Source organism: Arthrobacter sp. LT660 (assembly GCF_056172845.1).
In genome coordinates this window covers 57,672-113,728 of record NZ_CM149651.1, presented here as the reverse complement: position 1 = coordinate 113,728, position 56,057 = coordinate 57,672, and the positions used below count along the sequence as shown (strand labels likewise).

54 protein-coding genes, 1 tRNA gene and 1 pseudogene (2 of these 56 cut by a window edge) are annotated in these 56,057 nt (G+C 68.6%); 20 read left to right on the top strand and 36 right to left on the bottom strand.

Going from position 1 to position 56,057, the window contains the following annotated elements; genetic code table 11:
• Positions 1-2,492, bottom strand: partial view of a glycosyltransferase gene (locus tag AC0QSG_RS00565; protein WP_475376302.1) — the 5' portion only. The gene continues 1,012 nt to the left of window position 1, outside the view; only the first 2,492 of its 3,504 coding nucleotides appear in the window; it begins with the start codon at positions 2,490-2,492; the stop codon falls past the left edge of the window.
• On the bottom strand, positions 2,396-2,941 hold the full coding sequence (locus AC0QSG_RS00560) for a WhiB family transcriptional regulator (RefSeq protein ID WP_475376301.1): 546 nt from the start codon (positions 2,939-2,941) through the stop codon (positions 2,396-2,398). The genes AC0QSG_RS00565 and AC0QSG_RS00560 overlap by 97 nt, the downstream gene beginning before the upstream one ends.
• A 302-nt stretch (positions 2,942-3,243) precedes the next feature.
• On the opposite strand from AC0QSG_RS00560, the gene AC0QSG_RS00555 reads away from it, so the two are divergent.
• Positions 3,244-3,963, top strand: a complete 720-nt coding sequence (locus AC0QSG_RS00555; RefSeq protein ID WP_475376300.1) for a TIGR03089 family protein — start codon at positions 3,244-3,246, stop codon at positions 3,961-3,963.
• Between the two features lie 51 nt (positions 3,964-4,014).
• Here the strand turns inward: AC0QSG_RS00555 and AC0QSG_RS00550 are convergent, their stop codons facing one another.
• On the bottom strand, positions 4,015-4,626 hold the full coding sequence (locus AC0QSG_RS00550) for a GtrA family protein (protein WP_475376299.1): 612 nt from the start codon (positions 4,624-4,626) through the stop codon (positions 4,015-4,017).
• A 185-nt stretch (positions 4,627-4,811) separates the two neighbouring features.
• Here AC0QSG_RS00550 and AC0QSG_RS00545 point away from each other — a divergent pair, with 185 nt between their 5' ends.
• The 4 genes from AC0QSG_RS00545 to manA are packed head-to-tail and all read left to right on the top strand — an operon-like array spanning position 4,812 to position 9,488.
• Positions 4,812-5,996, top strand: a complete 1,185-nt coding sequence (locus AC0QSG_RS00545) for a 5-(carboxyamino)imidazole ribonucleotide synthase (protein ID WP_475376298.1) — start codon at positions 4,812-4,814, stop codon at positions 5,994-5,996.
• On the top strand, positions 5,993-6,526 hold the full coding sequence (gene purE / locus AC0QSG_RS00540) for a 5-(carboxyamino)imidazole ribonucleotide mutase (protein WP_475376297.1): 534 nt from the start codon (positions 5,993-5,995) through the stop codon (positions 6,524-6,526). Before AC0QSG_RS00545 ends, purE begins: the two co-directional genes overlap by 4 nt.
• 6 nt (positions 6,527-6,532) lie before the next feature.
• Positions 6,533-8,209: an LCP family protein gene (locus AC0QSG_RS00535; protein ID WP_475376296.1), complete on the top strand. Its 1,677-nt coding sequence runs from the start codon at positions 6,533-6,535 to the stop codon at positions 8,207-8,209.
• Between the two features lie 7 nt (positions 8,210-8,216).
• Complete coding sequence (manA, locus tag AC0QSG_RS00530) at positions 8,217-9,488, top strand: mannose-6-phosphate isomerase, class I (RefSeq protein WP_475376295.1); 1,272 nt, start codon at positions 8,217-8,219, stop codon at positions 9,486-9,488.
• 53 nt (positions 9,489-9,541) lie between these two features.
• Here the strand turns inward: manA and glpX are convergent, their stop codons facing one another.
• Positions 9,542-10,564, bottom strand: a complete 1,023-nt coding sequence (gene glpX / locus AC0QSG_RS00525; RefSeq protein WP_435727574.1) for a class II fructose-bisphosphatase — start codon at positions 10,562-10,564, stop codon at positions 9,542-9,544.
• A gap of 109 nt (positions 10,565-10,673) precedes the next feature.
• On the opposite strand from glpX, the gene AC0QSG_RS00520 reads away from it, so the two are divergent.
• The 3 genes from AC0QSG_RS00520 to AC0QSG_RS00510 are packed head-to-tail and all read left to right on the top strand — an operon-like array spanning position 10,674 to position 13,418.
• A complete protein-coding gene (locus AC0QSG_RS00520) occupies positions 10,674-11,282 on the top strand; it encodes a DUF4245 domain-containing protein (protein WP_475376294.1) in 609 nt (202 codons plus the stop codon).
• Positions 11,283-11,322: 40 nt separating this feature from the next.
• On the top strand, positions 11,323-11,961 hold the full coding sequence (locus AC0QSG_RS00515) for a carbonic anhydrase (RefSeq protein WP_475376293.1): 639 nt from the start codon (positions 11,323-11,325) through the stop codon (positions 11,959-11,961).
• Between the two features lie 47 nt (positions 11,962-12,008).
• Complete coding sequence (locus AC0QSG_RS00510) at positions 12,009-13,418, top strand: class II fumarate hydratase (protein WP_475376292.1); 1,410 nt, start codon at positions 12,009-12,011, stop codon at positions 13,416-13,418.
• Here AC0QSG_RS00510 and AC0QSG_RS00505 read toward each other — a convergent pair whose 3' ends face one another.
• The 4 genes from AC0QSG_RS00505 to AC0QSG_RS00490 all read right to left on the bottom strand — a co-directional run bounded on the left by AC0QSG_RS00505 (position 13,419) and on the right by AC0QSG_RS00490 (position 15,821).
• Positions 13,419-14,249: a family 1 encapsulin nanocompartment shell protein gene (locus tag AC0QSG_RS00505; protein ID WP_435727570.1), complete on the bottom strand. Its 831-nt coding sequence runs from the start codon at positions 14,247-14,249 to the stop codon at positions 13,419-13,421. It abuts the gene before it with no gap.
• Positions 14,246-14,671: a ferritin family protein gene (locus AC0QSG_RS00500; RefSeq protein WP_435727569.1), complete on the bottom strand. Its 426-nt coding sequence runs from the start codon at positions 14,669-14,671 to the stop codon at positions 14,246-14,248. Before AC0QSG_RS00500 ends, AC0QSG_RS00505 begins: the two co-directional genes overlap by 4 nt.
• A gap of 134 nt (positions 14,672-14,805) precedes the next feature.
• A complete protein-coding gene (locus AC0QSG_RS00495) occupies positions 14,806-15,276 on the bottom strand; it encodes an NUDIX hydrolase (RefSeq protein ID WP_475376291.1) in 471 nt (156 codons plus the stop codon).
• A 38-nt stretch (positions 15,277-15,314) separates the two neighbouring features.
• Positions 15,315-15,821: a prepilin peptidase gene (locus AC0QSG_RS00490; protein ID WP_435727567.1), complete on the bottom strand. Its 507-nt coding sequence runs from the start codon at positions 15,819-15,821 to the stop codon at positions 15,315-15,317.
• A gap of 57 nt (positions 15,822-15,878) precedes the next feature.
• Between AC0QSG_RS00490 and AC0QSG_RS00485 the strand changes: the two genes are divergently transcribed.
• Positions 15,879-16,676 carry a hypothetical protein gene (locus tag AC0QSG_RS00485; RefSeq protein ID WP_475376290.1) on the top strand — a complete coding sequence of 266 codons (798 nt, stop codon included), beginning with the start codon at positions 15,879-15,881 and terminating at the stop codon, positions 16,674-16,676.
• Between the two features lie 76 nt (positions 16,677-16,752).
• On the opposite strand, the gene AC0QSG_RS00480 is transcribed toward AC0QSG_RS00485, so the two are convergent.
• Entirely contained in the window at positions 16,753-18,027 is a 1,275-nt protein-coding gene (locus AC0QSG_RS00480) for a PhoH family protein (RefSeq protein ID WP_435727614.1), read from the bottom strand.
• Between the two features lie 371 nt (positions 18,028-18,398).
• Positions 18,399-19,160, bottom strand: a complete 762-nt coding sequence (locus AC0QSG_RS00475; protein ID WP_435727565.1) for an isoprenyl transferase — start codon at positions 19,158-19,160, stop codon at positions 18,399-18,401.
• 198 nt (positions 19,161-19,358) lie between these two features.
• Here AC0QSG_RS00475 and trhA point away from each other — a divergent pair, with 198 nt between their 5' ends.
• From trhA to AC0QSG_RS00460, 3 genes are read left to right on the top strand one after another with little or no spacing between them, the layout of a single operon-like run.
• A complete protein-coding gene (gene trhA / locus AC0QSG_RS00470) occupies positions 19,359-20,027 on the top strand; it encodes a PAQR family membrane homeostasis protein TrhA (RefSeq protein WP_475376289.1) in 669 nt (222 codons plus the stop codon).
• A 42-nt stretch (positions 20,028-20,069) separates the two neighbouring features.
• On the top strand, positions 20,070-21,287 hold the full coding sequence (locus AC0QSG_RS00465; RefSeq protein WP_475376288.1) for an MFS transporter: 1,218 nt from the start codon (positions 20,070-20,072) through the stop codon (positions 21,285-21,287).
• Positions 21,284-21,631 (top strand): ArsR/SmtB family transcription factor, encoded by a 348-nt coding sequence (locus AC0QSG_RS00460; RefSeq protein ID WP_475376287.1) that lies wholly within the window; start codon positions 21,284-21,286, stop codon positions 21,629-21,631. The genes AC0QSG_RS00465 and AC0QSG_RS00460 overlap by 4 nt, the downstream gene beginning before the upstream one ends.
• A gap of 27 nt (positions 21,632-21,658) precedes the next feature.
• On the opposite strand, the gene AC0QSG_RS00455 is transcribed toward AC0QSG_RS00460, so the two are convergent.
• Together AC0QSG_RS00455 and mca are read right to left on the bottom strand one after the other, a co-directional pair.
• Positions 21,659-21,970, bottom strand: coding sequence for a hypothetical protein (locus tag AC0QSG_RS00455; protein ID WP_475376286.1), 312 nt, complete (start codon positions 21,968-21,970; stop codon positions 21,659-21,661).
• A 75-nt stretch (positions 21,971-22,045) separates the two neighbouring features.
• Complete coding sequence (mca, locus tag AC0QSG_RS00450) at positions 22,046-22,963, bottom strand: mycothiol conjugate amidase Mca (RefSeq protein ID WP_475376285.1); 918 nt, start codon at positions 22,961-22,963, stop codon at positions 22,046-22,048.
• Positions 22,964-23,032: 69 nt separating this feature from the next.
• Between mca and AC0QSG_RS00445 the strand changes: the two genes are divergently transcribed.
• Both AC0QSG_RS00445 and greA read left to right on the top strand, forming a co-directional pair.
• Positions 23,033-23,473 (top strand): DUF4307 domain-containing protein, encoded by a 441-nt coding sequence (locus AC0QSG_RS00445; protein ID WP_475376284.1) that lies wholly within the window; start codon positions 23,033-23,035, stop codon positions 23,471-23,473.
• Positions 23,474-23,707: 234 nt separating this feature from the next.
• Positions 23,708-24,199 carry a transcription elongation factor GreA gene (greA, locus tag AC0QSG_RS00440; RefSeq protein WP_435727559.1) on the top strand — a complete coding sequence of 164 codons (492 nt, stop codon included), beginning with the start codon at positions 23,708-23,710 and terminating at the stop codon, positions 24,197-24,199.
• A gap of 76 nt (positions 24,200-24,275) precedes the next feature.
• On the opposite strand, the gene ilvA is transcribed toward greA, so the two are convergent.
• The 4 genes from ilvA to AC0QSG_RS00420 form a co-directional block, all read right to left on the bottom strand.
• Positions 24,276-25,526 carry a threonine ammonia-lyase gene (gene ilvA / locus AC0QSG_RS00435; protein WP_475376283.1) on the bottom strand — a complete coding sequence of 417 codons (1,251 nt, stop codon included), beginning with the start codon at positions 25,524-25,526 and terminating at the stop codon, positions 24,276-24,278.
• Between the two features lie 26 nt (positions 25,527-25,552).
• Positions 25,553-26,746, bottom strand: a complete 1,194-nt coding sequence (locus AC0QSG_RS00430) for an AI-2E family transporter (protein WP_475376282.1) — start codon at positions 26,744-26,746, stop codon at positions 25,553-25,555.
• A complete protein-coding gene (locus AC0QSG_RS00425; protein ID WP_475376281.1) occupies positions 26,737-27,669 on the bottom strand; it encodes an aldose 1-epimerase family protein in 933 nt (310 codons plus the stop codon). Before AC0QSG_RS00425 ends, AC0QSG_RS00430 begins: the two co-directional genes overlap by 10 nt.
• Before the next feature lie 99 nt (positions 27,670-27,768).
• Positions 27,769-28,590: a Bax inhibitor-1/YccA family protein gene (locus AC0QSG_RS00420; RefSeq protein WP_435727555.1), complete on the bottom strand. Its 822-nt coding sequence runs from the start codon at positions 28,588-28,590 to the stop codon at positions 27,769-27,771.
• A 381-nt stretch (positions 28,591-28,971) separates the two neighbouring features.
• Here AC0QSG_RS00420 and AC0QSG_RS00415 point away from each other — a divergent pair, with 381 nt between their 5' ends.
• The 4 genes from AC0QSG_RS00415 (at position 28,972) to AC0QSG_RS00400 (ending at position 33,097) form a co-directional block, all read left to right on the top strand.
• Positions 28,972-30,246 carry a branched-chain amino acid ABC transporter permease gene (locus AC0QSG_RS00415; protein ID WP_475377347.1) on the top strand — a complete coding sequence of 425 codons (1,275 nt, stop codon included), beginning with the start codon at positions 28,972-28,974 and terminating at the stop codon, positions 30,244-30,246.
• 9 nt (positions 30,247-30,255) lie between these two features.
• Positions 30,256-31,236: a branched-chain amino acid ABC transporter permease gene (locus tag AC0QSG_RS00410; protein WP_475376280.1), complete on the top strand. Its 981-nt coding sequence runs from the start codon at positions 30,256-30,258 to the stop codon at positions 31,234-31,236.
• Positions 31,237-31,301: 65 nt separating this feature from the next.
• Positions 31,302-32,315 carry an ABC transporter ATP-binding protein gene (locus tag AC0QSG_RS00405; RefSeq protein WP_475377346.1) on the top strand — a complete coding sequence of 338 codons (1,014 nt, stop codon included), beginning with the start codon at positions 31,302-31,304 and terminating at the stop codon, positions 32,313-32,315.
• Complete coding sequence (locus AC0QSG_RS00400) at positions 32,312-33,097, top strand: ABC transporter ATP-binding protein (protein WP_475376279.1); 786 nt, start codon at positions 32,312-32,314, stop codon at positions 33,095-33,097. The genes AC0QSG_RS00405 and AC0QSG_RS00400 overlap by 4 nt, the downstream gene beginning before the upstream one ends.
• Before the next feature lie 163 nt (positions 33,098-33,260).
• Here the strand turns inward: AC0QSG_RS00400 and AC0QSG_RS00395 are convergent, their stop codons facing one another.
• Positions 33,261-34,511 (bottom strand): ABC transporter substrate-binding protein, encoded by a 1,251-nt coding sequence (locus tag AC0QSG_RS00395; RefSeq protein WP_475376278.1) that lies wholly within the window; start codon positions 34,509-34,511, stop codon positions 33,261-33,263.
• 369 nt (positions 34,512-34,880) lie between these two features.
• On the opposite strand from AC0QSG_RS00395, the gene AC0QSG_RS00390 reads away from it, so the two are divergent.
• Entirely contained in the window at positions 34,881-35,849 is a 969-nt protein-coding gene (locus tag AC0QSG_RS00390; RefSeq protein ID WP_475376277.1) for an IS481 family transposase, read from the top strand.
• Between the two features lie 727 nt (positions 35,850-36,576).
• Here the strand turns inward: AC0QSG_RS00390 and AC0QSG_RS00385 are convergent.
• Positions 36,577-37,305 (bottom strand): transposase, encoded by a 729-nt coding sequence (locus tag AC0QSG_RS00385; RefSeq protein ID WP_475377345.1) that lies wholly within the window; start codon positions 37,303-37,305, stop codon positions 36,577-36,579.
• 136 nt (positions 37,306-37,441) lie between these two features.
• Here AC0QSG_RS00385 and AC0QSG_RS00380 point away from each other — a divergent pair, with 136 nt between their 5' ends.
• Complete coding sequence (locus AC0QSG_RS00380; protein ID WP_475375259.1) at positions 37,442-38,689, top strand: IS256 family transposase; 1,248 nt, start codon at positions 37,442-37,444, stop codon at positions 38,687-38,689.
• Between the two features lie 66 nt (positions 38,690-38,755).
• On the opposite strand, the pseudogene AC0QSG_RS00375 reads toward AC0QSG_RS00380, so the two are convergent.
• The 18 genes and pseudogenes from AC0QSG_RS00375 to AC0QSG_RS00290 all read right to left on the bottom strand — a co-directional run.
• Positions 38,756-39,091: pseudogene (locus AC0QSG_RS00375) on the bottom strand (IS110 family transposase); the annotation flags it as partial.
• A 150-nt stretch (positions 39,092-39,241) separates the two neighbouring features.
• Positions 39,242-39,544, bottom strand: a complete 303-nt coding sequence (locus AC0QSG_RS00370; RefSeq protein ID WP_475376276.1) for a DUF4193 family protein — start codon at positions 39,542-39,544, stop codon at positions 39,242-39,244.
• 86 nt (positions 39,545-39,630) lie between these two features.
• A tRNA-Leu gene (locus AC0QSG_RS00365) sits at positions 39,631-39,704 on the bottom strand.
• 87 nt (positions 39,705-39,791) lie between these two features.
• Complete coding sequence (locus AC0QSG_RS00360) at positions 39,792-41,222, bottom strand: NAD(P)/FAD-dependent oxidoreductase (RefSeq protein WP_475376275.1); 1,431 nt, start codon at positions 41,220-41,222, stop codon at positions 39,792-39,794.
• Positions 41,223-41,265: 43 nt separating this feature from the next.
• Positions 41,266-42,714, bottom strand: coding sequence for a S8 family serine peptidase (locus AC0QSG_RS00355; protein WP_475377344.1), 1,449 nt, complete (start codon positions 42,712-42,714; stop codon positions 41,266-41,268).
• 26 nt (positions 42,715-42,740) lie between these two features.
• Positions 42,741-43,691 carry a Ppx/GppA phosphatase family protein gene (locus tag AC0QSG_RS00350; RefSeq protein ID WP_475377343.1) on the bottom strand — a complete coding sequence of 317 codons (951 nt, stop codon included), beginning with the start codon at positions 43,689-43,691 and terminating at the stop codon, positions 42,741-42,743.
• Positions 43,688-44,401, bottom strand: coding sequence for a DUF501 domain-containing protein (locus tag AC0QSG_RS00345; protein WP_475376274.1), 714 nt, complete (start codon positions 44,399-44,401; stop codon positions 43,688-43,690). Before AC0QSG_RS00345 ends, AC0QSG_RS00350 begins: the two co-directional genes overlap by 4 nt.
• A gap of 25 nt (positions 44,402-44,426) precedes the next feature.
• Positions 44,427-45,173 carry an FtsB family cell division protein gene (locus AC0QSG_RS00340; protein WP_475376273.1) on the bottom strand — a complete coding sequence of 249 codons (747 nt, stop codon included), beginning with the start codon at positions 45,171-45,173 and terminating at the stop codon, positions 44,427-44,429.
• Positions 45,174-45,283: 110 nt separating this feature from the next.
• Positions 45,284-46,564 (bottom strand): phosphopyruvate hydratase, encoded by a 1,281-nt coding sequence (gene eno, locus AC0QSG_RS00335; protein WP_475376272.1) that lies wholly within the window; start codon positions 46,562-46,564, stop codon positions 45,284-45,286.
• A gap of 103 nt (positions 46,565-46,667) precedes the next feature.
• Entirely contained in the window at positions 46,668-47,327 is a 660-nt protein-coding gene (locus tag AC0QSG_RS00330) for a MazG nucleotide pyrophosphohydrolase domain-containing protein (RefSeq protein WP_475376271.1), read from the bottom strand.
• Between the two features lie 28 nt (positions 47,328-47,355).
• Positions 47,356-48,549, bottom strand: coding sequence for an adenosine deaminase (locus AC0QSG_RS00325; RefSeq protein WP_435727544.1), 1,194 nt, complete (start codon positions 48,547-48,549; stop codon positions 47,356-47,358).
• Between the two features lie 32 nt (positions 48,550-48,581).
• Positions 48,582-49,256: a DedA family protein gene (locus AC0QSG_RS00320; RefSeq protein WP_475376270.1), complete on the bottom strand. Its 675-nt coding sequence runs from the start codon at positions 49,254-49,256 to the stop codon at positions 48,582-48,584.
• A gap of 154 nt (positions 49,257-49,410) precedes the next feature.
• On the bottom strand, positions 49,411-50,721 hold the full coding sequence (locus AC0QSG_RS00315; protein WP_475376269.1) for a thymidine phosphorylase: 1,311 nt from the start codon (positions 50,719-50,721) through the stop codon (positions 49,411-49,413).
• A gap of 51 nt (positions 50,722-50,772) precedes the next feature.
• Positions 50,773-51,114, bottom strand: a complete 342-nt coding sequence (locus AC0QSG_RS00310; RefSeq protein ID WP_475377342.1) for a cytidine deaminase — start codon at positions 51,112-51,114, stop codon at positions 50,773-50,775.
• Between the two features lie 98 nt (positions 51,115-51,212).
• A complete protein-coding gene (locus AC0QSG_RS00305) occupies positions 51,213-52,502 on the bottom strand; it encodes an ABC transporter permease (protein ID WP_475376268.1) in 1,290 nt (429 codons plus the stop codon).
• Entirely contained in the window at positions 52,499-53,842 is a 1,344-nt protein-coding gene (locus AC0QSG_RS00300) for an ABC transporter permease (protein ID WP_475376267.1), read from the bottom strand. Before AC0QSG_RS00300 ends, AC0QSG_RS00305 begins: the two co-directional genes overlap by 4 nt.
• On the bottom strand, positions 53,835-55,382 hold the full coding sequence (locus tag AC0QSG_RS00295; RefSeq protein ID WP_475376266.1) for an ABC transporter ATP-binding protein: 1,548 nt from the start codon (positions 55,380-55,382) through the stop codon (positions 53,835-53,837). Before AC0QSG_RS00295 ends, AC0QSG_RS00300 begins: the two co-directional genes overlap by 8 nt.
• A 214-nt stretch (positions 55,383-55,596) precedes the next feature.
• Positions 55,597-56,057, bottom strand: partial view of a BMP family lipoprotein gene (locus AC0QSG_RS00290; protein ID WP_435727530.1) — the final stretch only. 655 nt of this gene lie beyond the right edge of the window; 461 of the gene's 1,116 nt are visible here — the last part of the coding sequence; its start codon lies beyond the right edge, outside the window; its stop codon occupies positions 55,597-55,599.

The following is a 56,057-nucleotide window of genomic DNA, read 5'->3' as shown; positions in this document are numbered from 1 at the left end:
GGGGCCAGCCAGAGCGAACCCGCCACCGCACACGACGCCGTCAGGAGCACGACGGCGACGGCGAAGCCACTCCGCGCCGCGCCGAACCGCGGGCCCCCGCCCGCTCGTCCCTCACGCAGGGCGTCGTAGCCCACGGCGGCGGCAAGCAGGATTCCGAAGCCGAACAGCGAAACGAAGGGGCCCGTGAAGGCGGTGGTCGTGACGCCGCCGGCCAGCGTGGCGGGCGCGAGTTGGGCCAGGAACGCAACGGCGAGGCCGGCGAGGCCGGCGAACCAAGCGGTCCTGGCGATCCATCCGATGCGGCCGATGCGAAAGAGGCCGACGGCGGCGAGGAGCACCAGCGGCACGCCCACCAACGCCGCCGCGATGCCGGCCCACGGGAGCTGTGCCCACGCGGTGGCACCCACGAGTCCGGCTACGGGGGCCGCGGCGTCGAACACGATCGGGAACCCCAATGCCTGTTGCCACAACGGGGCGGGGGAAAAAGCCATGGGCACGCCCGGGTCCACGAGAAGGAGTCGCGGGTTGGCCAGCGCGCCCGCCAGGGTGGGCGCCGCCAAAGCAAGGGACGGCACGGGGATCCACCAGAGCGTCTTCGCCCCGCGGCCCAAGGTCAGGGCCAGCACGAGCGTGGCGACGAGAGCCACCGGGAGGAGCAACGGAGCGGCAGCCGTGCAGGCGGCGAGGGCCAGTGCTGATCCGGCGGCGGCGGTCCAGGAGGCGACGCCGTTGACACCGGGACGCCGCGGCATGGACGCGGCCTTTGGTCCGGCCTCGGGCCGGTGCCGCGACCGGGCTGCCCCGACGCTGCGTATGGCGCCGAGGACAACGAGCGGCAGCAGCACGTGAACGACGATCGCCCCGGGACGGCCCGAGCCGAGCGCCACCTGCAACGAGGGCGAAAGCCCCCACGCGGTGGCGCCGAGCAGTCGGCCGGAGCGGCTTGCGGTGACCGCGCCCAGGCTGATCCACGCGAAGAAGGCAGCGAGCGGCATGGCCGCGAGAACCAGGACGACTGCCGCCGCATTGGCATGTCCGAGGCCCAGCATCGACAACATCCAGAGGACGGCGTCGAACGGATCCCCGTGCCCTGCATGACCGGACCCCAGCGACTGCCACCAGCCGGTGGCGTTGGACCAGATGTCCCCGGCCTCCGCGGAGAGGGGCAGCAGGGACCCGCCGGCCAGGGCGGGAGCCCCCACGAGGGCGCGCAACCCGATGAGGGAAACAGCGAGTGTGGCACCGACGGCCAGGACCGCACCGACTCCGGCGCTGGTCCGTTGCGGGGCGGCGAGCGCGGCGAAGTCGTCGTTGTTGTCCCCCGATGGGTTGGAAGCCTGCGATGTGGAACCCGAACCGTCGCCGTGGACGCGACCGGATTCCAGGCCCTCCAACAGGTGCCGCCGATGGGACCGGACCTCCTTGTAGGGAACCAGCAAGGGGCGGACCATCTTGCGGGGCACCGTGCGGGTGCGGCTCGCCGCCCGCCGGGACTTCGCCAGTCGCACCGGGCGCAGGACGCCGCCCAGCGAGGCTCCCAGTTGCCCGACGGCGTAGCCGGGATCCTTGGCGACCAAATGGGACACGAAGCCGAGGACTCCGCCGAGCACCACGCCGAGTGTCACGAACGGCAGTTTCCACAACGGGGCGTGCTTGAGTCTGAGGTGGACCTCGGCGCGGCGGGCGGCGACCGGGCCCGCCACGGAGCGGACCGTGTCCGCGGCATGGAACATCCGCGCGCGCGGGACCACCACCACCCGGTGACCGGCCAACCGGTTCCGCCAACAGAGGTCCAAATCGTCCCCGATGCCCGGGAGCGCCTCGTCGAAACCCTCCAGGTGTTCCCACGCGTCGCGGCGAACCAGCATCCCGGCGGAATTCACGGCGAAGCTGTCCGTCTTGCGGTCGTGTTGTCCCTGGTCGAGTTCGTCGACATCGATCATCGCGAGGCGTTCACCCCAGCGACTGATGCTCAGGCCGATGTCGAGCAGGCGTCGCGGGGCGTCGCGGTCGAGCTGCTTGCATCCGGCGATGGTCACCGACGGCGCGGTCTCAACGGCCGCCAACAAGCGCTCAAGCGCGTCCTCGGCCGGCGCCGAGTCATCGTGTATCAGCCAGATCCAGTCCTGCGTGGCGGCGGCGGCGGGTGGAAGCCGACCGTCGAGGCCCACACGGACCGAGTGGCCGAATCCGCGGGCGGACGTTTCCGCAAGGGGGGTTCCCGGGGGCAGTCCATCCCGCAGCAGACCGATCGATCCGTCGCTCGAGGAGGCGTCGACGCCGATGTAGCGGTCCACCGGCCGCGTCTGGTGGGTGAGTGCCTGGAGAGTCCGGGGAAGAAAGCGGGCACCGTCGCGGGCAACGACGACGGCGGTGACGCGGACGTGCGAGTGAATCAGACCGCTCGCTTCCTCAGCCTGCGGCGCTCGCGCTCGGACAGGCCACCCCAGATGCCGAAACGCTCGTCGTTGGACAGCGCGTATTCGAGGCATTCCGCCCGGACGTTGCACGCACCGCACACCTTCTTGGCGTCGCGCGTGGATCCACCCTTTTCAGGGAAGAAGGCCTCGGGGTCGGTTTGGGCGCACAAGGCCTCGGTCTGCCACCCCAGCTCGCCTTCGTCCTCCGCGCCGGGGAACCCGGGCATGCCGATCCACAGCTGCTGTGCGGGTCGGGCCTCGGTGACCGTCCGCTCCAGCGGAAGCTCGCGAACCGGAGGCACGGCCAGCGCGCTCGGTTCCGCCATTCCGGATTCATGCGCCGCGAGGAACGCCGTCGCCTGGTCCTCGATGCTTTGGGCCGCGTCGGCGCGGAACCTTTCCGCGGCGGAGTCGTCCGCGGGATCGAGGAACCAATCCGCGGGCACGCCGCGGGCACCGTACTTCTTCGAGGCTTGGGCCGCCGTCGAAGTGTGTTCGTGAATCCGCTCTGCATTCCCCATGGATCTGAGCCCTTCCGCTGGTTGGCTGACTTTGAAACGGCCACACCGCGCCCCACTCGCTCCTCGGCCACTGGCCGTGCGGGGAGGTCCGGTGCGAAGACTCGGGTCCGGGAGTGGACTTAAGCCGGTTCGCACTCTAATTACACTGGTGTAACTCCCGGCGCGTCAAGTGGAGGCGGTGATTCTATAGAAACGCACGGGCGGAGACACGTCACGCCACGCCCGGCTTTTTTCGGTTCGGCCCGGCGTGTCACGATTACCGCGGATTCACAGGTATTTACCAGACTACTCAGGAGCGCCCCATGGCCACCGATGCCAATTCGTTAAACTTTACGGACAACCTGCTCTCGCCTTTCCGCACATCCACCTCCCCCCTGCTGGTGTGGCACTCCGCCGACGGGGAGCGCGTGGAACTCAGCGGCCGGGTGTTCGACAACTGGGTCGCCAAGACCGCCAACCTGCTCGTGGAGGAGCTTGACGCCGGGCCGGGAACCGTGGTCGCGCTACGGCTGCCCGCGCACTGGAAGTCCTTGGCACTGGCCCTCGCCGCGCTGCACACCGGCGCCGAACTCCAGGTGGCGCCATTGACAGGGTCCGGCGCGGTGGACATCGTTGTTTCCGACGACCCCGTCGGCGCCGCTCGCGAACACCCCGGCGCGGCCGTGGTCGGCGTGGCTCTCGGGATGCTGGACCTGGCGTTCCGGGGACCGGTCCAGGACGGGATGGTCGACTACGCGGCGGAGGTGCGGGCCTTCGGCGACTATTTCCTGCCCGATCCGGTCGCGGGCAGCGAGCCCGCGCTGCGCGATGCGTCCGGCTCGACGACCTACGCGGAGATCTTCGCGGCCCGGAACCCCGGCGGCACGGCGCTGCTGCGGGCCGACGTCCGACTGGGTGCCGCGCTGCGGGAGGCCGTCGCGCTGTGGGCATCCGGAGTCGCGCTGGTCCTGCTGGGCGACGGGGTAGAGCCGACCGAGCGGCTCCGGGAGTCGGAGCGCGTGGCACGGGTGCTCGGATCCTGAGGCCCCGGGCGATCCCGGGACATGGTGATGCGCGGTGTCCGTTGGCGCGGGTCAGGCCGGAGGGGCCTGCCGCGCCGCGGGTGCCGCCGACTGGGCGGGAGAACTGGCCTGGCGACGCGCTGTATCCGCGGCCGTCTCGGCGAAGGGCGCCTCCGCTCCGGCGTCGTGGCGCACCGGATGGAGGATTTCGTGGTCGTGCTCGAAGGCGGGCTCCGCATCGAGCTCCTCGGTGAAGACCCAGAAGCGGTACGCGAAGAAGCGGAAGATCGTGCCGAGGACGAGCCCCACCACGGAGCCGGCGATGAACAGGCTGGTCTGGTCGGCCAGGCCCAGCCAGTACTTGGTGACCCAGACGCAGGCGGCGGCGATGAACAGGCCAATCCCGTTCATGAGGAGGAACATCGCGAGTTCGCGGACCACGGAGGCGCGGCGGCGGTGCCGGAAGGTCCAGAAGCGGTTGGCCACCCAGGAGAACATGGTGGCCACCACGCCGCCGACGATCTTCGCCTTGACCTCGGAGCCCTCGAGCGGACCGTTCATCATCCACAGGAAGACGGCCGTGTCGATGACGAACGCGATACCGCCCACGACGCCGAATTTCATGACCTCGCGCCACAGTAGCGAGAACAATCCGCTGGCTTTTTCCAACAACCCCTTGAGCATGACCCTCCACTGGCCGAAGACCTCTTAGGCGGCGCCGGAACGGACGCACTGCCTTGATTGGCGCCCGGCTTCGGCACGCCACCGACCCTCAATGATAGGCGCGCCCCCTGTGTGTTTCCTCAGGGATGCCCCCGCACGGGTGCACCGGCAACACCGGAACCGCCCCGGTTCGGTACGCTGTGCTGGTGAAGTTTCCTGTGATTGGCGTGGTCGGCGGCGGCCAACTCGCCCGAATGATGGCGCCCGAAGCGGTCAACCTCGGCCTCGAACTGCGGATCCTGGCCGAGGCACCGGATGTCTCCGCGGTGGCCGCCGTGCCCCTGGCGCCGGTGGGCGACTACCGCGACCTGGCGACCCTGCGCCGCTTCGCGGAGGGTGTCGACGTGTTGACGTTCGACCACGAGCACGTCCCCAACGAGCACCTCCACGCCCTGATCGCCGACGGGGTCAACGTACAGCCCCGCCCCGCCGCGCTGATCCACGCGCAGGACAAGCTGGTGATGCGCGAGGCGATCGCGGGGCTCGGGCTCCCCAATCCACAGTGGGCCGCCGTGGAGTCTGTCGCCGATTTGGTGGCGTTCGGCGACCGGATCGGATGGCCGGTGGTGCTCAAGACGCCGCGGGGCGGCTACGACGGCAAGGGAGTGCGCATCGTCGACGACGCCGGCGCCGCGGCGGACTGCGCCGACTGGTTCGCTTCCGGTGCCCTCCTGGTCGAGGAGAAGGTGGCTTTCGCCCGCGAATTGTCCGCGCTGGTCGCGCGCACCCCGGGAGGCGAGGCGCGCGCCTGGCCCATCGTCCACACCATCCAGGTCGATGGAGTCTGCGACGAGGTCATTGCGCCCGCCCCCGGCCTGGATCCGGCCGCGGCCGCGGCCGCGCGCGACGCCGCGCTGCGCATCGCGGAGGCCTTCGGCGTGACCGGAGTCATGGCTGCGGAGCTGTTCGAAACACCGGGGGTTGGCGTCGGGTTCGTCATCAACGAACTGGCCATGCGGCCGCACAACACCGGGCACTGGACCATGAACGGGTCCGTCACCAGCCAGTTCGAGCAACACCTGCGGGCCGTGTTGGATCTGCCGCTCGGAGACACGTCCGCGCTGGCGGAGGTGACCGTCATGAAGAATTATCTGGGCGGCGCCAACCAGGATCCGTTTACCGCGTTCGCGGCCGCCATGGAGGCGGAGCCACGCGCCAAGATCCACTCCTACGGCAAATCCGTGCGTCCCGGACGTAAGATCGGGCACGTCAATGTTGTCGGAACGCGGGGGGAATCCCCCGAATCCGTCCGCCGGAGCGCGGAACGTGTGGCCGCCATGATCCGCGACGGTGAACCGCGCGCCCAGCCAACGAAGGAGCCCTGTAGATGAGCAACGCAAGGCCGGTTGTCGGCGTCGTCATGGGGTCCGATTCGGATTGGCCCGTCATGCGGCTGGCCGCCGAGGCGCTGCGGGAATTCGGCATTCCGTTCGAGGCCGACGTGGTGTCCGCCCACCGCATGCCGGAGGACATGATCGCGTACGGCAAACAAGCCCACGCCCGTGGTGTCCGTGTCATCATCGCCGGCGCCGGAGGTGCCGCGCACCTGCCTGGAATGCTCGCCTCGGTGACGCCGCTTCCCGTGATCGGCGTCCCCGTGCCGCTGAAGACCCTGGACGGCATGGACTCGTTGCTGTCGATCGTGCAAATGCCCGCCGGTGTGCCCGTCGCCACGGTGTCCATCGGCGGCGCACGCAACGCCGGGCTGCTCGCCGCGCGCATCCTCGCCGCCGGCGAGGACGAGGAGGCCGGACGCCTCCGGGGCCTCCTTCTCGACTTCGCGGACGGACTGCGCCAGACGGCCGCCGACAAGGGCGCGGCCCTCCGGCGAACCGTCGCCGACGAGAACGCCAACGGCTAGTCGCCAATGAACCCGCGAGCGCAACGGCAAACAGACCCCATCCGCAATCCCGAGGGAGCGTCGGCACGGACGCGCAGCAAGCGCGCCCTGTTCCTGCTGCTGCTGACCGTCTTCATTCCCGGCGGGGCGCAGGTCGTCGCGGGCAACCGCTCCCTGGGCCGGAAGGCACTCGCTGTGACCCTGGCCTGTTGGTTCGCCATCCTGCTGGTCATCGCGGTTGGAGTCGTGAACCGCGGCCTCGTCATTCAGATCCTCGCGCGCCCGCAGGCCCAACTGGTTCTGGCCTTCGCGTTGGTCCTCTTGGCCGTCGGCTGGCTGATCCTGTTCGTGAACACCCTGCGCATCATCCGTCCCGGCCTTCTCTCCCCCGGGATGAAGGGCATCATCGCCGCGGTCACCGCCGTTCTCGTCGTGGCCACCAGCGGTGCCCTCGGCTACGGCGCGTACGTCTTGAACACCGGGCGGGGAACCATCGAGAACGTTTTCACTGCCGGTCCCGCCTTCGACCCCGTCGACGGCCGCTACAACATCCTCCTCATGGGCGGGGATGCCGGCGCCAACCGCGTGGGGCTGCGCCCGGACAGCATCTCGCTAGTCAGCATCGACGCGAAAACGGGGCAGACGGCCGTCATTTCCGTCCCGCGTAATTTTCAGAACGCCCAGTTCCCCGCTTCCTCCCCGATGGGCGAGGTCTTCCCCGACGGCTTCGACTGCGGCGACGAATGCATCATCAATGCCCTCTATCCCACCGTCGAAAACGACTACGCGGACCTCTACCCGGGCGCGGCCAACCCGGGCGCCGAGGCCATGATGGACGCCATCGAGGGCTCGACCGGAGTGGAGGTCCAGGCCTATGTGCTGATCGACATGGCGGGTTTCGAGGAGTTCATCGACGCCATGGGCGGAGTGACGCTGGACTCGGGCGGCTGGGTTCCCTACCGCGGGCCGCAGCGGTCCGACTCCCCCATCCGCACCCGCTGGTTCCCGCCGGGCGAGATCAACCTCAGCGGCGCCGACGCGCTGTGGTACGCACGTTCCAGGTATTTCACGACCGACTACCACCGCATTCGCCGCCAGCAGTGCATGCAGCAGGCGATGATCAGCCAGTTCAACCCCCAGACGGTGCTCACCCGGTTCTCCGGAATCATGTCCGCGGGCGAGCGCCTGCTGGAGACCGACATTCCGCAGGACCAGCTGGGAAGCTTCATCAACCTGGCGGACAAGTCCAGGAAGTCCCCGACGGCCCGTCTCACTCTCGGCGCGCCGGACTTCGGCACCAGTTCGGACCGTTTCTCCACGTTCCCCGATTTCGGCCAAATCCACACGCGGGTCGACGAACTGCTCCTCGAGGCCTCCGCGGATGCCCCCGAACCCAGCAGCGCCGCGCCGGCCACCGGGTCCGGCGGATCTGATTCCGGCGCATCCGATTCGCCCGCCAAGTCCCCGGACCGCGAATCCGCCGACGCTGCCTCCACCGCCGTCGCGACAGCCGCGTCGACCGCCGCCCCGGCGAAGTCCTCGTCGTCCGAGACCATCGAGTCCGGCGCGGGCGACGATGTTCCCACCACGCAGCCGGACGGTTCCCCGATCACCGAGGAATACCTGATCCAGCTGGAACTGAACGGGCAGACCGACTTGCTCTCCCGGATCGCATCCAACAACAACGAGTGTTCAGCGCCCTAGGAGCAGCATGCACCGTCTCGAGAATTCGATCCGCGACTATCCGTGGGGGTCCACCACCATGCTGCCCGGGCTTCTGGGCACCGTTCCCGACGGTAGGCCGCAGGCGGAGCTGTGGATCGGTGCCCACCCGGATTCCCCCTCGGTGGTCCGGTTGCCGGACGGCTCGGGGGTCCCGCTCGATGCCCTGGTGGCCGCGGACCCCGGGGGCACCCTCGGCGCCGCCGCCGCCCAGCGCTTCGGTGGGCTTCCTTTCCTGACCAAGCTGTTGGCGGCGGACGAGCCGCTGTCCCTGCAGGTCCACCCCACACTCGAGCGTGCCCGGTTGGGCTTCGCTGCCGAGGACGCCGCGGGTGTCCCCCGCGGCGCCGCGCAAAGGAACTACAAGGACGACAACCACAAGCCGGAGATGATCTACGCCCTGACGCCCTTCACGGCGCTGAGCGGCTTCCGCGACCCCGGGGAGTCCGCGGCCCTCTTCCGCTCCCTTGCCACAGCCATCGGTTCCGGCTCCGCGGCCGGCACGGCGGCCCTGTCGGCAACCGGCGCCGCGGAGCGCACCGCCGCGCTCCTCTACGCCGGCGACTTGCGCGCCGCCTTCACGCACCTGCTCGACGCCGGTCCCGACGTCGTCGCGCTCGTGGGGCAGGCGGCCGCTGCCGTGTTCGCGAATCCGGCCCTGGGCGACGACGCCGGCCTCGCCGAACTGCCGTCGCTGGCCGAACACCACCCCGGCGACCCGGGCGTCCTGGTATCGCTGATGCTGAACCACGTCACGCTTGATCCCGGCCAGGCGGTGTACCTGCCGGCGGGGAACGTCCACGCCTACCTCCGCGGACTCGGCGTCGAGGTCATGGCCAGTTCGGACAACGTCCTGCGCGGCGGCCTCACCGGCAAGCACGTGGACCTGCCCGAGCTGTTGTCGACGGTCGACTTCTCCCACCTGCCCCCGCCCTTCCTCGAGCCCGAGACCACCGGCCTGGGCCAAGAGGTCTACCGTCCGCCGTTCGAGGAATTCCAGCTCCAGCGCATCCATCTGCCCGGCGGCGGGCCTGACGCGGTCGGGGGCGCGAGCATGGCCGGGACCGATATTCCGCTGGTGCAGAACGGCCCCGTCGTCGTGCTGTGCGTGGCGGGCGAACTGCTCCTGGACACGCCCAAGGGCGACGAGCGCGTGGGGCGAGGAGAGTCCTTCTTCGTCGGCGCCAACGAGAGTCCCGTGATCGCCAAGAGCCTGGGAACGGAACCGACGCTCGCCTTCGCGGTCACGCTGGCCGAATAGCCGCGCGAAGCCACCACACGACGCCGGCCGGCGTCGTGTGGTGCGGGATCCGCCTAGCGGACGTAGGCCTCCCACTTGCGGGACTGGTGCTCGCCCTCCACGGTGCGGATGGTGCCCGACTTCGAGCGCATCACGATCGACTGGGTGTAGATCCTGTCGTTCTGGTAACGCACGCCCTTGAGCAGATCGCCATCGGTGATGGCCGTCATCGAGAAGTAGCAGTTGTCGCTCGTGACCAGGTCGTTGGTGGTCAGCACGCGATCCAGGTCGTGCCCGGCGTCGATCGCGCGCTGCTTCTCATCGTCGTCGACCGGCCACAGCCGGCCCTGGATGACTCCACCGAGGGCCCGGATGGCGCAGGCGGTGACGATGCCCTCGGGCGTGCCGCCGACGCCCATCAGCACGTCGACGCCCGAGCCTTCACGGGTGGCCGCGATGGCCCCGGCCACGTCGCCGTCCATGATGAACTTCGTGCGTGCGCCGGCCGCGCGGATCTCGGCCACCAGCGGCTTGTGGCGGTCGCGGTCCAGCACGCAGACCGTGACCTGGCTGATCGGCTTGTTCTTCGCCTTGGCGATCAGGTAGAGGTTCTGCTTGACCGGCAGGCGCAGGTCGACGAGCTCGGCCGCCTCCGGGCCCGTGACGAGCTTCTCCATGTAGAACACGGCGGACGGATCGAACATCGATCCGCGCTCGGCCATCGCCAGGACGGCAACGGCGTTGTTGATGCCTAGGGCGGTCAGGCGCGTGCCGTCGATCGGGTCGACGGCGACATCGACCTCAGGACCGCTGCCGTCACCGACGTGCTCGCCGTTGAAGAGCATTGGCGCCTCGTCCTTCTCGCCCTCACCGATGACGACGACGCCGTTGACGGAAACGGTGGAGAGCAGGGAGCGCATGGCGTCGACGGCCGCGCCGTCGGCGGCGTTCTTGTCGCCGAACCCCACATAGGGGCTGGCGGCGATGGCGGCGGCCTCGGTCACACGGACCAGCTCAAGCGCCAGGTTGCGGTCCGGTTCGGCATCGCCGACCGAAAGTCGCGGGGACAGTTGGGAATAGTTCGTGGCTTCTGTCACGGTAGTCCTCGTCTTCGAGTGGATGCTTTGGCCGGTGGACGACCCACTCGATCATATCGTTCGCCGGGACGCGTCCCGCGGGAGCCGTAACATCGGCGACAATGGAGGGGTGACCGAAACGCCCAGCACCTCCCCGCAGCCCCCGGCCGGCCCGCCGAAGCCCGTCCTGACCGCCGCGCAGGCGAAGCGCGCGAACCAGTCGCTCAAGGGCATGGTCATCTCCGTCCTGTTGACGGTCGCCGTCGCCGTTCCGGTCATCGCGCTCAATCCCCCGAGCACGGAAAACACGTACAAGCGGGACATCGACGTCGCCGCCGTCGCGGGCCAGGCCGCCGCCGCGGCGGATTTCACGCCGGTCGCGCCGGTCCTGCCCGAGGGCTGGTACCCGAACTTCGCGCGCTGGAACTCGGGCAGCGCCGACGGCATCGACTATTGGGAGGCCGGATTCGTCACTGCGGATGAGGGCTTCGTCTGGCTCCGCCAAACCGGCGACGCCAATCCCACGTGGATCGCCCAGCACACCGAGAACGCGCCGGTGACCGGCGTCCGCGGCGTCGACGGCGTGGACTGGGAACTGCGCGACAGGGAGGGAAAGCGCACGCTCGTCCGCGAGGTGGCCGGCTCCACGGTGATGATCACCGCGGAATCCTCCTGGGAGGAGCTCGACGCGGCCGCCCGAGCCGTCACAAAGGGTCTCGCGGAGGCTCCGATGGATTAGCCGCCGCGCCGTACCGCCGTCGGCGCGCTAGGCTTTTGCCATGCCTGACGCCGCTTCCCCCGTTGTCCCCGAGTCCCTCACGCCCGCCGATGCCTGGCGCCGCCTCCACGAAGGAAACGACCGCTTCGTCGAGGGAGCGACCGCCCACCCGAACCAGGACGCGCCCCGCCGCCACTCCCTCGTGGCCACACAGCACCCCTTCGCTGTCATCTTCGGCTGTTCCGATTCGCGGTTGGCAGCCGAGATCATCTTCGACGTCGGCCTCGGCGACGTCTTCGTGGTCCGCACCGCCGGGCACGTGATCGACGACGCCGTGCTGGGTTCGCTGGAATACAGCGTGGCGCTGCTGAACGTTCCCCTGATCATCGTCCTCGGGCACGACAACTGCGGCGCGGTCACGGCCACCATGGAGGCCTTCGAATCCGGCGTCATGCCGCCGGGCTTCATCCGCGACCTGGTCGAGCGCATCACCCCTTCGGTGATCACGGCCCACCGCAACGGCATCCACGACGTGAACTCCAACGTCGTGGAGCACGTCCAGCAGACCACCCGGCGCCTGGTCGACTCGTCGAAGGTGATCTCCCAGGCCGTCGACGGCGGCGACACCGCGGTCATCGGCGTGACGTACCGGCTCGCCGAGGGCAAAGCGGAAATGGTCTCCGGCTTCGGATCCCTGTAGCGCCCCCATCGGTGGAGGTCGATCCGGGCCGGGCGTAGGCTGACCCCATGGCCGACTCCACAGACTTCCGCATTGAACACGACACGATGGGCGAGGTCCGGGTTCCGGCCGACGCCCTGTACCGCGCGCAGACGCAACGCGCCGTGGAGAACTTCCCGATTTCCGGCAAGACACTCGAGCGCAAGCACATCGAGGCCCTCGCCCGGGTGAAGAAGGCCGCGGCGCTCGCCAACGCCGAGCTGGGAGTCATCGACTCCGAGTTGGCGAACGCGATCGCCGCCGCGGCGGACCGAGTCGCCACTGGCGAGTTCGACTCGCACTTCCCGATCGACGTCTTCCAAACCGGCTCGGGAACGTCGTCGAACATGAACACCAACGAGGTCCTCGCCGAGCTTGCCAGCCGCGCGCTGGCGGAGGCCGGCAGCGACAAGGTGGTCCACCCCAACGACCACGTGAACGCGTCCCAGTCCTCCAACGACGTCTTCCCGACGTCCGTCCACGTCGCGGCCACATCGGCCCTCCTGGGGGACCTCGTGCCCGCCCTGGAGCATCTCGCCGCGTCGCTCGAGCGCAAGGCGGCGGAATTCCAGGACGTGGTCAAGTCCGGCCGAACGCACCTGATGGACGCCACGCCCGTCACCCTGGGGCAGGAATTCGGCGGCTATGCCGCCCAAGTACGCTACGGCGTCGAACGCATCCACTCCGCGCTGCCGCGCGTTGCCGAGGTGCCACTCGGCGGCACCGCCGTGGGAACGGGCATCAACACCCCGGCGGGCTTTCCTGCCCGCGTGATCGAACTGCTGGCCTCCGACACCGGACTCCCGCTGACGGAGGCGCGGAACCACTTCGAGGCGCAAGCGAACCGTGACGGGCTGGTCGAGGCCTCCGGGCAGCTGCGCACGATCGCCTATTCGTTCATGAAAATCAACAACGACCTCCGCTGGATGGGCTCCGGACCGAATACCGGCCTGGGTGAGATCAACCTGCCGGACCTACAGCCGGGATCCTCGATCATGCCGGGCAAGGTCAACCCCGTCATCTGCGAGGCCGCCCTCATGGTGGCCGCGCAGGTCGTCGGGAACGACACGACCATCGCGTTGTCCTCCACGAACGGGGCCTTCGAACTGAACGTCGGGATTCCCGTCATGGCGGCGAACCTGCTGGAGTCCATCCGCCTGTTGGCCAACACGTCGCGTGTGATGGCCGACAAGATGGTCGACGGCATCACGGCCAACGTGGAGCGCGCCCGCTTCCTCGCCGAGGCGAGCCCCTCGATCGTCACTCCGCTCAACAAGTTCATCGGCTACGAGAACGCGGCCAAAATCGCCAAGAAGGCGGTGGCAGAGGGCCTCACGGTCCGCGAGGCCACTCTCGCGCTGGGCTTCGTCGAGCGCGGCGACCTGACGGAGCAGCAGTTGGTCACGGCCCTGGACGTGACGACCATGACCTCGCCTTAGTCAGGGTGTTTTTTCGTCGTCTCCTGAGGTGAGGTGCACGGCGGCCTCCGGCGTGGCAACGCGGAAGCTGAACGACTGCTCAAGGTACAGGTGGATGTTCCGGGCGTCGTGGTGGCTGTACCCGATGGAGAGGTCCTGGCCAGATTCGAACAGGAAGTCCCCGCCGCGAAGGCTCATCACCACGGCGCCGCGGACCCCGGGCGCCCAGACGATCGGCCCCTCCAGGACGCGGCGGAGGTGCTCGGCGAGCAGATACCCCCCGCGTTCCGTGGCCTGCGTCACCGCCGTATAGTGCCCCGGCCCGAGGGCCAGGCCGAACGGCCCCGAGATGCCCTCCCGAAGCAGTTCGGCCACAGCCGTGGCCACGCGTTGGGGGTAGTCGGAGAAGTCCTCCACCCTGGGCACCGTCGCGAGCGTCGTGGCCTGCGTGATGCCGGTGATGTGTGCCTGCCGCCAGCCGTGGAACACTGCGCGGTTCTCGGCGCTCGCGATGAGCACGGCCGCGGCGTCGAGGTTCGACAGGTCAATGTCCGCGGCGCCGCGGTCCGCATCCAGCAATTCGTCGCGGGAGACCGTGAAGTCCACCCGCATTTCCGCAAGCGGAAGCACGCGCCGGCGCCGCGAGAGGAGGCCGTCGCCGTCGGGTGCCGCCAGGGACTCGGTGCGCCCGAGGTTCGTGGCCGAGTAGTCCCATCCGAACGGCCCGGAGAAATCAACGAGTTTCCGGGCACCGAGGGTGGTCGTGAGCCGGTCGCGCGCCTCGTCGTCGAGCAGTTTCCAGCCGGCCTCCGTGATCGGGGCGAGTTCGCGGAGCAGATGGTTTGCGGTCATGACGCGATTCCTTTCAATGAACCGATGCCGAGGGATCCGTGGGGCGGCCCGCCGGCGGGCCGCACATCGGGTCCGCTGGCCGCACCCGCGACCCCCGATCCGGCATCCGGGCCCGCGGCCTCCTCCGCGGCGCGGCCGTTGACGACGATGTCGCCGTCGCGGAGCAGCGTGCCGCGCGCGATCGCTCCCCATTGGGGTTTCGCCCGCAGGAGAAACTCCAGTTCCATGCAAAAATGCTTGAACTCCTCGCCGAGCGAGTCCTCCATGATGGCGCGGGCCGCGGGGTCGGACTCGAGCGAGATCCGCTGCTGGTACCAGCCAATCGCCTCGGCCTCCTCCGTGAGGTTGGCGCACATGCGCGCGAAGGTCCGGGTCTCGGCGGACAGCTCCGCGGGTGGTTCGTGGTACTGCTCGAATCCCATGTTCGCCCCTTCGGTCCGCGCCACCGGAGCATCTCCGCCCGGCGGCAACCTGTGGTGGTCTGCCTGCCGCCAGCCTAGACCCGGGGCACGGGCATCCACCACCGGTTGGGGGCAACCGATCGGGCAGGCGGGCTTCAGCGCAGGAACTCGGCGGCGGCCCCGCCGGAACGCGCCCACATCAAGGCACGCTCGTGTTTTGGCGGTAGCACGGGACGGTCTATGTCATGAAACCACGCCACGTCCGTGTTCTCGTCGTCGTTGACCCGTGCCTCACCCGCCAGGTATCGACACTCAAGGACGATGTCCAGGTACTGGGCGCGGTCGCCGTTGGGATACGTGACCGGGTCCGTCGTGCCGACCCCGGCGAGGCGCACCACCTCGACGTCGACCCCGGTCTCCTCCTGGACCTCGCGCACCGCGGCCGGTGCGGGCTCCTCGCCGGGCTCCAGGATCCCCGCAGGCAGGGTCCACAGCCCGTTGTCCGCCCGGCGGACCAGAAGAACGGCGCCATCCTCGCGGTGCACCACCGCCTTCACGCCGGGAAGCCACAGGGCGGCCGTGCCGATCTGCGCGCGCAGACCGCGGATGAAATCGGGTACGGGCATGTCCTCAGCATGCCACGTGTCGCGCTTGCCGCACGCCGTTAGCCGGCCACGACGAGCGCCGCCGCCGTGCCGAGGATCATGAAGGGCCCAAACGGAATGGACGACTTCCGGGTCGCCCTCCGGACCGCGATCATGGCCAGACCGAATACCCCGCCCACGACGAACGTGGCCAACGTGGCCAGCAACAGGTGCTCCCACGTGAGGAAGCCCAGGTACATGCCCAGGATGCCGGCCAGTTTCACGTCGCCGAGCCCCATGCCGGCGGGCTGGATAAGGTGCAGCACCAGGTAGAACGCGAAGAGGGCGGCGCCGGCGAGCACCAGGCGCAGGAGCGCGGCCCAGTCCCCCGACACCGCGGAGGCCGCCCCGAGCAGAACCAGCGCCGCCGGGTACCAGGGGAAAACGATCCGGTTCGGAAGCAGGTGGGTCCGCGCGTCGATCCACGCGAGCCGGAGACCGTTGACCACGAACAGCATCAGGGCCAGCGCCAGGAAGACGGCGGCGACGGGTTGGGCGGCGCGCAACTCGCCGAGGGCGTCGATCATGGAACCACGCTACTGCAAGCCCGGGCCCGCCACGGCCGCGGAGTCTAGACTGTGGACATGGGGAACCAGCCCGCATCGACGGACAATCGTGGACCGGCGGCTGCGGCGGCGGCTTTCCGGCGTCTGTGCCGGTCGTCGCCGTGGCGGTGGGAAAACCTGCGCTTCGAGGTCGAATGGTTTCCGCCGACGTCCGCCCAAACCGATCCGGTCCCGGTACCCCGCGTCCGCGCCTGGTTGCGCCGCCCCGACGCGCTGCGGGTCGAGGATCCGGAGGGATCGCTCCTGTTCAGCACCACGCGCATCAACGATTCGCGCGACGCGTTCTATGTTTCCGGCAGCCGCAGGTCCTGGCTGCTGCCTCCCCGGCTGACGACGCCGGTCTACGACCACGACGGACTCGTGCGCCGGCGCCCCGAGGCCGCCTACGGGGATCCGGGGTTCGCGGACCCGCGCTGGGCCGCCATGCTCGATCCGGTGGAACTGGCGGGCAACGCCCCGGTGCCGCTGGAGTTCCCTTTCTCCAACGTGGTGGAGATCCATTCCGTCACCGACGTACTCCACGGGGACCGGCCCGCCGTCGAGGCCGTGGTCTCCCCCAACGAAACGTTCCGTCCCGCCTCCGCCGGTAGCCCGCTGATCGCGCCCGGCAAGACCCGGGTGCGGATCGACCGGCAGACCGCGGTGTGCGTTCTGGCGGAGGCGCTCGACGGCGACGACGCCGGTCGCGGCCACAGCCTGCGCATCCTGGCCGTGGACGAGTACATGCTCGACGACCTCTTCGTGGAACAGTCGATGCACCTGACCGATGTGCGGGACCACATTCCATGGATCGTCCACCCTGAGCGCGGCAACTAACGCGCCCTCGGCGCCACTGGTTGGGTACGGCACCATCCGGTGTCCCCCGGACCGTGCCGTACCCGGCCGTCGGCAGCTACTGCCCCGAGTCCTCGAGCATGTCCGTCACCAGCGCGGCGATCGGAGAGCGCTCGGAACGGGTCAGCGTGATGTGGCCGAACAACGGGTGGCCCTTCAGCGTTTCAACGACGGCGGCCACCCCGTCGTGCCGACCGACCCGGAGGTTGTCGCGCTGGGCGACGTCGTGGGTGAGCACGACCTTCGAGTTCTGCCCGATCCGGCTCATCACCGTCAGCAGGACGTTCTTCTCCAGCGACTGCGCCTCGTCGACGATCACGAACGAATCGTGGAGGGACCGTCCGCGGATGTGGGTCAGCGGAAGGACCTCCAGCATGCCGCGGTCCACCACCTCGTCCATGACGTTCGGGCTCACCAGTGCCCCGAGCGTGTCGAAGACCGCCTGCGCCCAGGGGTTCATCTTGTCGTTCTCCGAGCCGGGCAGGTACCCGAGTTCCTGGCCGCCCACCGCGTAGAGCGGCCGGAACACCACCACCTTGCGGTGTTCGCGCCGCTCCATCACGGCCTCGAGTCCCGCGCAGAGGGCCAGGGCGGACTTGCCGGTGCCGGCGCGCCCGCCGAGGGAGACGATCCCGACGTCCTTGTCCATCAGCAGGTCGATCGCCAGCCGCTGCTCCGCCGAGCGGCCGTGCAGCCCGAACACGTCGCGATCGCCCTTAACCAGCCGGACGAGGCCGTCGTCCCCGACGCGCCCCAGTGCCGATCCGCGGTTGGAGAGGATCACCAGACCCGTGTTGACCGGCATGTCCTTGGCGTCCTCGATCAGGACCGCCTCGTTCCCGTACAGCGACGCGACATCCTCGTCGACGACGTCGACCTCGGCCATGCCCGTCCAGCCGGAGTCCTTCACCAGTTCGTTGCGGTATTCGTCGGCCTGCAGCCCCATGGCCGACGCCTTGACGCGCATGGGCAGGTCCTTGGACACCACGGTCACGTCCCGGCCCTCGTCGGCGAAGTTCTTGGCGACGGCGAGGATCCGGGAGTCGTTGTCCGTCCCGCGGAAACCGACCGGAAGGACCTCGGTCGAAATGTGGTTCAGCTCGATCCGCAGCGATCCGCCGTCGTCCCCGAGCGGCAGGGCCTTGTCCAGTCCGCCGTGTTGGACGCGCAGCTCATCCAGCAGCCGCAGCGCCTTGCGCGCGAAGTAGCCGACTTCGGGGTCGTTGCGTTTCTTTTCCAGCTCGGAGATGACCACGATCGGCAGGATGACCTCGTGCTCGGCGAAACGGAGCACGGCGCGCGGGTCCGAGATGAGCACCGACGTGTCCAGCACGTAGGATTTTTCGCCGACGCTTTGGCGTTCGGCCGTGGCGGGCCGGGCTGCGGCGCCCGGAAGGTCTGCGGTCCTGCCGCCCGCCGGGCTCGTGCCGGGTGCGGACTGGGTCTTTGCTGCCACGATGACTCCCAACCAGGGCGCGAGCCCTAGATAATCGCTACGGGTGTGCCGGAGCGGCCGCGAGGCCGGTTCCGGCCTCCCGCGTTCTTGAGAGAAATCCTCAACGGGTGGCCTTTCCGATCGACTGGCCCTGTTGCCGGCCGATGTCCCAAAAGTAGCCCCGCGGCACGCCCGGAGGGCATCGACGCACCGGCGTTTCGATTAATTTCGGATGAACGGCAGAACCAGGGCACGACGCCGGGGCCCGGCTAGCATCCGAAGCGTCGCTGCCGGTCCGCGAAGTCGCGCAACGCGCGCAGGAAATCGACCTTCCGGAAGTCCGGCCACAGCGCCTCGCAAAAATAGAACTCGCTGTAGGCGCTTTGCCAGGTCATGAACCCGGAGAGACGCTGCTCCCCCGACGTGCGGATGACGAGATCCGGATCCGGCTGGCCACGGGTGTAGAGGAAGCGCGAAACGTCTTCGATCCCGAGTTCGTCGGCGACCTGCGCGGCGGACTTTCCCCGGGCGTGCGCGTCCCGGAGGAGTTCCTTCACCGCGTCCACGATCTCGCGGCGGCCCCCATAGCCGACGGCCACGTTGACGTGCAGTCCCCGTGCCCCGCGGGTGGATTCCGCCAGCGCGGAGAGCTTGTCGGAGAGGTAGTCCGGAAGCAGTTCCTGCGCACCGACGGGTTGGATCCGCAGTCCGGGATTGGCGCCGAGGCGGTCCAGCATGTTGGCGATGATGCCCATCAGCTGGTCCAGCTCGTCGCTGGAGCGGTTCATGTTGTCCGTGGAGAGCATGTACAGCGTCACGGTGCCGATCCCGAACTCGTCGCACCAGCCCAGGAATTCCAGGATGTTGTCCGCCCCGGCCTGGTGGCCGTGGGACGTCGGCGCGCCGGCGAGCTTCGCCCAACGCCTGTTCCCGTCGACCATCATGCCGATGTGCCGCGGAAGCTTCTCCGGTGGCAGGTCCCTGCTGATGACCCGCCCGTAGAGTCGATAGAGGAGCTTGGGCAACCTCACCACGCGTCCTCCGATTCCGTCGTCGCGGCCCGGCCCACCTCGGGCCGCCACACAGCCAACGCTACCCGCTACCGCGCCCGTCCGCCCAAGCCCTCAGCACGTGCACCCGGGACCACGCCGCCCGGAAAGGCCGCCCGACGGCCCCTCGCCGGGCAACCACCGCACTTGTTACCCGTGAGTACGGATAGAATTGGCTTCATGCCCACGCATGGCGGCGACGCCCCCTTGACCGATGAACTGAAACCGCATCTTCGCGGCTGGCTCCACGCCGGCATGGCGCCGCTGGCCCTCGCCGCCGGCATAGTTCTCGTCGCGTTGGCGCCGTCGGCGGCGGGGAAGGCCGCGTCGGCGGTGTACGCCGTCACCGGCCTCCTACTGTTCACCGTCTCGGCCATCTACCACCGCGGCAATTGGTCCCCGCCGGTGAAGCGGTTGCTCAAGCGGCTCGACCACACGAACATCATGCTGGTCATCGCCGGTTCCTACACGCCGCTGGCCTGGGCGCTGCTCCCGCAGGACAAGGCCGCCTGGCTTCTGGCGCTGGTGTGGGTCGGCGCCATCCTCGGCGTCCTGTTCCGCCTGCTGTGGACCGATGCGCCCCGCTGGCTCTATGTGCCCGTCTACGTCCTCCTGGGACTGGCGTCGATGCTGTTCATCGGCGATTTCTTCGCCGCCAACGTCGCCGCGGCCGTCCTCGTTTGTGTCGGCGGAGCCCTGTACATCGCGGGAGCCGTTTTCTACGCCCTCAAGCGACCGAACATCCACATCGAGTGGTTCGGGTTCCACGAGTTGTTCCACGCATTCACGGTGGGCGCGTTCACCTGCCACTACATCGCCATCATGTTCGCGGTCCTGGGAACCCGCTAACCCCACTCGACATGTGCACCATTGCGCACATATACTAGCCGGATGTTGAGCGTCCTCCGAAACCCCACGTACGCCCGCCTCTTCGCCGCCCAGGTGCTTGCCCTGTTCGGCACGGGCATCCTGACCGTGGCCCTCGGCCTGTTGGCCTTCGACCTCGCCGGCGAGCGGGGCGGAGCCGTCCTCGGCACCGCCATGACCATCAAGATCGCGGCCTACGTGTTCTTCGCGCCGCTGGTCTCCGCCGTCGTCGGCCGCTTGCCGCGCAAGGCCGTGCTCATCGGCGCCGACGCGGTCCGCGGGCTCACCGCGCTCTGCCTGCCGTTCGTCACGGAAGCCTGGGAAATCTACGCCCTCATCTTCCTGCTCCAGGCTGCCTCGGCGACGTTCACCCCGACGTTCCAGGCCCTGATTCCGGCGGTCCTGCCCGACGAGCGGGATTACACCCGCGCCCAGTCGTGGTCCCGGATCGCCTACGACATGGAATCGATCCTCAGCCCGCTCGCGGCCGCGGCCCTGCTGAGCCTGATCTCCTTCCACAACCTGTTTTCCGTCACGGCCGCCGGGTTCGCGTGCTCGCTCCTGCTCGTGGCCGCCACCCGTCTGCCGCGCGTCGCCGACTCCGCCCGGGGATCCCTCTGGCGGCGCACGACGGCGGGCACCCGCATCTTTGCGGCGAACCCCACGCTGCGGGCGCTCTTGGCGCTGGACCTCGTGGTGGCGTGCGCCTACGCGACGGTGCTGATCAACACTGTGGTGCTGGTCAAGGGGCCGCTGGGCCTGGGGGACGCCGAACTCGGCATCGCCCTGGCGGTGTTCGGCGCGGGGTCGCTGGCGGTGGCGCTCGCCCTACCCCGGTGGATCGACGCCCGCGGCGAGCGTCAAGCGATGCTGGCCGGATCCACCGTGGTGGTGGCGGGACTGGCGGGAACCCTGCTGGTCAGCCAGGGCCCACCGGGCGCCGCCTCGTGGCCCGGTCTGCTGGCCTCGTGGCTGCTGCTCGGGGCCGGAACGTCGATGATTTCGACGCCGGCCGGGATACTCCTGCGCCGCGCGTCGTCGCCCGAGACCCGCACGGCGGTCTTCGCCGCCCAGTTCTCGCTCTCGCACGCCTGCTATCTGCTGACGTATCCGCTCGCCGGTCTCGCCGGGGCGGCACTGGGACTGGGGACGGCCGCATCGCTGATGCTGTTCCTCGGGCTGGTGGGCACGGCCGCCGCCGTCGTGCTGTATCCGCGCCGCACGCCTAGGCTGGTGCGATGACCGAGCCCGGCGTTTCCCCGATCCACCCGATGGCGCCGGACGCCGAGCGCCTCGGCGCCGCCGCGTCCATGTTCCGCCTGATGTCCGACGAGACGCGCCTGAACATCCTGTGGTTGCTGACCGAAGGCGAGCGGGACGTCGCGGGACTCAACGCCGCCTGCCCGGGATCACGCACCTCGATCAGCCAGCACCTGGCCAAGCTGCGCCTCGCGGGGATGGTGGACGCCAGGAGGCAGGGACGCCGCGTGCTGTACCGGCTCACGGACGGCCACCTCGTCCGGCTCCTCCGGGAGGGCTACAACGCCGCGGACCACCGCGTGACCGGCGAGGCGCACCACCGCTGAGCGGCGGGGCGGAACCGGCGCGGAACGCTACGGGCGCCCGCGGCCCTCCCGGTCGGTCTCGTCCGGCAGGACGCCGCCTGCGGCACGTTCCTCCGCGTCGTCGTCCCGCAGCAGGCGCCCGCGTTCGACCAGCTCCTGCTGGCGATCCTCCGCCTGGGCCGTGTAGCGCACCCGGCGAATGCGGCGGACCATGTCGCGGATCAGGAAGATCACGACGATGACCAATAGGGCGGTGGCGACAAAGCCCGCGAATCCCGGGCCTATCTCGCGGGCCGCATCCCCGGTGGGGACGGACGGCGCCGAGCTGGCGGAGACGGCGAATGGGTACATCAGGTTCACAGGGCGGCTCTTTCTGGTGCGTCGCCGGCCGGCGCCGGCGCACATCCATCCTAGCGCGGGCGCGGCCTGCCCCGCCTACCGCAGCCCGGCGAAAAGGTCGCTTTCCGGCACCGACGTCTCGACCCTGGACGTCACGAGGGTGAAGTCCTCCCACGGCCAGTGCTCGGCGTAGACGTTCGTCGGAACGGCGAAGAAGAACCCCTCGGGGTCGATCTGCGTCCTATGCGCCAGCAGCGCGCGGTCGCGGTGGCCGAAGAAGTCCGCGCAGGCGATTTGTGTGGTCGTGGAGTGCGGATTGGCCCACGGGAACATTCCCTCCTCCGGGTGCTCCTCCCAGGACTCGACCCGCTCGCGGTAGGGCGATTCCACGCCGCGGGAAAGCATCCCGTAGTGCAGCGCGCGGAAGCGGTCCGGGCTGAAGGCGCGGTCGAAGTACAGTTTCGACGGCGCCCACGGCTCGCCCAGACCGGGGTAGCGATCCGCGTCCCCGGCCGCCTCGAAGGCCTCGACGGCGACGCTGTGCGCCATGATGTGGTCCGGGTGCGGGTAGCCGCCGTTCTCGTCGTAGGTCGTGACGACGTGGGGGCGGAACTCGCGGATGAGACGGACCAGCGGCGCCGCGGCCCTCTCCAAGGGCTGGAGCGCGAAGCATCCGAACGGCAGGGCCGGCAGCGGATCGCCTTCGGGAAGCCCCGAGTCGACGAAGCCCAGCCACCGGTGCGTGATCCCCAGGACCTCGGCGGCCTCGGCCATTTCCTGGCGCCTGAGGCCGGCAAGGTCGCGGTGCGCGTGCGCAAGCTCACCGGCCGCCGCGTTGAGGATGTCGCCGCGCTCCCCTCCCGTGCAGCTCGCAACCATGACTTCGGCCCCGGCCGCCACGTAGGCGGCCATCGTTGCGGCGCCCTTACTCGACTCGTCGTCGGGGTGCGCGTGCACGGCAAGCAGGCGCAGTCCATCGGACGGCGGAATCGGGACAATACGGGGGTTTTCCACTGGGTGTTGCTCCCTCCGGTTCCGGTGCGGCCGGTGGGCAGCAGCCGGAAAGGACATAGACTGGACGGGATGAATTCCCACCAGTCAGCGGCCGCCGGGAGTCCGGACAACGCGCCGGTCTCAAGCCTAGCCAATCGCTATGGCGCGCCCAAGCGCGCCATCGCCCCGCGGCAAAGAAATATCGCCATCATCGTGGCCCTCGTGCTGTCGGTGGCCGCCGCGGGCCTGTTGGCCGTGTGGAACACGCAGGACATCACGTCCAAGGACATTGCCTTCGAGATCAGCTCCCCCGCGTCGGCCACCGTGGTCTTCGACGTGGACAAGAACGCCGCGGACAGCGTGGAGTGCTCCGTCCGCGTGCTCAACGAGAGCTACGCCGTCGTCGGCTGGAAGACTGTCGTGCTGGAAGGCGGCAAGGGAAACGGTCGCGAAAAGACGCGGCAGGTCGTCGACATGCGCACGGAATCCCTGGGCGTCACGGGCGGCGTCGGCTCTTGCTGGGAACGCTGACCCGCGGACTTGCGCGCCACATGGCGCGTCGCCGGTTGGGGTTTGGCCAAGATAGTGGCTAAAATGTATCTAATACGATCCACCCCGCCATCGTTGGTGAGCGAACGCCTTCACCAACCCGCAGGCGGGGTCTTTGCTTGAGAGGGCACTTCCCGCCATGGGGAGCGCCTCCTGGAGTCAGAGGAAGTTCTGCGGCCGGACAGGCGTCCGGCCCATCACTACAAGGAGAAGTACGTGCCCACGAACAATGAAGCAGTCGTCTGGCTCACCCAGGAGGCCTTCGACCGCCTGACCGTCGAACTCGAACACCTGCAGGGACCTGGTCGCTCCGAAATCGTGGACCGAATCGAGCAGGCCCGCTCGGAGGGCGACCTCAAGGAAAACGGCGGCTACCACGCCGCCAAGGAGGAGCAGGGCAAGGCCGAGGCCCGCATCACCTACCTCAAGGACCTCCTGCAGAAGGCCCACGTCGGCGAGTCCCCCGCGGACGACGGCATCGTCGAGCCCGGCATGCTGGTCGAGGCCGTCATCGCCGGCGACGACACCACCTTCCTCTTCGGCAGCCGCGAGGTCGCCGGCGACTCGGGCCTCGAGGTCTACAGCGAGCGCTCCCCCATCGGCGCCGCCGTGCACGGCAAGAAGGTCGGGGACAAGCTCTCCTACACCGCGCCGAACGGCAAGGACATCAGCGTCGAAATCGTCTCCGCCAAGCCCTTCCAGGGCTAGCCGAGGCGCCACAAAGGGCGGGCCGGTCACCTTTCGGTGGCCGGCCCGCCCTTTTCGCGCCGGACCGCCCGACGGACTAGGGGTGCACGACGACGGGTTGGAAGCCCTCGGCGCGGAGGTTCTGCAGCACCTGCTCGGAATGGAGGTGGCCCTTGGTTTCCATGTCGATCGTGATGGCCACGTCGCCCATGCTCAACGAACCACCGACACGCGTGTGGTCCACTCGGGTCACATTGGCGTCGGACTCCGCGATGACGCGCGAGATCGTGGCCAGTTCGCCTGCCCTGTCGTCCAGCATCATGCGAACCGTCAGGTAGCGGCCGGCGACGGACAATCCGCGCTGGATCACCTTGAGCATCAGCAGCGGATCGATGTTCCCGCCCGAGAGGATGACGGCCGTCTTCTTGGACTCGATGCCCATCTCGGCCAGCTTGCCCTCCAGCAGCGCGGCGACTCCCACCGCGCCGGCGGGCTCCACCACCAGCTTCGAGCGTTCCAGCAGGAAGACCAGTGCGCGCGCCAGCGCGTCCTCGCTGACGGTGACGACGTCGTCGACGAGCTCCCGGATGATCTGGAACGGCAGCTGGCCCGGGCGCCCCACCGCGATGCCGTCGGCCATCGTCGAGACCTTCTCCAGCGGCACGAGGGCGTCGGCCGCGAGGGAGGGCGGGTAGGCCGCGGCGTTTTCGGCCTGGACGCCGATCACCCGGATGTCGCGGCCCAGCTCCAGCGCCCTGGCCTTGATGGCCACCGCGACTCCGGCCAGCAGCCCTCCGCCGCCCACTCCCATGAGGACCGTGTCGACGTCGGGCAGCTGTTCGAGCACCTCGAGGCCGATGGTTCCCTGGCCGGCGATGATGTCGGCGTTGTCGAACGGGTGGACGAAGACCGATCCGGTGGCGTCGGCATACCGTTTCGCCTCGGCCAAGGCCTCGTCCACGTTGTGGCCATGCAGCACGACCTCGGCCCCGTGGTCCTTGGTCGCCGTGAGCTTGGGAAGCGCGACGCCGAGCGGCATGTAGATGCGCGCCTTGATGCCGAGCCTGTCCGCGGCGACCGCGACGCCCTGCGCATGGTTGCCGGCCGAGGCCGCCACGACGCCGCGCGCCCGCTCCTCGGGCGAGAGCCTGGCCATGCGCACATAGGCCCCGCGGACCTTGAACGAACCGGCCTTCTGCAGGTTCTCGCACTTGAGGAACACTTCCGATCCGGTCACCAGGCCGATGGCGCGCGAGTGCTCCACCGGAGTGCGGGCAATCACCCCCTCGAGGAGTTTCGCCGCCGATTCGACGTCCGCGAGGGTGACTGGTGCGGTCTTGGTGTTCATGTCCGGCTTTCTCGAGGGGTCGTTGTTCATGGGGTGCCTACCGTGCCTGGGACGAACGGCCCCGCGCGCGGCGGCCCCTCGCCGTCCGTGTCCGCCGGGGCCTGTCCGGCAGGCGGCGGCGGATTCGCGGCGGGACCGTCGGCGTCCCAACCGCGACCGGCGATATAGCGCACCATCGTGCTCAAGACGGCCATCACGGGAACCGCGAACAGGGCGCCGGCGATGCCCGCGATCATCGAGCCGCCCGCGACGGCGAGGACCACCGCCAGCGGATGCAGGCTGACCGCCTTGCCCATCACCAGTGGCTGCAGGATGTGCGACTCGGCCTGCTGCACGATCAGGACGACCGCCAGCATGATCAGCGCGTTGACCCACCCGTTGGCCACGAGCGCCAACAGCACGGCCAGCGCGCCGGTCACCAGCGCACCGAGAATAGGGATGAAGGATCCGATGAAGACCAGTACGCCGAGGGGCAAGGCCAATGGCACCCCCAGGATCAGCGCGCCGAGGCCGATGCCCACGGCGTCCACGAAGGCGACAAAGAGCTGGACGCGGACGTAGTTGACCAGTGTCCGCCAGCCGAGGCGTCCGGCACCGCCGGTTGCGGTCTGGGCCTGCCTGGGCATCAGGCCGACGAGGAATCGCCAGATCCGGCCGCCCTCGAGCAGGAAGAACACCAGGGCGAAGACGGCCAGCAGGAAACCCGCCGCGAGGTGCCCGAGGCTGCTGCCCCAGGACAGCGCGCCGGTCACGATGGACGCGCTGTTGTCCTGCAGTTCGCGCAACGCGTTCTCGATGTAGCCGTCGAGTTCCTCGTTGGAGATCTGCAAGGGACCCGTGGCGAGCCATCCTTGGATCTGCGAGAGTCCGGTGAGGGCCTGGTCCCAGAGGGACGCGAAGCCGCGCGCGAGGGTGCGCCCCACGACGGAGAGCGATCCGACGACGACGGCGAGGAAGCCGACGACGGTCAGCGCCGTGGCGACGCCGTTGGGCAGCCCGTGCCGCCGCTGAAAGGACACGATCGGCGAAAGGAGCCCGGACAACAGCGCCGCGACCATTACCGGGATGACGAGGAGCGACACATGGGACAACAGCCAGACGACGATGCCCGCGGCGAGGATGATGGCGATCATCCTCCACGACCAGGCGGCGGCGATGCGCACGCCGTACGGGACGTCCTCGTCCGGCGCCCGCCGCGGCAGCGGTGGCGTCACAGCCATGATTGGATGCCCCAGGTGCCGGACAGGCTTTCGCCGGCGGCCAAGCGGACGAGGCCGTTTCCGCTGTTGTAGGCGTCGGCCGGCGCGGACATGGGCTCCACGGCGACCGCGAGCGGCCGGCCGCGGTAGGTCTCCGTCACGAAGATCTGCGCGTAGGGGAATGTGGCATCGGCCCACAGTGCCACCTTGCGGCCATCGGGGGCCTCGAGGACGTGCCGGTACGGGCCGTCGGCGTCCGGCACCAGCCCGGTGAGGGCCACGTCGACGCGCACTTCGTCGAGGCGGCGTCCGCGGCGGAAATCGGCGTCGCCGGTGACGCCCTCCTCCGACGTCGGAATAAGTTTCCCGTCGGTGACCAGCCTGCGGTCTCCGTTCACCGTGAGCACCAGGTCCCCGATGGGTACGTGGCCGATCCGCAGGTAGGGATGCGCGCCGATGGCGGCGGGCGCCGAACCGGCTCCGTGGTTCAGGAGCTCCTGACTTACCGCCAGGTGTCCGTCGTCGTCGAGGGCATACTTCGCCGTGTGCGTCATGCGGAAGGGGAAGCCGTGCTGCGGAAAGATCTCCCCCCGCAGCGTCACGGACGCGGGCTCGACGGACACCGGCGCATACCCGGTGTTGCGCAGCAGTCCGTGCGACGCGTTGCCGCGGGACGGTTCGGTGATGTCGAGTTGCTGGACCTTGCCGTCCAGTGTCCACCGGCCGTCGCGGATCCGGTTGGCCCAGGGCGCCAAAAGGATTCCGGAGCCCGACGGCGGAAGCTCGTCGGCCGCGTACGGCTCCACCAGATCCAGGCCGTGCCTTCGGTAGGAACGCAACGAGGCGGCGAGTTCGGTGACCGTGGCCTCGGCGGGCCCGTTGCGGATCGTCCACTGGCGGCCCGTGGCGGCCTGTCCGGGGGCCTCCCGTTCTTGCTCGGTCATGGACTTACGTTAGCGCCATTGCGTGCCGCCGGCGGAATAGGTGACGATGGCGGCACCCGTTCGGGTGCCGCCATCGTTGGTTCGCCGTGAGCCGGGTGGCTACTGGGTCATTTCCCTGATGATCGCGATGATCCGCAGGATCTCCACGTAGAGCCAGACCATGGTCACGGTCAGGCCGAACGCGGCGGTCCAGGAGTACTTCTCGGGCGCGCCGTTGCGGACGCCCGCCTCAATCGACGTGAAGTCGAGGACCAGTGCGTAGGTGGCCATCAGGACGGCCAGTGCGCCGATCGCCAGACCGAACCAACCGGTGCGCATCCCGAACATGCTGTCGGTGACCCCGAACATCATCATGCCGAGGTTCACGAGCGAAAACACCAGGTACCCGACCATGGCGATCATGAACATCTTCGTCATCTTGGGGGTGGCGCGGTACTTGCCCGAGCGGTACAGCACCAGCGTGACGGCGAAAACGCTCAACGTCGCCGCGACGGCCTGGATAGCGATCCCCGGATACAGTGACTCCAGGACGCCGGACAGCCCGCCGATGAAGACGCCCTCGACTCCCGCGTATAGCAGGATCAGCGCCGGCGAGGGCTCCTTCTTGAAGCTGTTGACGAGGCCCAGCACCAGCCCGATCAGCACCGCCGGGAGCATGAGTCCGGGGAGCTGCCAGCCGACGAGGGCGCCGACGACCAGCAGTCCGAAGGACATCAGCGTCTTGGTCACGACGTCGTTGTACGTCATGCGTCCGGTGTCGGCGGGGCCGGCCGAACGCTGGCTGTACAGGTCCTCAAGCTGCTGGGCGTTCATGGTGGCCTGCGACTGCTGCGCCGTGGCCATGCCTCCCATGGAAGCCTGCGGATTGGTCTGTGAGCGGAAGGACTTCGAGTTGAAGACCGGATTTCCCCCGAGTGCCATTGATTCTCCTCAAATGGTTGTTGATGACAAGCCTACTGTTACAACGCGCAACAGCCGCCGATCTATCCCCGGATTGTCCGCAGGGCGAAATTTTCCCCCAAGGGAACCCGAGTCGCACGGCACAGAACCCCGCGCGGCGGCCCGATCCCTGGCCGGTTGTCAAGAATTGACAGTCGTTATCGTATTGCGACCTCTCAGGGAACATTGACTTGACTGGCAGGAAACATAGCGGCGCTACGATAAGCGGTACTAGTGACACAGGTCACAGGCTCATCGCCGCACCGCTCATTCCCGCCCACAGGCGGGGACGCCCCCACACCGGAGGTCCACCACGTGATTCACTCCCGACGCCTGACCCGCTGGGGTTTCCTTGGCGCACTGATGCTGGCGCTGCTGGCATCTTTGTTCGCCACCGCGACCGCGGTCCACGCCCAACCATCGACGGCGACCCCGCAGATGGTTGCGGCGCAGGCATCCGAACAAGAGCTCGCCATCCGCGGAACCCTGCGCAACGGCCCGGAACCGTTGGAGGGGGTCCGCATAACCGCCACAGGCACCGGCTTTAGTGGCGAAGCCGTCACGGACGACAACGGACGCTGGGAAATCGTCGTCCCCGAGAAGTCCACCTACCAGGTGGAACTCGACATCGGCACTTTGCCCGACGACGCCCCGCTGGGCGAAGGCCAGCAGAACCCCCGCACGGTGGAGTTCGGAACGACGTCGAACGTTGGCGTGATCTTCCAGGTCGGCGAGGCGGCCGCGGCCACGCAGGTGAGCTTCGTGGACACGCTCGCGGAACGGGCGTTGGCGGGACTGAGCTTCGGCCTCCTGCTGGCCCTCGCCGCCGTCGGCCTGTCCCTCATTTTCGGCACCACCGGGCTCACCAACTTCGCGCACGGCGAGATGGTGACGTTCGGCGCCGTCGTCGCGTTCGCGCTCAGCACGACCGGCATGCCGGTGTGGCTCGCGATGATCCTCGCGGTCGTCGCCGGCGGCGCCTTCGGGTACGTCCAGGACTGGGGACTCTGGCGCCCCCTCCGGCGCCGTGGGTCCGCCCTGGTGCCGATGATGATCGTCAGCATCGGCCTCGCGTTGGCCGTCCGCTACATCATCCAATTTTTCTTCGGCGGATCCACGCGGCAGCTCCCCGGTGCGCAGAGCCCGATCATCGAGTTCGGCACGGTGGGCATCACGCGGAACAACCTGACTTCTCTGGTCATCTCGCTGGTGGTCATCACCGTCCTCGGCCTGCTGCTCCTGAAGACCCGCTGGGGCAAGGCCACGCGTGCCGTCGCGGACAACCCGGCGCTTGCCTCCGCGTCGGGCATCGACGTCGATGCCGTGATCCGCATGGTGTGGGTGGTCGGTGGCATGCTCGCCGCGCTGGGCGGCATCCTGTGGGCGTACTACCGTCCCGGGGTGTCCTTCAACATGGGCCAGCAGATCCTCCTCCTGATCTTCGCGGGTGTCACCCTCGGCGGGCTAGGCACCGTCTTCGGGGCCCTGATCGGGTCCGTCCTGGTGGGTCTCATGGTGGAGATCTCCACGATCTGGCTCGAAGCCGACCTCAAATACGTCGGGGCACTATTCGTTATGATCGCCGTCCTCCTCTTTCGGCCCCAGGGCATCCTGGGCCGCAAAGAGCGAGTGGGCTAGGAGAAAACCATGGACTTCGCAACCATCTTCGGAAACGCCCTCGGCGAGATCGTCAGCCCGCAAACGGCCGCCTACGCACTTGGCGCGCTCGGACTCGCCGTGCACTTCGGCTACGGCGGCCTGCTGAACTTCGGCCAGGCCGGCTTCATGGCCGTGGGCGCCTACGGCTTCGCCATCTCCACGCTGACCTTCGACGCGCCGCTCTTCGTCGCGGTGCTCGCGGCCATCGGCTGCTCGGTGGTCTTCGCCCTGCTGCTCGGCATACCCACGCTCCGGCTCCGGGCGGACTACCTTGCCATCGTGACCATCGCGGCGGCGGAGATCGTCCGCTATGTGGTGACGACCAACTCCCTCACCAGGGTCACGGGATCCGCCAACGGCCTCGCGTCCTTCGAGCGGACGTTCTACGCGATGAGTCCGTTCACGGCCGGATCCTACAATCTCGGCCCCCTGCGCTTCAACGATCGCAGCCTGTGGATCACACTGGTGGCATGGACGGTTGTGCTCCTGTGTGCCGGCATTGTCATGCTGCTGATGCGCAGCCCGTGGGGACGCGTCCTCAAGGGCATCCGCGAGGACGAGGACGCCGTTCGCTCCCTGGGCAAGAACGTGTTCGTCTACAAGATGCAGGCGCTGATCATCGGCGGCATCTTCGGCTCGCTGGCGGGCATCATCTTCACGCTGCCGACCGGGGCCGTACAACCGGCCAACTACGGCACGGAGCTGACGTTCTTCCTCTGGACGGCCCTGCTGCTCGGCGGCATGGCCACGGTCTTCGGATCCGTGATCGGTGCAATGATCTTCTGGGTCGTGCTCTCGCTGACGCAGGGCATCCTGCTGGGTCTGATCCAGGCGGGCGTCATCACGTTCCTGAGCGCCGCCCAAGCCGGGCAGTTGCGCTACATCCTCGTGGGCGTGGCGCTGATGGCACTAATGGTCTTCCGTCCGCAGGGAATCCTCGGCAACAAGAAGGAGCTGGCATTCGCATGAGCCACGCCGCACAACCGGCCGAATCCCCCCGGGACCACGGCGCAACCCTCACCGACGAGAACCACATGACCGACAGCCGGCCCATCGCCACCGGCCCGGCCGGCCCCGGGTGCGCCAAGCGCGACCCCATCCTGGTCGCCCGGAACGTCACGCGCTCGTTCGGGGCGCTCAAGGCCGTCGACGTCGACTACCTGGAGATCCCCCGGCACAAGATCACCGCACTGATCGGCCCGAACGGCGCGGGCAAGACGACGCTCTTCAACCTGTTGACCGGCTTCGACGTCCCGAACAGCGGCGACTGGGAGTTCGACGGCCGCAAGCTCGCCGGCGTCGCCCCGCACAAGGTGGCGCGCATGGGCATGGTCCGCACGTTCCAGCTGACCAAGGTCATGGGCAAGCTCACCGTCATCGAGAACATGCGCCTCGGCGCGGACCGGCAACCGGGCGAGAGCCTGGCCAAGGCCCTGTTCGCGGGCCTGTGGCGGAACCGGGAAAAGGAGATCACGACGACGGCCGACGGGCTGCTGGCGAAGTTCAAGCTGGACACGAAGCGGGCCGACTACGCGGCCTCCCTCTCGGGCGGACAGCGCAAACTCCTGGAGATGGCCCGTTCCCTGATGACCAACCCACGGCTGGTCATGTTGGACGAGCCCATGGCCGGCGTCAACCCGGCTCTGACCCAGTCCCTGCTAGACCACATCAAGAACCTCAAGGGCGAAGGAATGACCGTGCTGTTTGTGGAACACGACATGCACGTGGTCCGCCACATCGCGGACTGGGTCGTCGTCATGGCGGAGGGACGCGTCGTCGCGGAGGGTCCGCCCGCCGAAGTCATGCAGGACAAGGCCGTCATCGACGCCTATCTCGGCGCGCACCACGACGTCGATCTGGGTTCGGAGCACGGTGCCGAGGTGCTGGAGGAACAGCTCGCGGCCGACGAGGAGTCGGTGGTCGGCACCCAGGATGCCGGAATCCTCGCCGGCCCCGCCGGCTCGGATGCCTCCCCCGGCGGGCGATCCGCCGCCCCCGAAGGACGAACGGACGACACGCAGGACGATTCCACGGAGGGCAAGCGATGACCAGGCACCAGGGCAACTCGGAGGCCGCGCGCTCCCAGGACGCCGACGCGGTCGTGACCGTGACGGACCTGGTCGCGGGCTACCTGCCGGGGGTGAACATCCTCAACGGGTGCAGCATCGAGGCCCGCCAGGGCGAGTTGATCGGCATCATCGGACCCAACGGGGCCGGAAAGTCGACGCTCCTGAAGGCCATGTTCGGACTCGTCAAGGTCCATTCCGGATCCGTCGTGGTTCGGGGGCAGGATCTGACGGGGCTCAAGGCCAACCGCCTCGTGGCCCGCGGCATCGGATTCGTTCCGCAGACCAACAACGTGTTCCAGACGCTGACCATCGAGGAGAACCTCCAAATGGGCATGTACCAGCGCCCGAAGGACTTCTCCGAGCGATTCGACTTTGTCGCGTCGCTCTTCCCCGAACTGGGCAAACGCCGCGCCCAGCGCGCCGGATCGCTTTCCGGTGGAGAGCGTCAGATGGTGGCAATGGGTCGCGCGCTGATGATGGATCCGGCGGTGTTGTTGCTCGACGAGCCGTCGGCGGGGCTCTCCCCCGTCAAGCAGGACGAGACGTTCCTGAGGGTTCACGAGATCAACCGCGCCGGGGTCAGCGTCATCATGGTCGAGCAGAACGCGCGTCGCTGCCTGCAGATCTGCGATCGCGCCTACGTCCTGGACCAGGGCAAGGACGCCTACACGGGCACTGGGCGGGACCTCATGAAGGATCCGAAGGTCATCGAACTCTATCTGGGCGACCTCGCGGACAAGGTGGCGAACGGCGACAAGTAGCCGTCCGAAGCCCTCCGCAACGAACGTGGCCGCCGCACTCCCTTGGGGTGCGGCGGCCGTTCCCGTGGGGGCACCTGAGCGGTTTGCGTGTCAGCCGCCAACGCGGAGGGCCCGCCGCTTTCCCCCTGCGGCGGGCCCTCCGGATGGTGCGGGTGTTCGTGCGTTAGACCGCTCCGGCCTCTTCCTTCGACGGCTGCGGAACGTTGTTCTCGTCGTACTGGTAGATACCCATGATGCCCTCCGAGACGTCACCCTTCTCGGAGAAGCTGATCGGACCGGAGATGCCGTCGTAGTCGATGTCGGTTCCGGCGTCGAGCAGCGTCTTGCAGGACGCGAAGTCGTTGCACTTTTCGCCTTCGACCGAGACTTCCTGCAGCTTCTCCGCGATGGCCTTGCCGTCGGTGGATCCGGCGGCCACGGCGGCAAGGGCCACCAGGTTCGTCGCGTCGTAGGACTCGCCCGCGTAGTTCCAGACCTCGAGCGAGTCGTCGATCTCGGCCAGGCGCTCCTTGAAGTCGTCCTTGGCGAAGGAACCGGGCTGGGTGCCGTAGGCGCCCTCCAGCGTTCCCTTGTCGAAGTCCTTCGAGTAGTCGGAGAGGTTTCCGTCGACGAAGTACATCTGGTCCGGCGTGATGCCCTTCTGGACGAGCAGCGGGACGATCGACTTCGACTGGTCGAAGGAGATGATCGCAATCGCGTCGGGGTTTGCCGCGACGACGTCGTCCACCTGCGAGGAGAACTGCGAGTCGCCCTCGTTGAACATCGACTCGGCGACGATGGTGCCGCCCGCGCCCTCCACCGATTCCTTGATGTTGGTCGCCAGACCGGTGCCGTACGCGTCGTTGAGCACGATCATGCCGACGTTGGCCGCGCCCTGGCTCACCATGAAGTTGCCGAGGATCTTGCCCTGCATGACATCCGACGGGGCGGTGCGCCAATAAAGGTTGTCGTCGTCCCAGTCCGTGAAGTCCGGCGAAGTGTTGGCGGGCGAGAAGTGGATGACGCCTGCGCCGGTGATCTGGTTGATGACCGTCTTGGAGACACCGGAGGATGCGGCCCCGATAATGGCGGACACGCCCTGGCCCAGCATGTCGGTGGTGGACTGCGTCGCGATGTTGGTCGTGGTGTCTCCCGAGTCGCGGTGGATCACCTCGACGTCCTTGTCGTTGACCCCGCCCGCCTCGTTGATTTCCTTGATGGCCAGGTTCACGCCGGCGATTTCCGGGGGGCCGAGGAAGGCCAGAGCGCCCGTGGTGGGCAACAGGGAACCTATCTTGAGCGCAGCGTCCGACTCCTCGGACGTGTCGCTGGTGGATGCGCCGCCACCACAGGCGGTGGCCATCAACGCGATCGCCGCGCCGGCAGCCAAGAACTTGGCACCGCGGGCAAAGCGGGCATCGTTGGATGCAGTCATATGGGTCTTCTCCTCGGCAAAGAGCGTGATGGGCTCTGTGATGCATGTCTCAGGGTTTCCTGATTACTAGAAAGTAGTCCAGAAAGCAGGCCGCCGTAAGGGTTTTTTGTTACATCCTTGTAACGTCGCTCACATTCGCTTCAGAACTCGCTTATTTTCCGCTCGCAAGGGAACATCCGGCCCGGAAACCGGTCCAGACACGATAGCAGGCACGGCCGGCGGGGGTGCCGGTCACGCCCGTGGTTTTTCACTTGCCTAGCTGTATTGACCACGAACGTTGGTAACGCTCGGCGTGGGTGATTGAAACAAGGAAGACCTCCGGGTGAGTGTGGGCTTATTCAGAGTCCGTCTCACCACAGGAGGTCTTCCATGGTCCACGCTAACGCACGTCTCGCGCCGAGGGGGCGCTTGTCCCTGGCCCAAGCCATCGTCGAGGACGGTTGGCCCCTGCGGCGGGCCGCAGAGCGCTTCCAGGTCTCGGCCACCACCGCCGCCCGGTGGGCAGGTCGCTACCGCGAGCTCGGCGCCGAGGGCATGGACGACCGTTCCAGCCGGCCCGAGAGCTGCCGACACCGGACCCCGGTCCGCCGCGAGCGCAGGATCATCGCCATGCGCGCGAACCGACGCTGGGGTCCGGCACGCATCGGGTACCGACTGGGGATGCATCCCTCGACGGTGCACAAGGTCCTCTCCCGCCACGGGCTTTCCAAACTGAAGTGGCAGGACCGCGCCACGGGCCGGAACATCCGCCGCTACGAGCACGAACGCCCCGGGGACCTGGTCCACGTCGACATCAAGAAGCTGGGCCGGATCCCCGACGGCGGCGGCCACAAGGCCCTGGGCAAGGCCGCGGGCCGGCGGAACAAGACCGGCACCGCGGCCAACCGCAGGCCCGGCTACGCGTACCTGCACAACGCGGTCGATGACCACTCCCGCCTGGCGTACACCGAGATCCTCGGCGACGAGAAAAAGGAGACGGCTGCCGCGTTCTGGGAAAGGGCCAACGCCCACTTCAACAGCTGCGGCGTCGAGGTGCGGCGCGTGCTGACCGACAACGGATCCTGCTACCGGTCCCACGCCTTCCGGGACGCCCTGGGCCCGGACATCAAGCACAAGCGCACCCGTCCCTACCGGCCCCAAACCAACGGCAAGGTCGAACGCTACAACCGCACCATGCTCGAGGAATGGGCCTACGCCCGCACCTACACCTCGGAGACCGAACGCGTTGCCGCTTTCGAAGCCTGGCAACACCACTACAATCACCACCGAGGCCACACTTCGCTACGAGGACTTCCACCAGCGTCCCGCGTACCCAACCTCAGTGGTCAATACACCTGATATGTAGGTACGTGCTGTCAAGAGGCAGAGGTGAGCGGTCCGCAGCTGGGTGTCGTGGACCGCTCTTTTCGTTCCCGCTGTCCGGTGGTGGCCGGGCCCGGCGCGTCGTGTTCGACGGCGCTGTCAGACTGATATGCGCGGGTTGGGTACCGCAGGACGAGGTGTTCGGCTGGAGGGTGACCGCTGGTCTAGCAATGTCGGGCGTCGCCGGTCAGCGACCGGTTGCCCATAGGTGTGTCGCGGGTTTCCTCCACGCTGCCGAGCCGCTCGGGCACCGGTGGGCGTCGGGACGTTCTTTCACTCAGCTGGCCATGGGTGCTCCTGCTGCACGGGCGCGGCCAGGGACCAGCACCATCCGGCCAGTTCCCGTGCGACCGCGACGTTGGCGATCACACGGCGTTTGTGGCGGGCCTCGAAGTTCTCCCACTGATATGTAGGTACGTGCTGTCAAGAGGCAGAGGTGAGCGGTCCGCGGCTGGGTGTCGTGGACCGCTCTTTTCGTTCCCGCTGTCCGGTGGTGGCCGGGGCCGGCGCGTCGTGTTCGACGGCGCTGTCAGACTGATATGCGCGGGTTGGGTACCGCAGGACGAGGTGTTCGGCTGGAGGGTGACCGCTGGTCTAGCAATGTCGGGCGTCGCCGGTCAGCGACCGGTTGCCCATAGGTGTGTCGCGGGTTTCCTCCACGCTGCCGAGCCGCTCGGGCACCGGTGGGCGTCGGGACGTTCTTTCACTCAGCTGGCCATGGGTGCTCCTGCTGCACGGGCGCGGCCAGGGACCAGCACCATCCGGCCAGTTCCCGTGCGACCGCGACGTTGGCGATCACACGGCGTTTGTGGCGGGCCTCGAAGTTCTCCCACTGGCGGTGCAGCCGGTGGTTGCCCTGGTGCCCGCGGGCACGGGACGCCTCGTCGGCCTTGTCCCAGCGTGCCCGCATTTCCCGGGAGGGCTGGTAGTTCCGCCGATGGTGCCAGGCCGCCTCGACCAGGAGCCGGCGGGCGTGGGTGTTGCCCGTCTTGGTGATCGAGCCCTGGGACCGGGCGGCCCCGGATGAATGTTCCGAGGGCACGAGCCCGAGGTAGGCGCCGATCGTCTTGCCGTTGAAACGGGTCCAGTCCCCGACCTCGACGGTGAGCCCGAACGCGGTGAGCACGCTGATGCCGCGCAGACACATCAACGCGTGAACGACCTCGGCGTAGGGCTCGGTCTCGGCCAGGGCCGTGATCCGGGCATCGAGCCGGTCCCTCCGGTCCAGGGTGAGCTCGACGGTTTCCAGGCAGGTTTCGTAGGCGGCCTGCAGGTTCCGGTCGGCGAAGTGCTGTTGGTGCAGCCAGGTGTGGTGGACACCGGTCCAGGCCTGGCCGCCGGAATAGGCGATGCCGTGGCGCAGGAGCAGCTTCGAAAGCCGGTGCCGTGCGCGCATCAGATCCGAGCGCACGTCCTCGCGGGCGCGGGCCAGGTCCCGGGCGGCCTCCCGACCGATCCCGGGAACGGCCGAGGGTGTTTCATTGTCTGTGTAAGGGTCCGGTCTCTAACTGGGGTGTGACCTGAGGTTTTACCCTGTGAAAGGACGGGCCGTTTTGGCCAAGAACACCATGATTGAGAATCCGTTGGATGGCGTTTTGAGCGCCGATCAGATCGACGCATTGGTGAGCGCCGCCGAGGACCTCGGTGAGGGCCGGCACGGGGTCGAGGAGCTGCTGTCCCGGATGACCAAGGCGGTCCTGGAACGGTCTTTGGAGACCGAGCTCAGCGACCACCTCGGCTACGAGTCCGGGGACCCCGCCGGAGCCGGGACGGGCAACTCCCGCAACGGAAAAACCACCAAGAGCGTGCAGACCCTGCAGGGCCCCTTGCAGATCACCGTGCCGCGGGACCGGAACAGCTCCTTCGAGCCGGTCATCGTCCCCAAGGGAGCCCGCCGGCTGGGCAAGGTCGAGGACATGGTCCTGTCCCTCTACGCCCGAGGGATGAGCACCCGCGATATCGGTTCCCATCTGGAGGAGATCTACGGATCGCGCGTCTCGGCCGCGACGATCTCCCGCGTCACCGACGTCATCGCCGACGAGATCACCCACTGGCAGTCCCGGCCCTTGGAGGAGGTCTACCCGATCGTCTATATCGACGCCATCTGGCTGAAGATCCGGGACGGCGGCGTCGTGGTCAACAAGGCCTGCCACGTGGCCGTGGGCGTTGATTTGGAGGGCCGCAAGCAGGTCCTGGGACTCTGGCTCGGCGCCTCGGAGGGGGCGAAGTTCTGGGCGAACGTCCTGACCGAAATCCGCAACCGCGGAACCCGCGACATCCTCATCCTGTGCTGCGACGGGCTGACCGGATTGCCGACCGCGGTCAACAGCGTCTACCCCGAAACCGTGGTCCAGACCTGCGTGGTCCACCTGCTGCGCACTGCCATGAAATACGCCTCCTACAAGGACCGTAAAACGATGGCCAGGGACATGCGCCCGATCTACACCGCAGCGACCGTGGAGGCAGCCCAGCTGGCCATGGAGCACTTCGCCGAGGCCTGGGGCACCAAGGCCCCCGGTGCGGTGCTGGCGTGGCGGAACGCGTGGGAGGACTTCACGCCGTTCCTGGCGTTCACCCCCGGGATCCGCAAGGTCATCTACACCACCAACCAGATCGAATCGATCAACTACCAGCTGCGCAAAATCACCAAAACCAGAGGTTCGTTCCCCTCGGACGAGGCCGCGATCAAACTGGTCTATCTGGGGATCCGCAACATCGAAACGACCAGGGGCGGAGAACTCGGAACCGGCACCGCCGGATGGCACCAAGCACTCAACGCATTCGCCATCCAATTCCCCAACAGACTCCCGATCTGACCACCTGGCAGACCGGATAACCGACCGGCCCCTTACACAGCAAACTTGACAGGCCCGAACGGCCACCGCGGTGATCTGGTCCAACAGATTCAACCGGGCCAGATGCTCCGCGTCGCGGGCGTCGGTCTTCACCCGGTCCCCGGGCGGCCTCTGCAGTTTCGACGGGGCCGCGACCAGGCACGGGCACCCCGCACCTTCGAGGTCCCTGGCCAGTGAGAAGCCGGTCGGTCCGGCCTCGTAGACGACCCGCACCGGCTGCCCCAGACCGGACACCCAGTCCAGGACCCCGGCGTTGTTCCCCGGCAAGCGCTGCCGGATGATCTCCCCGGTCCTTCGGTCGATCGCGCAGCCAACGACGCTGCGGGCATGGACATCCAAACCGACATAGGTACGCTGATTCATGACTGGAACCTCCAGACGTTCAAATGTGGCTCTACCAGTCCACACCCGCCCGGCTGGGCGAAATAGACCGCGGGACTGGCAATCCACGCCCGGCTTTGAACCCGAGGTTCCAGTCCTACGACCCCGAACCGAAGCCGCACTTCATATCGTCTAGCCGTCGCAGTCCCTGCAGATGCTCATGCCGCCGGATTCGCCGACGATCTGGGAACGGTGGCGCACCAGGAAGCAGCTACCGCAGGTGAACTCGTCGTCACCCTGCGGAACCACGGCGATCACCAGCTCCTCGTCGGACGGTTCCCCTCCCGGCAGTGTCACGCCGTCGAGGTTCTCCGATTCGTCCAAATCGGCCGAAATGCTTCGCGCGTCGGGGGCGTTCATCGTCTGGACGGTCTTCAGTGTCGCGTTGCTCGCTTCGGCAACGTCCGGACGCATCTCGTCGTAGTCCTGGGCCATGTACAGCTCCTCATTGGGGTGGTGGTTCGTGGGCGGGCCGACCGGTTGGACTCCGGACATGCCGGGGCGCGGGGTCGATAAACCTGTACCCCCAGTCGGACTCGAACCGACAACACAGGGATTTTAAGTCCCCTGCCTCTGCCAATTGGGCTATGGGGGCGTGCGGATAGATCCTACCGTGGTCCGCAAGCATGGCGGGGGCGGAACGGCGCCTGCCTTTCCGCCCCCGCCGGGAGTGATCTTTCGGCTATTTTTCCGTCGTCGGCTCCGAGATCCTATCAGCGTTCTCCGGCTTGGGTTTCTCGGCCTGCTTGGGCTTCGGCGTCGCGGCCTCCACGAACTGGCGACGCGGCGTCTGCAGGTCGAAGATCTGCGTCGTATCGCGGTTGAAGAACAGGCTGAGGAACCATCCGCTCACCACGCGGAACTTGCGCTCGAACGTGGGCATCGCCATGCCGTGGTATCCGCGGTGCGCCAGCCAAGCCGGCGCGCCCTTGAGGTGGACGCCCATGATCTTGGCCACGCCCTTCCAGGCGCCGAATCCGGCGACCGCGCCGAGGTTCTGGTGCTTGTAGTCCTTGATCCGGCCCACGCCGTAGCGAACGGCGTAGATGTTCTTCGCCAGGAGCTTCGCCTGGCGCACGGCGTGCTGCGCGTTCGGCACGCATGTCCCGTCCGGAAGCCCGCCAGTCGTATCCGGCACCGCAGCCACGTCGCCCGCGGCCCAGGCACCCTCGACGGGGTTGCCCTCGGCGTCGACGATCCGCAGATCCACCCCGGCGGTCACACGGCCGCGGGGCTCGATGTTGAAGTCGGTGGAGCGGACCATGGGGTTGGCCTGGACTCCGGCGGTCCAGATGAGCGTGTCCGCGCCGAAGACGCCTCCGGTGCTCTTGTCCGCCATGTTCATCAGTTCAAGGATCCCGCCCTCGGCCTTGGCGAGCGAGGTGTTGAGGAGGACCTCGATGCCACGCGACCGCATGTGCTCGACGACCCATTCGGCCTGTGCCTCGGTGACCTCGGGCATGATGCGGCCCATGGCCTCGATCATCACGAAGCGAAGCTCCGTGTTTTCGATCCTGTTGTTCTGCGCGACGGCGGCGCGCGCCATGTCCTCGATCTCCGTAATCGCCTCGATGCCGGCGAACCCGCCACCGACGACGGCGAACGTCAGCGCGCGCTCGCGGGCGACGGCGTCGGTCATCGTCGAGGCCGACTCGATGCGCTCCAGGATCTGGTTGCGCAGTGCCACGGCCTCTTCGATGGTCTTCAGTCCGATTCCCGTCTCCGCGAGTCCCGGGATCGGGAACGTGCGGGTGATCGCGCCGGCGGCCACGACGACGTCGCGGTACTCGAACTCGATCGGCTCGCCCTCGGTCGGCACGACGACGGCCTTCCGGTTCGCGTGGTCGATCGCGGTGACTCGTCCAGTGACGAGCTCGGTGTGCTTGAGGTGCATGCGGTGGGAAACGATGGCGTGGCGCGCCTCGATCTGGCCCGCGGCCACCTCGGGCAGGAACGGCTGGTACGTCATGTAGGGAAGGGGATCGACGAGGGTCACGATGCCGCCGTGGGCGCGGACCTTCTTCTGCAGTTTCATGGCCACATAGAGGCCGACGTAGCCGCCGCCAACGACGAGAACGCGCGGACGGTCAGAAAGCTGGAGGGTGTTTGGCATACCACCCATGGTACGCGAAATCAGGATATTGTGAAAGTCTTCACTAGCGACTTTCGGGAAGATAGTCGAACGGATCGCGGCGCTTGTCCGCCTCACTCCATTCGTGCGTGGCGATCGCGCCGTCGTCGACGTTTCCCCTGATCCGGGCCCGGCGCACACGCAGGACGTGAATGGCGCCGGCGCCGGCGACAACGGCCAGCAATCCGCCGAACCCGAGGACCATAACAGCCGGAAGCGCGCCGCCGGGAACCTCGGGAACCACCGGCGTCGGCGCCGCCACGGGCGGGACCGTTGATTCGGACTCCGGGCTGGCGGTCGGCGCCTGCGCCGGGGCCTCGGCCGGGCCCCGTCGGTGGATCCGAATCCATTCCGCAATGGTGCCCAGCGGATTGGCCCCCACCGGCGCGACGTCCGCGGAAACGGCGGCGGCGGCGTCCAGCAGCCCGTGGCCGTAGAGGCTGTCCGCGCCGGGCTCCCCCGCGTCCCGCGCCGTCGCCAGGATGCGGTTGATGACCTCGGGGGCGCTCAGCTCCGGGTACTTGGACCGGATCAACGCCGCGACCCCGGCGACCAAGGGAGCCGCCCCGGACGTCCCCGACCAGTCGGCGTACCCGCCCCCCGGAAGACCGCCGATGAGCGGATCCGCCGGCGCCGCGACACCGATGCTGATGCCCTGGGTGGACGAATCGAAACTGGCTTCGCCCTGTTTGTCCACACCTGCGACCGTCAGTACACCCGGTATGGTGGCGGGCGCGCCCACCTGTTCCATCCCTCCGGCGCGGTTGCCGGCCGCGGCGACCACAACGACGTCGTTCTGCTCGGCGTAGAGGAATGCCTCGTCCCAGCTCGACGGCCAGTCGGGCGTCGTCGAGCCCAACGACATGTTGATCACCTGGGCACCCTGGTCGACGGCCCACTTCACGGCACGCGGAACCTGCTCGTCGACCTCGATGCCACCCGGATTCTCCGAACCCAGCCACAGCGAGACGGCCAACAGCTTGGCCTCCGGGGCCACGCCGATCATGCCGTCGGGGCCGGGACCGGGGGCGGGGACCTCAAGGGGTTCCGGCTTTTCCGGCGGCTCCTCGTCGTTCTCCTTCGCGTCGGCGACGGCTCGCCTCCAGGCGATGTCCTGCTGCTGCGACTCCGCCTTGGCGCGCGCAACGGCTTCCTTGTTGTTGCCGTGGCCGGCGAGCATGGTGGACACGAGGGTCCCGTGTTCGGGCAGGGCGCCGATCGGCTCGGTTCCGTCCGGGGCGCCGCTGCCGGAGACGTCGACGCCGCCGACAACCGCCCCGGTGATGTCCGGGTGCGTCGCGTCCACGCCGGTGTCGATCACCGCCACCGTCACGCCTTCGCCCTTCGTCTCCTTCCACGCGTCCCTGACCCCGTAGTCGGATAGCCAATACTGGCTGTCCCGGACGTGGTCGACGGTGGCGTACGCGGGGGCGGCCAGCAGTGCGCCGGAGGCGAGAACGGCCGCCAGCGCCATGGCGGCAGAGCGGCGAATGCGGTGCCTCACGTGGCCAAGCCGAGGGCGATGCCGTCGAGGATGTCGTGCTCGCTGGCCACGGCGGTCCGGATCCGACCGTCCGTCTCCGATTCCAGCCGGCGCAGGATCGCGCGCCAGATCAGGGCGCCTGCCCCGATGACGTCCACGCGTCCGGGGTGCATGAAGGGCAGGGCGCCGCGCCGATCGCGGGTGAATGCGAGAAGTTCGGCCGCGGCGGCCTCGACGACGCGGACCGGCAGGCCGGTTCCGTCGATCTGGTCCGGCTGGTAGCTGTCCAGGTCCAGGGCGTGCGCCGTGATGGTGGTGATGGTTCCGGCGACGCCGATGACCCGGTCCGCGTCTCGCAGGGGCACCACCCGGGCGACCGCGTCGAGCGTGCGTTCCACTTCGGCTTCTGCCGCGGCCACCTCCGCCTCCGACGGCGGGTCTCCGTGCAGGAAGCGCTCCGTGAAGCGGACACAGCCCATGTCCACGCTGAGCGCCGCCTCGACTCCCGTCCCCGAACCGAGCACGAACTCGGTGGAACCGCCGCCGAGGTCCACCACCAGCACGCGCTCACCGTCCGCGGGAGGCAGCACGGAGACCGCGCCCGCGAAACTGAGGGCCGCCTCCTCCTCGCCCGTGGCGACTTCCGGGTCGATGCCGAGCCGCGCGCGCACCCCGTCGACGAAGTCCTGCCGGTTCGACGCGTCGCGGGTGGCGGACGTCGCGACGAACCGCACCGCCTCGGCGTCGGCCGCGCGGATCATGCCCGCGTACTCGTCGATGGCCGCGAAGGTGCGTTCGAGCGCCTTGGGCGCGAGCCTGCCGGTGGCGTCGACTCCCTGCCCCAGCCGCACCACGCGCATTTCGCGCACGACCTCGGATAGCCGGGTGACGCCGTCGTCGTCGGCGATGTCGGCGATCAGCAGGCGGATGGAATTCGTTCCGCAGTCGATGGCGGCAACGCGCATCAGGGCGCACCCCCGTCCGGTGCGATCGCTTCCGGCGCGGCACGCCGCGCGCGGGCCTCGGACCGTTCGACTTTCTTCGCCTCGGGGTCGCCGGCCTGTGTCTTCACATGGCGGCTGCGGTCCCGCGCCGGCGTCTCCCCGGCGGTGTCCCAAGCCCCGGCGCAGTGGCAGCGCCCGGCCGTCCACCACTCGGAGATGTTGGCCAGCGCCTCGTCGCCGAGCGGATTCACGCCCGGTCCGGCGGCGAGCGAGTGGCCCACCAATACGTGCAGGCACTTCACCCGGGTGGGCATGCCCCCGGCGGACACCCCGGCGATCTCGGGAACGGCGCCCGTCCCCGTCCTGGCGCCGATCGCGTCCCGCGCGGCCAGATAGTCCTCGTGCGCCGCCCGGTGCGCGGCGGCCAGTTCCGCATCGGATTCGATCCGCGCGGTCATCCTGGCCATGTCGCCGGCCGCCTCGAGGCGGGAGACGGCGGCGGTGATCACGGGGTGCGTCAGGTAGAAGGTCGTCGGGAACGGTATTCCGGACGCCAACCGCGGCGCCGTCGTGGCGACCAGCGGGTTGCCGCAGACGCAGCGTGCGCCGATTTCGATGACGTCGCGCACCGGCCGGCCCAATTGCCGGCTCAGCGTGTCGAGGTCCCGCTCGGTCGGAACGCGCTGGCTGGCGTCAAGGCTTTCGTGGCGCGGGGCGCTGGCGTTGCTGTCCACCGGCGGGACCTCCTCGGGTCGTTGGTCAGTCGGTGGCGGAGCGCTTGACGGTGTCCCACAGCGCGTCAACCCACGGCAGGTCCGTGCGGACCTCGCCCGGGCTCTGGCTTTCGACGACGGGGTCCTCCCCCGCCGACCCGATCACCATGTACTTCCGCTCACCGGGCATCACCAAGTTTATGCGATCCCTGGCCTGCTGCTTGATGTAGACCGGATCGTCCCACCGCGCGATCTGTTCGTTGAGTTCCGCCTGCTCCACCTGCTTGGCCGCGATCGACTCCCGCAGCTCGCCCATTTCGGCGCGCTGGGTCATGTACGTGCCGACGCTGGGCAGCAGCAGGATCGTGATGGCGACCAGGACCACGGCCAGGGCCAGCATGCGGCCGGAGAAGCTCCGCGCGGGTACCGGCGCGGCGGCCTCCGGCTGGGCGCCGCCGACGCCGCCGGCGCCGGCGCCCGGTGGCCGGGACGGCGCCTCCGGCCGCGTGGCACCTGCGGCCATGTTCTTGGGCGCACGGATGGAACCGGACAACTCGACCCGCTCGCGCAGGCGGCGTTCGGAGGCGGGGCGCCGGGGGCGCGCCGCGGGCACCGCGCCCAGAGGGATGACCTTGGCGGGCGGTTCCGGCGCTCCCGAACGCTCCTGGGCTCCCGCGCGTTCGGGCACGCCGGTATGCGGTGCGCCGGCACCCCGCTGGGCACCGGCGTCGCGGTTGGAACGCGGGCCGGCGTCGCGGTTGGCACGCGGCATGTTCGGACGTCGGGTGGCCATCTTCGCTCCTGCCGGTCGCTCGTGGTGTGTGTGCACTCGGTGTGGTGAATGCCTTGAGGGAACCACCCGTCGGGCGGTTCCCTCAAGACCTTACGCGTTGCCGGTACCGGCTAGGCGGTGAAACGCGGGAAGGCGCCCGGACCCGCATAGACTGCCGCGTCGCCGAGTTCCTCCTCGATGCGGAGCAGCTGGTTGTACTTCGCCACGCGCTCGGAGCGGGCGGGCGCGCCCGTCTTGATCTGGCCGGCGTTCGTGGCCACCGCGATGTCGGCGATCGTGGTGTCCTCCGTCTCGCCGGAGCGGTGCGAGGTGATGGTGCTGTAGCCGTTGCGCTGGGCCAGGGACACGGCATCGAGCGTCTCCGTCAGGGAGCCGATCTGGTTCACCTTGACCAGCAGCGAGTTGGCCGTCTTGCGGTCGATTCCGTCCTGCAGGCGCACCGGGTTGGTGACGAACAGGTCGTCGCCGACCAGCTGGACCTTGTCGCCGATGGCGTCGGTGAGGGTCTTCCAGCCGTCCCAGTCGTCCTCGTCCAGCGGATCCTCGATGGACACCAGCGGGAAGTCGGCGACGAGCTGCGCGTAGTAGTCGCTCATTTCCTGCGCGCTGAGGGACTTGCCCTCGAACTGGTAGGCCCCGTTCTCGAAGAACTCGGAGGACGCGACGTCCAGGGCGAGCGCGATGTCGGAACCCGGCGTGTAGCCGGCCTTCTTGATCGCCTCGGTGATCAGCTCCAGCGCGGCGCGGTTGCTCGGCAGGTTCGGCGCGAAGCCGCCCTCGTCTCCGAGACCGGTGGACAGCCCCTGCTCCTTCAGCACGGACTTCAACGAGTGGTAGACCTCGACGCCCCAGCGCAGGCCCTCCGAGAAGGTGGAGGCGCCGACGGGCACGACCATGAACTCCTGGATGTCGACGTCGGAGTCGGCGTGCGATCCGCCGTTGAGGATGTTCATCAGCGGCACGGGCAGGACGTGCGCGTTCGGTCCGCCCAGGTACTTGTACAGCGGCAGGTTGGAGGACTCGGCCGCGGCGCTGGCGACGGCCAGCGAGACACCGAGGATGGCGTTGGCGCCCAGGTTGGACTTGTTCTCGGTGCCGTCCAGGTCGATCATGATCTGGTCGATCGCGCGCTGGTCCGTGGCATCCAGGCCCGAAAGCGCCGGCTGGATGGTTTCCAGCACGGCGTCGATGGCCTTGCGGACACCCTTGCCCAGGTAGCGACCCTTGTCGCCGTCGCGCAGCTCGACGGCTTCGAATGCGCCGGTGGAGGCGCCGGAGGGGACGGCTGCGCGGCCCAGGGAGCCGTCGGACAGCAGAACCTCGACCTCGACGGTCGGGTTGCCTCGGGAGTCGAGGATCTCGCGGGCGTGGATGGCGTCAATCAGGGCCATGGAAGGTGCTCCTTCGTGGTGGGGTGGTGGGCTGTGTCAGCCTTCTGGGGCGGGGCGACGTTGCCTCGGCACTAGCCTAGCGCGGGCGGGCATCGAGTGTGACCTACGTTGCGTCGGGTGGGCGCCCGTCCCCATCGGTGTAGCGTCCGACGGCGGTGCGCAGCGCACGCTCCGCGTCCAGCCCGCGGGATCTGGCGTCGCGGACGACACCGAGGAGCAGCTCGCCCAGCTCCTCCTCCGTCGCGGGTCCCGCGCCTTCCGACGCCGCGGTGACGCCCGCGTCCGGTTCCCACCGGGTGGCACGGCCCAGCGTCTTGTCCGCCAGGGCGAGCGCCGGAAGGGCCTTGGGCAGCCCCTCGAACGGCGAGGTCCGCTCCGGGCGTTCGGCCCGTTTCGCCGCGTCCCACGACCGGATGATTTCGTCAAGGCTGTCCGGAAAAACACTCCGCAGGGACCCGTCGGGTTCGAAGACGTGCCGGTTGCGGCGCACCATCTTGTCCGCGAGCGCTCCGGCGACGTCGTCCAAGGCGAACGCGCCGCGTTCATCGGCAATGGCCGCGTGCAGCACCACTTGAAACAGCACGTCGGCGAGTTCGCCCTTCAGCTCCGCGTCCGGGTGTCCCTCCTCGATCGCCTCGACCAGCTCGTAGGCCTCCTCGACGAGGTACTCCACCAACGACTCGTGCGTCAGAGCCGCCGTCCACAGGCAATGCCTGCGCAACGCGGACACCACCCGGACAAGGCGGTCCATCTGGCCGGACATGCTTGTCCTCCCCGACTCCGGTCGGCGCCTATAACTCTTCGTCGTCCGCGGGGAATTCGTCATCGTCCTCGTCGTCGGAGAGCTCGTCGTACGCGTTGTTGATGTACTCGACCAGCGCCTCGCGCTCCTCGAGCGGGAGGAAGGCCGCCTCTGCCGCGTTGAGCGTCAGCTCCAGGAGGTCGTCGAGGTCGTAGTCGAAGGCCTCGACCAGGAGTTCGAGCTCGTCGGAGAGCGTGGTTCCGCTCATCAGCCGATTGTCGGGGCTGACCGTGACCTTGAAGCCCGTCTGGTACAGCAGGTCGATCGGGTGCGACTCGATGCCCTCGCCGAATCCGGCGGTGGCACCCGTCTGCAGGTTCGACGACGGGCAGATCTCCAGGGCGATCCCGCGGTCGCGGACCCAGTTGGCCAGCGGGCCGAGGGTCACCAGCCCGGTGTCCTCGCCCACATCCTCGCCGTCGTCGTCCGTCCCGCCGAACTCCACCTCGATGTCCTCGGCCACGCGGACGCCGTGGCCCAGGCGCTGCGCGCGGCCGACGATCAGCGCGTCGGCGATGCTGTCGAGCCCCGCGGCCTCGCCGGCGTGGACCGTGGCAGGGAAGAAGTTGTCGGCGAGCAGCGAGAACGCGTCGGCGAACCGCGACGGCGGGAAGCCGTCCTCGGCCCCGGCGATGTCGAAGCCGACGGCTCCGGCGTCGCGGTGGCGCAGAGCGAGTTCGGCGATCTCCAGGCCGCGGTCGGCGTGGCGCATGGCGGTGATCAGCTGGCCCACCTGAATCGGACGCCCGGAGGCGGCGACCCGCTCCACGCCTGCGGCGAGCCCCGCCTGAACGGCCTCCACGGCGTCGTCGAGGCTGAGGCCCTGCGTGAGGTGCTGCTCCGGTGCCCAGCGGACCTCGCCGTACACGACGCCGTCGTCCGCGAGGTCCTCGACGAACTCGCGGGCGACGCGGAAGAGGCCTTCCTTGGTCTGCATGACCGCGATGGTGTGGTCGAAGGTCTCGAGGTACCGCTCCAGCGAACCGGAGTCCGCGGACTCGCGGAACCACTCGCCGAGCGCGCCGGCGTCGGTGGCGGGAAGCTCGTGGCCGATTTCGGCCGCGAGTTCGATGATGGTGGCGGGCCGGAGGCCGCCGTCGAGGTGGTCGTGCAGCGACACCTTGGGGAGGCTGCGGAAGTCGAAGTCGGGATCGTATGCGGTGTGGATCAGCTCGTCAGTCACGCTCCCAGCCTACTGATCCGCGCACACCGCGGCTAGCGGGCGTCCGGGACGTCGGCGTCGGCGTCGTGTGGCGCGTGCAGAAGTTCGTACTCCGTGGCTTCGATGGGCTTGCCCAACCGCTTGAGCACCGCGTAGATGACCCGGTCGAGCACGTAGCCAAGGACCACCGCGATGACGATCGAAATCCCGATGCCGAGGAGCTTGTTGTGCTCCATCCAGTTCCCCGCCACCGCCCCGATCGTCGCCGAATAGGCCCCCCAAGTCAGGCATCCGAGGACGTCCAGCACGGTGAACCGCGTGATCGAAAACCGCGTGGCACCTGCGGTGAAGTTCACGGCCACCCGCCCGATCGGGATGTAGCGCGCCGTGAAGATCAGCAGCGCACCGCGCTTCATCAGCTCGTGTTGCGCGAAGGCGAAGACCTTCCGGGCGCGGCGGCTGCGCATCCACCGGAACCGGGTGGTGCCCATCCGGCGGCCCATCCGGTAGGCGATCTGGTCGCCGGTGATGGCGCCCGCGGCCCCGACCAGGGCCAACAGCGCGATGTTCGGCGTTCCCGAGCCCACGGCCACGCTGGCCAGGCCCACGATCAGGGTCTCGCTGGGGAGGATGGGCAGGAATCCGTCGATGAGGCAGAAGACGTAGACGATCGGCAGGATCCACCACGCACCGGATGCGTGGACGATCGCCTCGTTGATGACATCCACTGCGTAGGTCCCCCCTGAGTCGCCGGTGCCCCGCCCCGTCCGCCCCGTCGGCCGGGGGCACGATCCCCCGTCGGAACCGTTCATCCATTGTGACGCATGCGGCCGCCCCGCGTGACCGGCCCGCGGACAACCCGGGGCGAATGGGTGTGTTCCCCTAGGGGGCGATCCGGTCGATGACGAGGCGCTGGTCCGGCCGGTCCCCGTCGGGCGCGATCACGACGGCGCCGTCGAGCGCCTCGTGCGCGCGGGCGAACTTGTCCGGGGTGTCGGTCAGCAGTGTCAGCAGCGGTTGGCCGCGGCGCACCGTGTCCCCCGGTTTTGCGTGCAGGCGCACTCCGGCTCCGGCCTGGACGGCGTCTTCCTTGCGCGCCCGGCCGGCGCCGAGGCGCCAGGCGGCGACGCCCACGCCCAGGGCGTCGAGCTCCGTCAGCACGCCGTCGGCCTGGGCGCACACCGTCTCGGACTCCCGCGCCACGGGCAGCGCCGCCCGCGGGTCCCCGCCCTGCGCCTCGATCATGCGGTTCCAAGCGTCCATGGCGCGGCCGTCCCGAAGCGCGGCAGCAGGATCCGCGCCGCTGACCCCGGCGGCCTCGAGCATCTCGGAGGCCAGCCGCACGGTGAGTTCGACGACGTCGGCCGGACCGCCGCCCGCCAGGACCTCGACGGATTCCCCGACCTCGATGGCGTTTCCGGCGGTGAGCCCCAGGGGCGTGCGCATGTTGGTCAGCAGGGCAACCGTCCGCACGCCGGCGTCCGTGCCGAGGGCGACCATGGTCTCGGCCAATTCGCGTGCCGAGGCCTCGTCCTTCATGAACGCCCCGGAACCGACCTTGACGTCCAGGACCAGCGCGCCGGTGCCCTCGGCGATCTTCTTGCTCATGATCGAGCTGGCGATCAGCGGGATCGCCTCGACCGTGCCCGTGACGTCGCGCAGCGCGTACAGCTTCTTGTCCGCCGGCGCCAGCCCGGCTCCGGCCGCGCAGATCACGGCGCCGACGTCGCGCAGCTGCGCCATCATGTCCTCGTTGGACAGCGTGGCCCGCCACCCCGGTATGGACTCGAGCTTGTCCAGCGTCCCTCCCGTGTGCCCCAATCCGCGGCCGCTCAGCTGGGGGACGGCGACGCCGAACACGGCGACCAGCGGCGCCAGCGGCAGGGTGATCTTGTCCCCCACGCCGCCGGTGGAGTGCTTGTCCGCCGTCGGTTTGGCCGCGCCGTCCGAGCCGCGCAGGCCGGAGAAGTCCATGCGTTCGCCGGAGTCGATCATCGCCGTGGTCCAGCGGGCGATCTCCGGCCGGCCCATGCCGTTAAGCAGGATGGCCATGTTCAGCGCCGCCATCTGCTCGTCGGCGATGGCACCGCGCGTGTAGGCGTCGATGGTCCAGTCGATCTGTTCCGGCGACAGCGTGCCGCCGTCGCGCTTGGTGCGGATGATGTCGACGGCGTCGAAGGCTTCTGCGCCCATGGCGGCCTCTCTTGGAGCGGTTGGCCGGAGTCCTCCGGCGGATGGGTGGGTTCAGGCGAGGTTCTGCGGCCCGAAGGCGTCGGGCAGGACCTCGTCCATGGTCTTGACGCCGCTGACGGTCATCAGCCGCATGCCCGGCGCGCGGTGTTCGTAGAGCAGCTGCCTGCAGCGCCCGCACGGCATCAGCACGTTGCCGTGGCCGTCGACGCAGTAGAACGCGCGGATCCTCCCGCCGCCGGTGAGCTGGAGCTGCCCCACCAGGATGCATTCGGCGCACAGGCCGACGCCGTAGGCGGCGTTCTCCACGTTGCACCCGCTCAGCAGCCTCCCGTCCTCGGTCAGGGCCGCGGCGCCGACGGGGTACTTGGAGTAGGGCGCGTAGGCGTGCGCCATGGCCTCCCTCGCCGCCGCGGCGAGGCGTTCCCAGTCGGCGTCGGTGGGCTCTCCCGCGACGCGGGACGGGGCACTCGCTTCGTTGTCGGTCACGGGCCCTATTCCTTCACGTACGGAATGCCGTTCGACGCCGGCGGCCTGCTCTTGCCGGCCAGGCCCGCGACCGCGAAAATCGTCACGGCGTACGGCAACATCTGCATGAACTGGCTCGGGACCGGCGTTCCCAGGATCGTGAGCACGAACGAGAGGTTGAGCGAGAACCCGAACAGCAGGGCCGCGAAGAAGGCTCCGATCGGATTCCAGCGGCCGAAGATCAGCGCCGCGAGGGCGATGAATCCCTGGCCGGCCGTCATTTCCTTGTTGAAGCTCGAGGACGTGACCAGCGTGAAGAAGGCACCGCCGATTCCGGCGACGACGCCGGCGAGCACCACGTTCCAGAAGCGCATCGCGTTGACCTTGATGCCCACGGTGTCCGCGGCCTTCGGGTGCTCGCCCACCGCGCGGACGCGCAGTCCCCAGCGGGTCTTGAACAGGCCGAACCAGACCAGGAAAACGGCCACGTACATGCCGTAGCCCAGGATCGTCTGGTTGAAGAAGATCGGACCGAAGACCGGGATGTCCGCGAGGCCCGGGATGCGGAGGGAACCGAAGCTCGGCGGGCTGTTGAACCGCGCCGCGTCCGAGCTCATGACCGTGGAGAACAGGAAGCTGGTCAGTCCCGCGACGAGCACGTTGAGCACCACGCCGACGATGACCTGGTTGACCAGGTACTTGATGCTGAAGACGGCCAACACCGCGGACACCAGCACGCTGCCGAACACCGCGGCAATCAGGCCCGCGGCGAGGCTCTGCGTCATGGAGCCGACGATCGCCGCGCAGAATGCGCCGGCCAGCAGCTGTCCCTCGATCGCGATGTTGATGACGCCCGCCCGCTCGCAAAGCACTCCGGAGAGGGAACCGAAGATCAGCGGAATCGCCAGCGTGAAGGAACCGGCGATCAGGCCGGAGAGGTAGACGTTCGGGTTGTTCGCGCTGCCGATGACCCAGACCAGGAAAGCGATGACGAACACCGCCGCGAACACCGGCGTGGCCCATGCCGGGACGCGCCGGTGCGCCGTCGTGAGGTACACGGCGTAGCCCGCGATCGCAAGCAGGACCGCGGCGCCGAGCCAGCCGACCAGCGTGGTCCCCAGGACGACGTCCGGGACGCGCAGCGCGTCGCCTTCGTTCGAGATCCTGAAGCGGGCCGAGCTGTCCGGGCTGCCCAGCGCGAATCCGGCCAGTGCCACGAGAGCGAGGACGGCGAATGTCACCGGTGCCCCCCAGCTGCGGATCGCGGCGCCGTTTCCAGCCGCCCCGGGGGCGGAGGTGGCGGTTGCGGCGGTCACGAGGCACCTCCGGCCTGGGCGGCCTTCGCGGCCGGCTGGGTGGACTTCGTCGGGCGGTTCTTCACGCCGATGCGGAAAATGGAGCGCACCAGCGGCGGCGCGGCGATGAACAGCACGATGAACGACTGGACCACCAGGACGATGTCGATGGGGATGCCGGTCTCCGACTGCATGCCCACACCCCCGGCCCGCAGCGCCCCGAACAGGATTCCGGCGAACAGGGTTCCGATAGGACTCGAGCGGCCCAGCAACGCCACCGTGATCGCGTCGAACCCGAAGCTTGCCGCGATGTCGCCGCTCAGCGAGCGCTCCGTACCGGAGATCTGCGCGGTGCCGGCCAGGCCCGCAAGCCCACCGGCGACCAGCATGGCCGTGAGGTACGCGCGGCTGACGTTGATGCCCGCGGTCTTCGCGGCCAGCGGGTTGGCGCCGACGGCCCGCAGCTCGAAGCCGGTGGTGGACCGGTTGAGCAGCCACCAGACGAACGCGACCGCGGCCAAGGCCACGAGGAACCCGTAGTGCAGGCGGAATCCGGCGCCGAAGATCAACGGATAGGCCGCCGATTCCGCAATCGGGGGGCTGACCGGGTTGTTGGAGCCCGGCCGCTGGAAGGCGGGCGTGCTCAGGAGATACAGCAGCAGGTAAAGACCGATGTAGTTGAGCATGATCGTCACGATCACCTCGTGGGCTCCGCGTTTGGCCTTGAGCAGGCCGGCGATGCCGCCCCACAGGGCGCCTCCCGCGAATCCCGCCGCGATGGCCACCAGCAGGTGGATGCCCAGCGGCAGGTCCAGCGTGAAGCCGATCCAGCCCGCGAGGGTGGCGCCGAGGATGATCTGTCCCTGGGCGCCGATGTTGAACAGTCCCACCCGGAACGCCAGCGCGACGCCGAGGCCGGCCAGGATCAGCGGGGTCGCCACCGTCAGCGTTTCCGTCAGGGGGTAGATGGCGTTGGCGAAGCCGTCCGCCTCCGTGTTGAGGATGGAACTGCGGAACAGCGCGCCGTAGGCATCGGCCACCGCGTCCCAGACCGCGAGGACCATGTCCGCGGGGCGGGCGAAGAAATAGCCGGCGGTTTCGTTGACGCGGTCGTTGACGACCGCGATCAGGACCGCGCCCACCAACAGCGACAGCGCGATGGCCAGCAGGGACACCAGGCCGTTGCCCGTGACGATCCGCTTCAGGACACCGACGTGTTCGCCCGGATGGTGGCTGGCCTCGGCCAGCTGCGCCGGGGTGTTTCCCGCGGCGGGGCCGCCGGGAACCGACTCCGTCGCCATGGGCTGGTGCGGCGTGCCGTCCGCCTCCGGTTTCGCGCCCGGCAGGTTGGCGTCACTCATTCTCTGCCCCTGTCTGGTGTGGGTTGTGTTGCCGCGCCTCGTCGATTCCGGCCCCGGCCATCATCAGGCCAAGCGTCTCGCGCGGGGTGTCGCCGGGAACGATGCCTACCAGCCGTCCCTTGTAGAGGACGGCGATGCGGTCCGCGAGTTCCACGACCTCGTCGAGCTCGGTGGAGACGATCATGACGGGGGTGCCGACGTCGCGCTCGGCGATAATGCGGCGGTGCAGGAATTCAATGGAACCCACGTCGACGCCGCGCGTGGGCTGCGAGGCGATGAAGAGCTTCAGCGGCCGCGACAGCTCGCGGGCCATGACGACCTTCTGCTGGTTCCCTCCGGACAGCGTGCCGACGTTGACCTGGCCGCCCTGGGTTCTGATATCGAATTCCGCGATCTTGGCGTCCGCGTTCCGGGCAATCACGGACGGCTTCATGCCCAGGCCACGGGCGTACGGCGCGCGGTCGTACTGGTTCAGCACCAGGTTCTCCGCGACCGTGAACGTGCCCACGAGTCCGTCCGTGCTGCGGTCCTCGGGAACGAATCCGACGCCGGAGTTCACGATCTGCTTGACGGTCCGGCCCAGCAGGTTCTCCCCGTCCAACATGACGGCTCCGGTCACGTGTGGCAGCAGGCCCATCACCGCCTCGGTCAACTCCGTTTGGCCGTTGCCCTGGACACCGGCGACCGCAAGGATCTCGCCCTGGGCGATCCCGAACGAGACGTGGTCCAGCGCGACGTGGCCCGTGGCCGTCCGGACCGTGAGGTTCTCGACACGGAAGGTCTCCCGGCCCGGCTGCCCGGACTCCTTGTCCAGGCTCAGGCTCACGGAGCGCCCGACCATCAGGGAGGCCAGTTCGGCGGGGGACGCGGTCGGCTCGGCGGTGCCGACGACCTTGCCCCGGCGGATCACCGTGATGGTGTCGGAGATGGCCTTGACCTCCCGCAGCTTGTGCGAGATGAAGACGATCGCCGTCCCCGATGCGCGCAGCTGGCCGATGATGGACAGCAGTTCATCGGTCTCCTGCGGCGTCAACACGGCCGTGGGCTCGTCGAGAATAAGCACCTTGGCCTCGCGGACGAGGGCCTTGATGATCTCCACTCGCTGTTGCACCCCGACCGGCAGGTCCTCCACGTGGGCGTCCGGGTCCACATGGAAGCCGTAGCGGTCGGAGATCTCGCGGATCCGCCGCCGGGTCTGCTCGAGGTCCAGGATCCCGCCGGCCCGCGTGAACTCGTCGCCGAGGGCGACGTTCTCGGCGACCGTGAACACGGGGACCAGCATGAAGTGCTGGTGGACCATGCCGATGCCCGCGGCCATGGCGTCGCCGGGGCCGTTGAAGCGCACGGGCTTGTCGTCGATGAGGATCTCGCCCTCGGTGGCCTCATACAGGCCGAAGAGGACGTTCATCAGCGTGGATTTTCCGGCGCCGTTCTCGCCCAGGAGCGAATGCACCTGACCGGATTCGACGACGACGTCGATGTGGTCGTTGGCCACGAACGAGCCGAATTTTTTCGTGATGCCCCGAAGCTCGAGTTTCACTTGCCGTACCTGTTCCCTTCTGTGCGGCCCCCTGTGACGGCGGGGCCGCGATTCATCCGGAGCGGTCTGTGCCCAGCGTAACCGCGCGTCCGGCGGGCATGCCCGTAAACGCGCCGCCCGCCCGCGCAGGGGTTCCTGCGGGGACGGACGGCGCGTCGGCGTATGCCCGCCGGTGCGTGGCGGCCGGTGCGCGGAAACCCACCGGCCGCGGCTGCTACTTGGGGCTGGAGGGGGACTCCGCCTTGACGTCGCCGGAGATGATGTCCGCCTTGAGCTGCTCGAGTTCCGACTTCAACTCGTCGGAGACCTCGGAGTCGAGATCGTGGAACGGGGCCAGCGCGACGCCGTCGTTCTCCAGGGTTCCCACGTACGGGGTGTTGTCCCAGTTGCCGTTGACGTCCTCGGTGATGACCTGCTGCACGGCCTCGCCCATCAGCTTCATGACCGAGGTCAGGATGAACTCCTTGCCGTTCGGGACCGTGAGGAAGCCGTCGGAGTCGACCCAGATGACCTTGACGTCCTTGCCGCCGGCGTTGAGTTCCTTCACGGCGTCGAGCGTTCCCAGCCCCACCGGGCCGGCGACGGGCAGGACGATGTCCGCGCCCTCGTTGACGAAGTTGGTGGTGTTCGTCTTGCCCTTGCCCTGGTTCTCGAAGTCGCCGGTGAAGGTGCCGT

What these genes read in the sequence shown, in the direction of transcription:
- AC0QSG_RS00370 (WP_475376276.1), bottom strand. Translation starts at nt 39,544, where the DNA reads ATGGCCCAGGACTACGACGAGATGCGTCCGGACGTTGCCGAAGCGAGC.
- AC0QSG_RS00380 (WP_475375259.1), top strand. Translation starts at nt 37,442, where the DNA reads ATGATTGAGAATCCGTTGGATGGCGTTTTGAGCGCCGATCAGATCGAC.
- AC0QSG_RS00505 (WP_435727570.1), bottom strand. Translation starts at nt 14,249, where the DNA reads ATGACCGCAAACCATCTGCTCCGCGAACTCGCCCCGATCACGGAGGCC.
- AC0QSG_RS00315 (WP_475376269.1), bottom strand. Translation starts at nt 50,721, where the DNA reads ATGGGCGCAGAAGCCTTCGACGCCGTCGACATCATCCGCACCAAGCGC.
- AC0QSG_RS00465 (WP_475376288.1), top strand. Translation starts at nt 20,070, where the DNA reads ATGTTGAGCGTCCTCCGAAACCCCACGTACGCCCGCCTCTTCGCCGCC.
- AC0QSG_RS00390 (WP_475376277.1), top strand. Translation starts at nt 34,881, where the DNA reads ATGGTCCACGCTAACGCACGTCTCGCGCCGAGGGGGCGCTTGTCCCTG.
- AC0QSG_RS00495 (WP_475376291.1), bottom strand. Translation starts at nt 15,276, where the DNA reads ATGCCCGTACCCGATTTCATCCGCGGTCTGCGCGCGCAGATCGGCACG.
- AC0QSG_RS00485 (WP_475376290.1), top strand. Translation starts at nt 15,879, where the DNA reads ATGGGGAACCAGCCCGCATCGACGGACAATCGTGGACCGGCGGCTGCG.
- AC0QSG_RS00355 (WP_475377344.1), bottom strand. Translation starts at nt 42,714, where the DNA reads ATGGCGCTGGCGGCCGTTCTCGCCTCCGGCGCACTGCTGGCCGCCCCC.
- AC0QSG_RS00330 (WP_475376271.1), bottom strand. Translation starts at nt 47,327, where the DNA reads ATGTCCGGCCAGATGGACCGCCTTGTCCGGGTGGTGTCCGCGTTGCGC.
- AC0QSG_RS00340 (WP_475376273.1), bottom strand. Translation starts at nt 45,173, where the DNA reads ATGGCCACCCGACGTCCGAACATGCCGCGTGCCAACCGCGACGCCGGC.
- AC0QSG_RS00425 (WP_475376281.1), bottom strand. Translation starts at nt 27,669, where the DNA reads ATGACCGAGCAAGAACGGGAGGCCCCCGGACAGGCCGCCACGGGCCGC.
- AC0QSG_RS00400 (WP_475376279.1), top strand. Translation starts at nt 32,312, where the DNA reads ATGACCAGGCACCAGGGCAACTCGGAGGCCGCGCGCTCCCAGGACGCC.
- AC0QSG_RS00430 (WP_475376282.1), bottom strand. Translation starts at nt 26,746, where the DNA reads ATGGCTGTGACGCCACCGCTGCCGCGGCGGGCGCCGGACGAGGACGTC.
- AC0QSG_RS00555 (WP_475376300.1), top strand. Translation starts at nt 3,244, where the DNA reads ATGGCCACCGATGCCAATTCGTTAAACTTTACGGACAACCTGCTCTCG.
- AC0QSG_RS00415 (WP_475377347.1), top strand. Translation starts at nt 28,972, where the DNA reads ATGCTGGCGCTGCTGGCATCTTTGTTCGCCACCGCGACCGCGGTCCAC.
- AC0QSG_RS00395 (WP_475376278.1), bottom strand. Translation starts at nt 34,511, where the DNA reads ATGACTGCATCCAACGATGCCCGCTTTGCCCGCGGTGCCAAGTTCTTG.
- AC0QSG_RS00500 (WP_435727569.1), bottom strand. Translation starts at nt 14,671, where the DNA reads ATGGGATTCGAGCAGTACCACGAACCACCCGCGGAGCTGTCCGCCGAG.
- AC0QSG_RS00490 (WP_435727567.1), bottom strand. Translation starts at nt 15,821, where the DNA reads ATGATCGACGCCCTCGGCGAGTTGCGCGCCGCCCAACCCGTCGCCGCC.
- AC0QSG_RS00535 (WP_475376296.1), top strand. Translation starts at nt 6,533, where the DNA reads ATGAACCCGCGAGCGCAACGGCAAACAGACCCCATCCGCAATCCCGAG.
- ilvA (WP_475376283.1), bottom strand. Translation starts at nt 25,526, where the DNA reads ATGAACACCAAGACCGCACCAGTCACCCTCGCGGACGTCGAATCGGCG.
- AC0QSG_RS00460 (WP_475376287.1), top strand. Translation starts at nt 21,284, where the DNA reads ATGACCGAGCCCGGCGTTTCCCCGATCCACCCGATGGCGCCGGACGCC.
- AC0QSG_RS00310 (WP_475377342.1), bottom strand. Translation starts at nt 51,114, where the DNA reads ATGGCGCACGCCTACGCGCCCTACTCCAAGTACCCCGTCGGCGCCGCG.
- AC0QSG_RS00445 (WP_475376284.1), top strand. Translation starts at nt 23,033, where the DNA reads ATGAATTCCCACCAGTCAGCGGCCGCCGGGAGTCCGGACAACGCGCCG.
- AC0QSG_RS00550 (WP_475376299.1), bottom strand. Translation starts at nt 4,626, where the DNA reads ATGCTCAAGGGGTTGTTGGAAAAAGCCAGCGGATTGTTCTCGCTACTG.
- purE (WP_475376297.1), top strand. Translation starts at nt 5,993, where the DNA reads ATGAGCAACGCAAGGCCGGTTGTCGGCGTCGTCATGGGGTCCGATTCG.
- AC0QSG_RS00300 (WP_475376267.1), bottom strand. Translation starts at nt 53,842, where the DNA reads ATGAGTGACGCCAACCTGCCGGGCGCGAAACCGGAGGCGGACGGCACG.
- AC0QSG_RS00405 (WP_475377346.1), top strand. Translation starts at nt 31,302, where the DNA reads ATGACCGACAGCCGGCCCATCGCCACCGGCCCGGCCGGCCCCGGGTGC.
- AC0QSG_RS00515 (WP_475376293.1), top strand. Translation starts at nt 11,323, where the DNA reads ATGCCTGACGCCGCTTCCCCCGTTGTCCCCGAGTCCCTCACGCCCGCC.
- eno (WP_475376272.1), bottom strand. Translation starts at nt 46,564, where the DNA reads ATGGCCCTGATTGACGCCATCCACGCCCGCGAGATCCTCGACTCCCGA.
- AC0QSG_RS00560 (WP_475376301.1), bottom strand. Translation starts at nt 2,941, where the DNA reads ATGGGGAATGCAGAGCGGATTCACGAACACACTTCGACGGCGGCCCAA.
- AC0QSG_RS00420 (WP_435727555.1), bottom strand. Translation starts at nt 28,590, where the DNA reads ATGGCACTCGGGGGAAATCCGGTCTTCAACTCGAAGTCCTTCCGCTCA.
- AC0QSG_RS00410 (WP_475376280.1), top strand. Translation starts at nt 30,256, where the DNA reads ATGGACTTCGCAACCATCTTCGGAAACGCCCTCGGCGAGATCGTCAGC.
- AC0QSG_RS00360 (WP_475376275.1), bottom strand. Translation starts at nt 41,222, where the DNA reads ATGCCAAACACCCTCCAGCTTTCTGACCGTCCGCGCGTTCTCGTCGTT.
- manA (WP_475376295.1), top strand. Translation starts at nt 8,217, where the DNA reads ATGCACCGTCTCGAGAATTCGATCCGCGACTATCCGTGGGGGTCCACC.
- AC0QSG_RS00510 (WP_475376292.1), top strand. Translation starts at nt 12,009, where the DNA reads ATGGCCGACTCCACAGACTTCCGCATTGAACACGACACGATGGGCGAG.
- trhA (WP_475376289.1), top strand. Translation starts at nt 19,359, where the DNA reads ATGCCCACGCATGGCGGCGACGCCCCCTTGACCGATGAACTGAAACCG.